General features: G+C 38.7%; 62 protein-coding genes (2 of these 62 only partly in view). 55 read left to right on the plus strand and 7 right to left on the minus strand.

All coding sequences use genetic code 11. The annotated features are described in order from the left end of the window. The 3 genes from AABL52_RS00790 to cls form a co-directional block, all read right to left on the minus strand. Positions 1 to 903: the 5' end (the start) of a DUF4084 domain-containing protein gene (locus tag AABL52_RS00790; protein ID WP_340421440.1), read on the minus strand. Its footprint begins 1,776 nt before the window's first position; 903 of the gene's 2,679 nt are visible here — the first part of the coding sequence; the start codon lies at positions 901 to 903; its stop codon lies beyond the left edge, outside the window. Positions 904 to 1,031: 128 nt separating this feature from the next. Continuing rightward, complete coding sequence (gene uvsE / locus AABL52_RS00795) at positions 1,032 to 1,985, minus strand: UV DNA damage repair endonuclease UvsE (protein WP_000605885.1); 954 nt, start codon at positions 1,983 to 1,985, stop codon at positions 1,032 to 1,034. 33 nt (positions 1,986 to 2,018) lie between these two features. Further along, on the minus strand, positions 2,019 to 3,212 hold the full coding sequence (cls, locus tag AABL52_RS00800) for a cardiolipin synthase (protein ID WP_341518755.1): 1,194 nt from the start codon (positions 3,210 to 3,212) through the stop codon (positions 2,019 to 2,021). Positions 3,213 to 3,511: 299 nt separating this feature from the next. Between cls and AABL52_RS00805 the strand changes: the two genes are divergently transcribed. From AABL52_RS00805 to pyrG, 8 genes are all read left to right on the plus strand, one after another. After that, on the plus strand, positions 3,512 to 5,623 hold the full coding sequence (locus AABL52_RS00805) for a heterodisulfide reductase-related iron-sulfur binding cluster (RefSeq protein WP_073517206.1): 2,112 nt from the start codon (positions 3,512 to 3,514) through the stop codon (positions 5,621 to 5,623). Positions 5,624 to 5,732: 109 nt separating this feature from the next. Further along, positions 5,733 to 6,914, plus strand: a complete 1,182-nt coding sequence (locus AABL52_RS00810) for an acetyl-CoA C-acetyltransferase (protein WP_423250471.1) — start codon at positions 5,733 to 5,735, stop codon at positions 6,912 to 6,914. Positions 6,915 to 6,970: 56 nt separating this feature from the next. Continuing rightward, a complete protein-coding gene (locus AABL52_RS00815; protein WP_000538861.1) occupies positions 6,971 to 7,822 on the plus strand; it encodes a 3-hydroxybutyryl-CoA dehydrogenase in 852 nt (283 codons plus the stop codon). A 72-nt stretch (positions 7,823 to 7,894) separates the two neighbouring features. Then, the gene (locus tag AABL52_RS00820; protein ID WP_001009064.1) at positions 7,895 to 9,025 is read left to right on the plus strand and encodes an acyl-CoA dehydrogenase; all 1,131 of its coding nucleotides are present in this window, start codon (positions 7,895 to 7,897) and stop codon (positions 9,023 to 9,025) included. Between the two features lie 21 nt (positions 9,026 to 9,046). Continuing rightward, complete coding sequence (gene acdA, locus AABL52_RS00825; protein WP_000545531.1) at positions 9,047 to 10,186, plus strand: acyl-CoA dehydrogenase AcdA; 1,140 nt, start codon at positions 9,047 to 9,049, stop codon at positions 10,184 to 10,186. 66 nt (positions 10,187 to 10,252) lie between these two features. After that, positions 10,253 to 10,882, plus strand: coding sequence for a TetR/AcrR family transcriptional regulator (locus AABL52_RS00830; RefSeq protein WP_000238598.1), 630 nt, complete (start codon positions 10,253 to 10,255; stop codon positions 10,880 to 10,882). Between the two features lie 154 nt (positions 10,883 to 11,036). Beyond that, positions 11,037 to 11,564, plus strand: a complete 528-nt coding sequence (gene rpoE / locus AABL52_RS00835) for a DNA-directed RNA polymerase subunit delta (protein ID WP_001009781.1) — start codon at positions 11,037 to 11,039, stop codon at positions 11,562 to 11,564. 257 nt (positions 11,565 to 11,821) lie between these two features. Continuing rightward, entirely contained in the window at positions 11,822 to 13,429 is a 1,608-nt protein-coding gene (gene pyrG, locus AABL52_RS00840; protein ID WP_000170443.1) for a CTP synthase, read from the plus strand. Between the two features lie 31 nt (positions 13,430 to 13,460). Here the strand turns inward: pyrG and AABL52_RS00845 are convergent, their stop codons facing one another. Beyond that, a complete protein-coding gene (locus AABL52_RS00845) occupies positions 13,461 to 13,985 on the minus strand; it encodes a DUF2529 domain-containing protein (RefSeq protein ID WP_341518756.1) in 525 nt (174 codons plus the stop codon). Between the two features lie 201 nt (positions 13,986 to 14,186). Between AABL52_RS00845 and spo0F the strand changes: the two genes are divergently transcribed. The 15 genes from spo0F to AABL52_RS00920 all read left to right on the plus strand — a co-directional run bounded on the left by spo0F (position 14,187) and on the right by AABL52_RS00920 (position 27,630). Further along, the gene (gene spo0F, locus AABL52_RS00850) at positions 14,187 to 14,555 is read left to right on the plus strand and encodes a sporulation initiation phosphotransferase Spo0F (protein WP_000398592.1); all 369 of its coding nucleotides are present in this window, start codon (positions 14,187 to 14,189) and stop codon (positions 14,553 to 14,555) included. A 211-nt stretch (positions 14,556 to 14,766) separates the two neighbouring features. Then, on the plus strand, positions 14,767 to 15,624 hold the full coding sequence (locus AABL52_RS00855; protein WP_001131859.1) for a class II fructose-bisphosphate aldolase: 858 nt from the start codon (positions 14,767 to 14,769) through the stop codon (positions 15,622 to 15,624). A gap of 333 nt (positions 15,625 to 15,957) precedes the next feature. Continuing rightward, positions 15,958 to 17,247, plus strand: coding sequence for a UDP-N-acetylglucosamine 1-carboxyvinyltransferase (gene murA, locus AABL52_RS00860; protein ID WP_097817081.1), 1,290 nt, complete (start codon positions 15,958 to 15,960; stop codon positions 17,245 to 17,247). A gap of 117 nt (positions 17,248 to 17,364) precedes the next feature. After that, positions 17,365 to 18,330, plus strand: coding sequence for a class II fructose-bisphosphatase (glpX, locus tag AABL52_RS00865; protein WP_341518757.1), 966 nt, complete (start codon positions 17,365 to 17,367; stop codon positions 18,328 to 18,330). A gap of 393 nt (positions 18,331 to 18,723) precedes the next feature. Then, complete coding sequence (gene rho / locus AABL52_RS00870) at positions 18,724 to 19,995, plus strand: transcription termination factor Rho (RefSeq protein WP_001053898.1); 1,272 nt, start codon at positions 18,724 to 18,726, stop codon at positions 19,993 to 19,995. Between the two features lie 568 nt (positions 19,996 to 20,563). Then, entirely contained in the window at positions 20,564 to 20,809 is a 246-nt protein-coding gene (locus tag AABL52_RS00875; RefSeq protein WP_000643447.1) for a type B 50S ribosomal protein L31, read from the plus strand. A gap of 110 nt (positions 20,810 to 20,919) precedes the next feature. Then, positions 20,920 to 21,504 carry a thymidine kinase gene (locus tag AABL52_RS00880; RefSeq protein WP_000281087.1) on the plus strand — a complete coding sequence of 195 codons (585 nt, stop codon included), beginning with the start codon at positions 20,920 to 20,922 and terminating at the stop codon, positions 21,502 to 21,504. 437 nt (positions 21,505 to 21,941) lie between these two features. Further along, positions 21,942 to 23,009, plus strand: coding sequence for a peptide chain release factor 1 (gene prfA / locus AABL52_RS00885; protein ID WP_033656424.1), 1,068 nt, complete (start codon positions 21,942 to 21,944; stop codon positions 23,007 to 23,009). After that, entirely contained in the window at positions 23,009 to 23,860 is an 852-nt protein-coding gene (gene prmC, locus AABL52_RS00890) for a peptide chain release factor N(5)-glutamine methyltransferase (protein WP_340421443.1), read from the plus strand. Before prfA ends, prmC begins: the two co-directional genes overlap by 1 nt. Positions 23,861 to 23,972: 112 nt before the next feature. Then, on the plus strand, positions 23,973 to 24,836 hold the full coding sequence (gene spoIIR / locus AABL52_RS00895; protein WP_097844760.1) for a stage II sporulation protein R: 864 nt from the start codon (positions 23,973 to 23,975) through the stop codon (positions 24,834 to 24,836). A gap of 49 nt (positions 24,837 to 24,885) precedes the next feature. After that, complete coding sequence (locus AABL52_RS00900; RefSeq protein ID WP_000758434.1) at positions 24,886 to 25,344, plus strand: hypothetical protein; 459 nt, start codon at positions 24,886 to 24,888, stop codon at positions 25,342 to 25,344. A 108-nt stretch (positions 25,345 to 25,452) separates the two neighbouring features. Next, on the plus strand, positions 25,453 to 26,493 hold the full coding sequence (locus AABL52_RS00905; RefSeq protein WP_000557349.1) for an L-threonylcarbamoyladenylate synthase: 1,041 nt from the start codon (positions 25,453 to 25,455) through the stop codon (positions 26,491 to 26,493). A 77-nt stretch (positions 26,494 to 26,570) separates the two neighbouring features. Then, the gene (locus AABL52_RS00910; protein ID WP_341518758.1) at positions 26,571 to 27,119 is read left to right on the plus strand and encodes a manganese efflux pump MntP family protein; all 549 of its coding nucleotides are present in this window, start codon (positions 26,571 to 26,573) and stop codon (positions 27,117 to 27,119) included. Positions 27,120 to 27,138: 19 nt separating this feature from the next. Then, positions 27,139 to 27,267 carry a hypothetical protein gene (locus tag AABL52_RS00915; RefSeq protein WP_001037630.1) on the plus strand — a complete coding sequence of 43 codons (129 nt, stop codon included), beginning with the start codon at positions 27,139 to 27,141 and terminating at the stop codon, positions 27,265 to 27,267. A gap of 84 nt (positions 27,268 to 27,351) precedes the next feature. Further along, on the plus strand, positions 27,352 to 27,630 hold the full coding sequence (locus AABL52_RS00920; RefSeq protein WP_000197467.1) for a DUF3935 domain-containing protein: 279 nt from the start codon (positions 27,352 to 27,354) through the stop codon (positions 27,628 to 27,630). A gap of 192 nt (positions 27,631 to 27,822) precedes the next feature. On the opposite strand, the gene AABL52_RS00925 is transcribed toward AABL52_RS00920, so the two are convergent. Further along, positions 27,823 to 28,434: a flavin reductase family protein gene (locus AABL52_RS00925; protein ID WP_000949067.1), complete on the minus strand. Its 612-nt coding sequence runs from the start codon at positions 28,432 to 28,434 to the stop codon at positions 27,823 to 27,825. 159 nt (positions 28,435 to 28,593) lie between these two features. Then, entirely contained in the window at positions 28,594 to 28,980 is a 387-nt protein-coding gene (locus AABL52_RS00930) for a DoxX family protein (RefSeq protein WP_061680023.1), read from the minus strand. Between the two features lie 386 nt (positions 28,981 to 29,366). Between AABL52_RS00930 and AABL52_RS00935 the strand changes: the two genes are divergently transcribed. The 19 genes from AABL52_RS00935 (at position 29,367) to AABL52_RS01025 (ending at position 43,870) form a co-directional block, all read left to right on the plus strand. Continuing rightward, on the plus strand, positions 29,367 to 29,864 hold the full coding sequence (locus AABL52_RS00935; protein WP_000473666.1) for a PTS sugar transporter subunit IIA: 498 nt from the start codon (positions 29,367 to 29,369) through the stop codon (positions 29,862 to 29,864). A gap of 246 nt (positions 29,865 to 30,110) precedes the next feature. Further along, on the plus strand, positions 30,111 to 30,551 hold the full coding sequence (locus tag AABL52_RS00940) for a low molecular weight protein arginine phosphatase (protein WP_000832353.1): 441 nt from the start codon (positions 30,111 to 30,113) through the stop codon (positions 30,549 to 30,551). Positions 30,552 to 30,647: 96 nt separating this feature from the next. Beyond that, positions 30,648 to 31,091 (plus strand): ribose 5-phosphate isomerase B, encoded by a 444-nt coding sequence (gene rpiB, locus AABL52_RS00945; RefSeq protein ID WP_000869917.1) that lies wholly within the window; start codon positions 30,648 to 30,650, stop codon positions 31,089 to 31,091. Between the two features lie 21 nt (positions 31,092 to 31,112). After that, positions 31,113 to 31,730 carry a TIGR01440 family protein gene (locus AABL52_RS00950; protein ID WP_341518759.1) on the plus strand — a complete coding sequence of 206 codons (618 nt, stop codon included), beginning with the start codon at positions 31,113 to 31,115 and terminating at the stop codon, positions 31,728 to 31,730. A gap of 253 nt (positions 31,731 to 31,983) precedes the next feature. After that, positions 31,984 to 33,225 carry a serine hydroxymethyltransferase gene (gene glyA, locus AABL52_RS00955; protein ID WP_341518760.1) on the plus strand — a complete coding sequence of 414 codons (1,242 nt, stop codon included), beginning with the start codon at positions 31,984 to 31,986 and terminating at the stop codon, positions 33,223 to 33,225. Between the two features lie 272 nt (positions 33,226 to 33,497). Continuing rightward, a complete protein-coding gene (upp, locus tag AABL52_RS00960) occupies positions 33,498 to 34,127 on the plus strand; it encodes a uracil phosphoribosyltransferase (protein ID WP_000517539.1) in 630 nt (209 codons plus the stop codon). Between the two features lie 370 nt (positions 34,128 to 34,497). After that, positions 34,498 to 34,611 (plus strand): DUF4024 domain-containing protein, encoded by a 114-nt coding sequence (locus tag AABL52_RS00965; RefSeq protein WP_000232961.1) that lies wholly within the window; start codon positions 34,498 to 34,500, stop codon positions 34,609 to 34,611. Positions 34,612 to 34,637: 26 nt separating this feature from the next. Continuing rightward, on the plus strand, positions 34,638 to 34,862 hold the full coding sequence (locus AABL52_RS00970; RefSeq protein ID WP_001171219.1) for an AtpZ/AtpI family protein: 225 nt from the start codon (positions 34,638 to 34,640) through the stop codon (positions 34,860 to 34,862). Beyond that, entirely contained in the window at positions 34,862 to 35,254 is a 393-nt protein-coding gene (locus AABL52_RS00975) for an ATP synthase subunit I (RefSeq protein WP_000567600.1), read from the plus strand. The genes AABL52_RS00970 and AABL52_RS00975 overlap by 1 nt, the downstream gene beginning before the upstream one ends. A 7-nt stretch (positions 35,255 to 35,261) precedes the next feature. Next, a complete protein-coding gene (atpB, locus tag AABL52_RS00980; RefSeq protein ID WP_000399880.1) occupies positions 35,262 to 35,981 on the plus strand; it encodes a F0F1 ATP synthase subunit A in 720 nt (239 codons plus the stop codon). A gap of 56 nt (positions 35,982 to 36,037) precedes the next feature. Further along, entirely contained in the window at positions 36,038 to 36,256 is a 219-nt protein-coding gene (gene atpE / locus AABL52_RS00985; RefSeq protein ID WP_000052064.1) for a F0F1 ATP synthase subunit C, read from the plus strand. A gap of 130 nt (positions 36,257 to 36,386) precedes the next feature. Then, positions 36,387 to 36,893 (plus strand): F0F1 ATP synthase subunit B, encoded by a 507-nt coding sequence (atpF, locus tag AABL52_RS00990; RefSeq protein WP_001142618.1) that lies wholly within the window; start codon positions 36,387 to 36,389, stop codon positions 36,891 to 36,893. Beyond that, entirely contained in the window at positions 36,890 to 37,432 is a 543-nt protein-coding gene (atpH, locus tag AABL52_RS00995; protein ID WP_000064683.1) for a F0F1 ATP synthase subunit delta, read from the plus strand. Before atpF ends, atpH begins: the two co-directional genes overlap by 4 nt. An 11-nt stretch (positions 37,433 to 37,443) precedes the next feature. Then, a complete protein-coding gene (gene atpA, locus AABL52_RS01000; RefSeq protein ID WP_000027514.1) occupies positions 37,444 to 38,952 on the plus strand; it encodes a F0F1 ATP synthase subunit alpha in 1,509 nt (502 codons plus the stop codon). Between the two features lie 247 nt (positions 38,953 to 39,199). After that, complete coding sequence (gene atpG, locus AABL52_RS01005; RefSeq protein WP_000157697.1) at positions 39,200 to 40,060, plus strand: F0F1 ATP synthase subunit gamma; 861 nt, start codon at positions 39,200 to 39,202, stop codon at positions 40,058 to 40,060. A 364-nt stretch (positions 40,061 to 40,424) separates the two neighbouring features. Beyond that, complete coding sequence (gene atpD / locus AABL52_RS01010) at positions 40,425 to 41,834, plus strand: F0F1 ATP synthase subunit beta (protein WP_001032603.1); 1,410 nt, start codon at positions 40,425 to 40,427, stop codon at positions 41,832 to 41,834. A gap of 20 nt (positions 41,835 to 41,854) precedes the next feature. Further along, the gene (atpC, locus tag AABL52_RS01015) at positions 41,855 to 42,256 is read left to right on the plus strand and encodes a F0F1 ATP synthase subunit epsilon (RefSeq protein WP_000847214.1); all 402 of its coding nucleotides are present in this window, start codon (positions 41,855 to 41,857) and stop codon (positions 42,254 to 42,256) included. Positions 42,257 to 42,386: 130 nt separating this feature from the next. Further along, complete coding sequence (locus AABL52_RS01020) at positions 42,387 to 43,169, plus strand: DUF975 family protein (RefSeq protein ID WP_341518761.1); 783 nt, start codon at positions 42,387 to 42,389, stop codon at positions 43,167 to 43,169. Positions 43,170 to 43,216: 47 nt separating this feature from the next. Then, positions 43,217 to 43,870 carry a DUF975 family protein gene (locus tag AABL52_RS01025; protein ID WP_144563827.1) on the plus strand — a complete coding sequence of 218 codons (654 nt, stop codon included), beginning with the start codon at positions 43,217 to 43,219 and terminating at the stop codon, positions 43,868 to 43,870. A gap of 16 nt (positions 43,871 to 43,886) precedes the next feature. Here the strand turns inward: AABL52_RS01025 and AABL52_RS01030 are convergent, their stop codons facing one another. Further along, positions 43,887 to 46,616, minus strand: a complete 2,730-nt coding sequence (locus AABL52_RS01030) for a putative bifunctional diguanylate cyclase/phosphodiesterase (protein ID WP_097844686.1) — start codon at positions 46,614 to 46,616, stop codon at positions 43,887 to 43,889. A 290-nt stretch (positions 46,617 to 46,906) separates the two neighbouring features. Between AABL52_RS01030 and nuoA the strand changes: the two genes are divergently transcribed. The 13 genes from nuoA to AABL52_RS01095 all read left to right on the plus strand — a co-directional run. Continuing rightward, the gene (gene nuoA, locus AABL52_RS01035; RefSeq protein WP_000179273.1) at positions 46,907 to 47,275 is read left to right on the plus strand and encodes an NADH-quinone oxidoreductase subunit NuoA; all 369 of its coding nucleotides are present in this window, start codon (positions 46,907 to 46,909) and stop codon (positions 47,273 to 47,275) included. Further along, entirely contained in the window at positions 47,266 to 47,784 is a 519-nt protein-coding gene (gene nuoB / locus AABL52_RS01040; protein WP_000236331.1) for an NADH-quinone oxidoreductase subunit NuoB, read from the plus strand. The genes nuoA and nuoB overlap by 10 nt, the downstream gene beginning before the upstream one ends. Beyond that, complete coding sequence (locus tag AABL52_RS01045) at positions 47,781 to 48,830, plus strand: NADH-quinone oxidoreductase subunit C (protein ID WP_341518762.1); 1,050 nt, start codon at positions 47,781 to 47,783, stop codon at positions 48,828 to 48,830. The genes nuoB and AABL52_RS01045 overlap by 4 nt, the downstream gene beginning before the upstream one ends. A gap of 3 nt (positions 48,831 to 48,833) precedes the next feature. Then, the gene (gene nuoD, locus AABL52_RS01050; RefSeq protein ID WP_002123807.1) at positions 48,834 to 49,934 is read left to right on the plus strand and encodes an NADH-quinone oxidoreductase subunit NuoD; all 1,101 of its coding nucleotides are present in this window, start codon (positions 48,834 to 48,836) and stop codon (positions 49,932 to 49,934) included. After that, complete coding sequence (gene nuoH / locus AABL52_RS01055) at positions 49,934 to 50,935, plus strand: NADH-quinone oxidoreductase subunit NuoH (RefSeq protein WP_000573437.1); 1,002 nt, start codon at positions 49,934 to 49,936, stop codon at positions 50,933 to 50,935. Before nuoD ends, nuoH begins: the two co-directional genes overlap by 1 nt. A gap of 25 nt (positions 50,936 to 50,960) precedes the next feature. After that, positions 50,961 to 51,380, plus strand: coding sequence for an NADH-quinone oxidoreductase subunit NuoI (gene nuoI, locus AABL52_RS01060; protein ID WP_000677191.1), 420 nt, complete (start codon positions 50,961 to 50,963; stop codon positions 51,378 to 51,380). Beyond that, the gene (locus AABL52_RS01065) at positions 51,377 to 51,901 is read left to right on the plus strand and encodes an NADH-quinone oxidoreductase subunit J (protein ID WP_341518763.1); all 525 of its coding nucleotides are present in this window, start codon (positions 51,377 to 51,379) and stop codon (positions 51,899 to 51,901) included. The genes nuoI and AABL52_RS01065 overlap by 4 nt, the downstream gene beginning before the upstream one ends. After that, positions 51,894 to 52,208 carry an NADH-quinone oxidoreductase subunit NuoK gene (gene nuoK / locus AABL52_RS01070; protein WP_000100078.1) on the plus strand — a complete coding sequence of 105 codons (315 nt, stop codon included), beginning with the start codon at positions 51,894 to 51,896 and terminating at the stop codon, positions 52,206 to 52,208. The genes AABL52_RS01065 and nuoK overlap by 8 nt, the downstream gene beginning before the upstream one ends. 29 nt (positions 52,209 to 52,237) lie before the next feature. Beyond that, positions 52,238 to 54,100: an NADH-quinone oxidoreductase subunit L gene (gene nuoL, locus AABL52_RS01075; RefSeq protein WP_341518764.1), complete on the plus strand. Its 1,863-nt coding sequence runs from the start codon at positions 52,238 to 52,240 to the stop codon at positions 54,098 to 54,100. Further along, positions 54,097 to 55,599: an NADH-quinone oxidoreductase subunit M gene (locus AABL52_RS01080; RefSeq protein WP_341518765.1), complete on the plus strand. Its 1,503-nt coding sequence runs from the start codon at positions 54,097 to 54,099 to the stop codon at positions 55,597 to 55,599. Before nuoL ends, AABL52_RS01080 begins: the two co-directional genes overlap by 4 nt. Before the next feature lie 7 nt (positions 55,600 to 55,606). Continuing rightward, positions 55,607 to 57,121 carry an NADH-quinone oxidoreductase subunit NuoN gene (gene nuoN / locus AABL52_RS01085; protein WP_341519681.1) on the plus strand — a complete coding sequence of 505 codons (1,515 nt, stop codon included), beginning with the start codon at positions 55,607 to 55,609 and terminating at the stop codon, positions 57,119 to 57,121. A gap of 212 nt (positions 57,122 to 57,333) precedes the next feature. Further along, complete coding sequence (locus AABL52_RS01090; RefSeq protein WP_000940742.1) at positions 57,334 to 57,570, plus strand: DUF1146 family protein; 237 nt, start codon at positions 57,334 to 57,336, stop codon at positions 57,568 to 57,570. A gap of 51 nt (positions 57,571 to 57,621) precedes the next feature. After that, a protein-coding gene (locus AABL52_RS01095; protein WP_371399484.1) for a YwmB family TATA-box binding protein crosses the window boundary here: on the plus strand, positions 57,622 to 57,671 show its beginning. Its footprint extends 655 nt past the window's final position; 50 of the gene's 705 nt are visible here — the first part of the coding sequence; it begins with the start codon at positions 57,622 to 57,624; its stop codon lies off the right edge, out of view.

Below are 57,671 nucleotides of genomic sequence, written 5' to 3' on the forward strand. Positions count from 1 at the left end.
GAATAATAAGATGAGTGATAATACTAGACCGATTAGCATAAACTTATCATCCCAAGGTTGAATAAGAATAAAGGAAAAGGTAATGATTATACTAAAATAGGGTAATATAAAGCGCACATAGTCGAATCGATAATACTTCGTTTTCGTTTCATGCTGTATTGGTTTATCTAAAATGTATAGTATGGATGATAAACCGATTAATAAAATCGAAGCAGTATGTACTAAATAAGAGACTTCAGAAGAAGTTTCCATTCCGACATTTAGTTGGAGCAGATGTATATATCCGTACACAAGTATGATAGTAAAGCCGATAATTAATGAAATCCTGCTAGCAGAATATTCTTCTCTTCTATATAGGCTAATAACCGCGTAAATTACTAATGATTGTGCAATAAAATATCCAATTAAAATCCACTTATCTGTTGTTAACATACGAAAGTTTGAAAGGTCTAAAATAAAAGTTAAGGTAAAATAAATATTCATAATAACAATAAAGATGCTATCAAATGAAAATTGAGCAAGGCCTCTAATAGAGTAATGTTTTATGAACTTGATAGCAAAGCCAGAGAAGAGCAAAATATATTGTACGATGAAAAAGGGCAAGGCCTTATATGAGAATATAACTTGGTCATATATAGAAAGTGAATGAAGAAATAAAGTTATCTCCATTGTCAATCCACATAGGCAAGTGCATAGTACTAAAACCCAAAATAGTTTGTCCCCGCGCTTCATTTTCATAATTGCTTTATATAGGCAATAGCAAGAAAAGATTGTGGCAAAACAAAATAAGAAGAGAATTCCAATTTCTTTTATATTCAAGTTCTTAGGAATAAGAAATATCCAAAGAGAAAATATAATTATATACATCATCACAAAGTGTACATATTTTTTTTGATTAATCATAGTATGACTCCGTTTCAATAAAGTTGAATCACAGGTGGAAAATGCCAACTCCAATCATAGCATATAAAATAGGGTGTTTTTTATTAAAAAACTTACTTTTTTTGAAAAAAATAGCGCAATGTTACAATTCACCATTGTAACATTGCGCTTTTTATCCTTTTTATTCCTCTTATAGAGGAAATTTTATCTACTAATTGAAAAAGTGCTAAATCTTTTTGTTTACTTTCAATCATAATATCGAAATTCTGATTGATTTTTTTTGCAATGTGTAAGAAAGGCTTAATAAATTCTAAATCAATATATTCAGCATGGGCCCTAAATTCTTTTTTGGATTTAGGGGAGGAAATATGAACTTTAGGAGGGATATTTGTATGTGACCAAGTTTCAAAAATTGCGGGAAGTAACAATTCTAGCGGTTCCTCGCAAAGGTTTGCTATGTGATGATGATAATCGAATACGAATGGGATTTTTTCTTTTTGGCAAATAGATAAAGTTTCAGCAGTTGTATATGTTTTATCATCGTTTTCAAGCGTCATTTGCTTTTTTATATGTGTAGGAAGTTTTTTTATATTTTCATGGAAACGCTCAACCGCTTTTTCTTTATTTCCATAGGCACCACCTACATGGATATTAATATAGGAAGAATCTGCAACTCCTATCGCATCTAATACTTTATAATGATAGGCCATATCTGTAATAGCGTTAGTTGTAATATGTGGCTTGTCGCTTGTAAATAGCGTAAATTGATTTGGATGAAAACTTACTCGTAAATTGTGTTCTTTAATTAATGCCCCAATTTTACGCCAAAGCGGTATAAATGCCTCGATATAATCAAAATCGACTTCCGGATGTGTTGCAAGTGGGACAATGGAAGAAGATAAGCGATATAACGGAATTTCATGAGCTATATTGTAATGAAGAATACGTATTGTATGCTCAAGATTCTGTCTTGTAACATCGTATAATTTATCTTCACGCTCTTGTTTACTAAGCTTTTGAAAGCTTGTAAATGTCATCGTTTTGGCAGGAGAACAGTCCCACAGTGCCATTGCATGTGATACATATCCGAACCGCATAATCATATGTGATACACCTCTTTTTACTCATTATCTTTCCTATAAGAAGAAGGAAAGTATCGTTCCTATCCATTCTTTCCCTCTATCAATAAGAGAAAGGGTGCTAACATCTTTAAAGGAAAGCAAGGACGCGTTTTCTAAATCTTCATGGAATCTGTTTTTTACTATTTGTATAAAATGTTTATCATATAAAAGGCAGTTGATTTCATGATTAATATATAAACTTCTCATATCAAAGTTTGCAGTTCCGATATCACAAATATAATCGTCCACTATAATAACTTTGGCGTGAAAAAAACCTTGTTGAAATGCGTAAATATTACAACCGGCTTGTATTAACTTTCGGCAATATGGAAATTTTGCTTCTCGGACAAGGGCGTGATCAGCTTTTTCTGGAACGAGAATCGTGACTTTAACCCCACGTTTTCGTGCTTTTAATAATGCGTTCATAATTTTTTTTCCAGGAATGAAATATGGTGTACCGATAAAGAGTTCTTCTTTCGTATTTTCAATTAAGTGTAAAAAAGTATGTTGTAAATAAGCCCCATCGGTCGGAATAAATTGATGTTGGATGGTACCAGGTTGCAGTTTCGGAAAATAAAGAGAAGTATCCAATAAGTTTTGGTTTGTATCATCAAACCAGTCATGTAAAAATTGTTTTTGTAAATCTTGTACTCCTTCGCCTGAAATGCGTAAATGATAGTCTCGCCATAATCCTAAACGTTCATTATGTCCCAAATACTCTTCACCGATATTAAATCCACCGATATAACCAATTTTTCCGTCAATTACTGTAATTTTTCTGTGGTTGCGCTGATTGGCAGAAAAGAAAAGGAACGGAAATTTCACTTTATGACAAAATGAAAAAGAGACGCCGTGTTTTTGTAGGGAATGAATTGCCTCGTTTGATAAATAATGGCTTCCCAATCGATCGAGTAGAAGTCTTACTTCAATTCCTTCTTTTGCCTTATCGATAAGTAACTTTAAAAATTCACGACTGATTTTATCGTTTTTTACAATGAAGAACAAAACGTGTACATGGTGCTTTGCTTGTTGTATATCAGTAAATAAAGCATCATATAAATCCTGTCCGTATGTATAAAGGTGAAAATTACTTTGACGTAAAGGGAAAGCACGAGAGCGCACACGTTTTAAATGAAGAATCCTCCCACATAAAAGGTCAATTGTAATCCAAAGAATAACGCATATTAACAAGAGAGATAAGAAGAACATAAGTGAATTCCCTCCTTTGCATTCTTTTCACCTTCATTTTGCTGGTTGTCCGATAAAGGACGATTGGTGAGTCTAATAATCAGTAGGGAATAAACAACTTTCTACTGATTAAAGTTTCACTTTATAGTTTCACCGAAATAAACAGCTTTATTAAAAAATATGTTGTTGTATAACAAAAAACTGTTGACTGAATGCTCACTCATTATATAATGAAGATAGGGGAAAAAAATCAGAAAATTATATGTTTTTGAAGATTCTAAAAAAGAAAGAGGGCTTACAAAGAGAGGGGTAGCATAAAAATGAATAGCTTACTGATCATGAATTGGCTGGCTGCCATTGCTGTTATTGCTTATGCGGGATATTTGTTTGTATATCTTATACGAACGAGGATGGCCTACATACAGTTAGGAAAAAAGATTGAATTTGACCGTCGTTTTAAAGAGCGTTGGGATCTCCTTAAGGTCAATGTTTTCGGTCAGAAAAAGCTGCTGAAAGATAAGAAGAGCGGCATTATTCACGTTATGTTCTTTTACGGATTTATTCTTGTCCAATTTGGAGCAATTGACTTCGTTTGGAAAGGACTCGCACCAGGATCACATCTTCCACTTGGACCACTATACCCTGCATTTACATTCTTCCAGGAAATTGTCACACTTGTTATTTTAATTGCAGTCTTTTGGGCTTTTCATAGACGTTATGTTGAGAAGCTAGTTCGTTTAAAACGTAATTTCAAATCAGGCCTTGTTCTTATCTTTATTGGTGGCTTAATGATTTCTGTGCTACTCGGTAATGGGATGGGAATTATATGGCACGGCGAGGAGCTTTCATGGAGTGAGCCAATCGCTTCTGCAATCGCTTACGTTTTCTCGGGAATAAATGAAACCGTAGCCATTTCTGTGTTCTATTTCTCTTGGTGGGTGCATCTACTAATTTTGTTAACGTTTTTAGTGTACGTTCCACAATCAAAACACGCGCATTTAATTGCGGGACCAGCTAACGTTTTCTTCGGTCGTCTTTCAAATCCAGGGAAACTTGAAAAGATTGACTTTGAAGATGAAACGCAAGAAACATTTGGTGTTGGTAAAATCGAAGACTTTAGACAAAATCAGCTTATTGATTTATACGCTTGCGTAGAGTGTGGTCGCTGTACAAATATGTGCCCGGCAACAGGAACAGGGAAAATGTTATCGCCGATGGATTTAATTTTAAAACTGCGCGATCATTTAACTGATAAAGGAGCAGCAGTGACATCAAAAGCACCGTGGGTTCCAGTAGTTGCTTTTAATAATACACAAGGAAATCAGTTAGCGATGATGGCGGCTGGGAAAGGGCAACAAGAATCAGCGGCTACAACGCTAGCTTACGATCCGAGTTTAATCGGAGATGTTATTACAGAAGAAGAAATTTGGGCTTGTACAACGTGCCGTAACTGTGAAGACCAGTGTCCAGTTATGAATGAGCATGTTGACAAAATTATTGATTTACGCCGCTATCTTGTTTTAACAGAAGGAAAGATGGACGCGGAAGCGCAGCGTGCGATGACAAACATCGAGCGTCAAGGGAATCCGTGGGGACTGAACCGTAAAGAGCGTGAAACTTGGCGCCAAGGTGATGATGAAGTAACGGTTCCAACTGTAAAAGAAAAATCGAAAGCTGGCGAGGAGTTCGAATATTTATTCTGGGTTGGTTCAATGGGATCATATGATAATCGTAGTCAGAAGATTGCAATATCATTTGCGAAGTTAATGAACGAAGCAGGCATTTCATTCGCGATACTTGGTAATAAAGAAAAGAATTCTGGGGATACACCGCGACGTCTTGGAAATGAATTTGTCTTCCAAGAGATGGCGACAAAGAATATCGAGGAATTTGAAAAAGCAGGAGTGAAGAAAATCGTTACGATTGATCCTCACGCTTATAACACGTTTAAAAATGAGTATCCAGACTTTGGCTTGCAAGCAGAAGTCTATCATCATACAGAATTGTTAGCTCAGTGGGTGAAAGAAGGACGCTTAAAACCTGTTCACGCTATTGAGGAAACAGTTACGTACCATGATTCCTGCTATTTAGGAAGATACAACGAAGTATACGAAGCACCGCGGGACATTTTGAAAGCAATTCCTGGTGTGAATCTCGTAGAAATGGCACGTAACCGTGAAACAGGAATGTGTTGTGGCGCAGGTGGTGGCCTAATGTGGATGGAAGAGACAGCAGGTTCACGTATTAACGTTGCTCGTACAGAACAAGCACTAGCTGTAGAGCCATCTATTATCGGTACAGGTTGTCCATATTGCTTAACGATGATTAGCGATGGGACGAAAGCGAAAGAAGTAGAAGAGAATGTTCAAACTCTTGATGTAACAGAGATTTTAGAACGATCTGTTATCGGACAGAAGAAAGAAGCGATGTAATTTGTAGGAATGAATACAACTTTAGAGAGGTGCAATCATTGCACCTCTTCTCAACGTAAGAACACCGAGCGAGCGCTCGGTGCTAAAAAAAGAGATGGGGGAAATAGATATGAGTAAAACAGTTATTTTAAGTGCTGCAAGAACACCGGTTGGGAAATTTGGAGGATCTTTAAAAGACGTGAAAGCAACAGAACTTGGGGGAATTGCAATTAAAGCAGCGCTTGAAAGAGCAAATGTTTCTGCTAATGATGTTGAAGAAGTTATATTCGGAACAGTTATTCAAGGTGGACAAGGACAAATTCCATCACGCCAAGCTGCGAGGGCTGCTGGAATCCCTTGGGAAGTGCAGACGGAAACAGTAAACAAAGTTTGTGCATCAGGGCTTCGTGCGGTTACGTTAGCGGATCAAATTATTCGTACTGGCGATCAATCACTTATTGTAGCTGGCGGTATGGAGTCGATGAGTAATAGTCCTTACATTTTACGCGGAGCAAGATGGGGATACAGAATGGGAAACAACGAAGTGATTGATTTAAACGTTGCTGACGGTTTAACATGCGCATTTTCAGGTGTACACATGGGTGTTTATGGCGGAGAAGTTGCGAAGGAAGATGGAATCTCTCGTGAAGCGCAAGATGAATGGGCGTACCGTAGCCATCAACGTGCAGTTTCAGCGCATAAAGAAGGACGTTTTGAAGAGGAAATCGTACCAGTAACGATCACGCAAAGAAAAGGCGATCCTATTGTCGTTGCAAAGGATGAGGCGCCGCGTGCGGATACAACGATTGAAAAATTAGCGAAATTAAAACCTGTATTTGATAAGACATCAGCAGTGACAGCGGGTAATGCGCCAGGACTAAATGATGGTGGTGCCGCACTTGTACTAATGAGCGAAGACAGAGCAAAGCAAGAAGGAAGAAAGCCATTAGCGACAATTTTGGCACATACAGCAATTGCAGTGGAGTCTAAAGATTTCCCAAGAACACCAGGTTATGCAATTAACGAATTGTTGAAAAAAACTGGCAAGGCAATTGAAGATATCGATTTATTCGAGATTAATGAAGCATTTGCAGCGGTAGCAATTGCAAGTACAGAGATTGCAGGAATTGACCCAGACAAATTGAATGTAAATGGCGGCGCAGTGGCAATGGGACATCCGATTGGAGCAAGTGGAGCGCGTATTATCGTAACACTTATCCACGCACTGAAGCAGCGCGGCGGCGGAATTGGAATTGCTTCGATTTGTAGTGGTGGCGGTCAAGGTGACGCAATTATGATTGAAGTTCGTTAATTTACGTGTAGGTGATTTTTGATTTATTAACAATTTATATTAAGGGGGAAGAAAGAATGGGTGTACAAAAAATAGTTGTAATTGGTGCGGGACAAATGGGATCGGGAATTGCGCAAGTATGTGCAATGGCAGGATATGATGTGAAGGTACAAGATTTAAAACAAGAGCAATTAGACAGAGGATTGGCTATTATTACGAAAAACTTAGCGCGCCAAGTAGAAAAAGGACGCATGAAGGAAGAAGAGAAGGAAGCAACGTTAAATCGCCTTACAGTAACGCTTGATTTAGATTGTGTGAAGGAAGCGGACCTTATTATTGAAGCAGCTGTTGAGAAAATGGATATTAAAAAGAAAATCTTTGCGAATCTAGATGAAATTGCTCCAGAACACGCAATTTTAGCGACGAATACGTCATCTCTACCAATTACAGAAATTGCAGCGGTAACGAAACGTCCGGAGAAAGTAATCGGTATGCACTTTATGAATCCGGTTCCGGTTATGAAGCTTGTTGAAATTATTCGTGGTTTGGCTACAGATGATGCGGTATATAAAACGATTGAGGATATTACGAAGAAAATTGGGAAAGTACCAGTTGAAGTAAATGATTTCCCAGGGTTTGTATCGAACCGTATTTTATTGCCGATGATTAACGAGGCAATCTATACGTTATATGAAGGTGTAGCGACGAAAGAAGCGATTGATGAAGTAATGAAACTCGGTATGAATCATCCGATGGGGCCTTTAACGCTCGCTGATTTTATCGGTTTAGATACATGTTTATACATTATGGAAGTGTTGCATGAAGGTTTAGGTGATAGTAAATATCGCCCATGTCCATTATTACGCAAGTATGTGAATGCAGGATGGTTAGGACGTAAAACGGGTCGTGGCTTCTACGTTTACGAATAAAATCCTCCCTTTATTAAAATAGTGGTCTTACCAAATTGTTAAAAAGATATATAGCAAACGGAGGCGAAGAACATGAATTTTCATTTTACTGAAGAGCAACAAATGATGAGGAAAATGGTTCGAGATTTTGCGCAGAAGGAAATAGCTCCCTTTGTTCCTAGTATGGAACAAGGGGTGTTCCCGAAAGAGATTTTGCAAAAGATGGGTGAGCTTGGACTAATGGGTATTCCAGCGCCTGCAAAATATGGCGGGGCAGAAATGGATTTTATTTCATATATTTTAGCAATTGAGGAAATTTCAAAGGTAAGTGCAACGGTTGGTGTAATTTTAGCTGTACATACGTCAGTTGGAATGAATCCGATTTTATACTTCGGAACAGAAGAACAGAAGCAGAAATATGTTTCTAAACTTGCGACTGGTGAGTATTTAGGTGCATTTGCTCTAACAGAACCGAATGCAGGATCAGATGCAGGGAGTTTGAAATCAAGAGCTGTAAAGAAAGACGATCACTACATTATTAATGGATCGAAAGTATTTATTACAAATGGCGGTGAAGCAAGTACATACATTGTATTCGCTTCTACAAATCCAGAGGCAGGAAAAAGTGGGATTTCTGCATTTATAGTAGAGAAAGATACACCGGGCTTAATTATTGGAAAAGATGAGCATAAAATGGGACTTCTCGGTTCTCGCACAGTACAACTTACGTTCGAAGATATGAAAGTGCCGGCTGAGAATTTACTTGGTGAAGAAGGACAAGGATTTAAGGTAGCGATGGCAAATTTAGATGTTGGGCGAATTGGAATTGGTGCACAGGCTTTAGGAATTGCGGAAGCAGCGCTTGCATGCGCAATTGATTATGCGAAAGAACGTGAGCAATTCGGAAAGCCAATTGCGGCGCAGCAAGGAATCGGATTCAAACTTGCAGATATGGCAACTAGTGTAGAAGCAGCGCGATTACTTGTATATAGAGCGGCATCGCTAAGAGCACAAGGATTACCATGTGGTAAAGAGGCATCTATTGCGAAATTATTCGCTTCTAAGACGGCTGTTGAAGTTGCGATTGAAGCGGTACAAGTATTTGGTGGTTACGGTTATACGAAAGACTATCCAGTAGAACGATTTTTCCGTGATGCGAAAATCACGCAAATATATGAAGGAACGAGTGAGATACAGAAACTTGTTATTAGTCGAGCTTTATAAAAGGAAAAGGGGGAGACGGGAATGCATTTTAAACTATCAGAAGAACATGAAATGATAAGAAAAATGGTTCGGGATTTTGCTAAGAACGAAGTAGCACCGACGGCCGCTGAGCGTGATGAAGAAGAGAGATTTGATCGTGCACTATTTGATCAAATGGCAGAGCTTGGTTTAACCGGCATTCCGTGGCCTGAAGAATACGGCGGAATTGGAAGCGATTACTTAGCGTATGTAATTGCTATTGAAGAATTATCTCGTGTTTGTGCTTCAACAGGTGTAACGCTGTCTGCACACACTTCACTTGCTGGTTGGCCAATTTTTAAATTTGGAACGGAAGAACAAAAGCAAAAGTTTTTACGACCGATGGCAGAAGGAACGAAAATTGGCGCATACGGTTTAACGGAGCCAAGTTCTGGTTCAGATGCTGGCGGAATGAGGACAACTGCGAAAAGAGATGGAGACCATTACATTTTAAATGGATCGAAAATCTTTATTACAAATGGTGGTATTGCTGATATTTATGTTGTTTTTGCGTTAACTGATCCTGAATCCAAGCAGCGTGGTACGAGCGCGTTTATTGTGGAAAGTGATACACCAGGATTTTCAGTTGGGAAGAAGGAAAGCAAGTTAGGGATTCGTTCTTCACCAACAACTGAAATTATGTTCGAAGATTGCCGTATTCCTGTAGAGAATCTACTAGGGGAAGAGGGCCAAGGATTTAAAGTTGCGATGCAAACATTAGATGGCGGCCGTAATGGTATTGCCGCGCAAGCAGTCGGTATTGCACAAGGGGCTTTAGATGCTTCTGTAGAATATGCAAGAGAGCGTCATCAGTTTGGGAAACCAATTGCGGCGCAGCAAGGAATTGGCTTTAAACTTGCAGATATGGCAACGGATGTGGAGGCGGCGCGTCTTCTAACATACCAAGCGGCTTGGCTTGAATCGGAGGGGCTTCCGTATGGGAAAGAGTCAGCGATGTCAAAAGTATTTGCAGGAGATACAGCGATGAAGGTGACGACTGAAGCGGTACAAGTATTTGGTGGTTACGGTTATACGAAAGATTATCCAGTAGAGCGTTATATGCGCGATGCAAAGATTACACAAATATATGAGGGAACACAAGAGATTCAAAGGCTTGTAATTTCTCGTATGTTAACGAAGTAGGAACGAAAGCGTAGGTATTTTCCTACGCTTTTTCCTTCCAAAAAATAATAGAGAGAGGTGAAGGGGATGGTTAAACATAATGTACATGCGTCCGTGAAAGATGAAAAATTAGTTGCGTTAAGACGTGAACAAATGATTAAAGGTGCGGTGCAATTGTTTAAGCAAAAAGGGTTCCCACGTACAACAACGAGAGAGATTGCGAAGGCGGCTGGGTTTAGTATTGGAACACTTTATGAGTACATTCGTACAAAAGATGATGTTTTATATTTAGTTTGTGATAGTATTTATGAACATGTAAAAGAAAGATTAGAGGAAGTAGTGTGTACAGAAAAAGGGAGTATAGAAAGTTTAAAGATAGCAATAACGAATTACTTTAAAGTGATGGACGAATTGCAGGAAGAAGTATTGATAATGTATCAAGAGGTACGTTTTTTACCGAAAGAATCACTCCCGTACGTATTAGAAAAAGAGTTTCAAATGGTCGGGATGTTTGAGAATATTTTAGAGCAGTGTACAGAAAATGGGACATTTACATTAAATAAAAAAGAGATACAGCTTCTTGCACATAACATTTTCATACAAGGACAAATGTGGGGATTTAGACGTTGGGCCCTGCAAAAACTATATACGCTTGAAGAATATACAGAAATGCAAATTAGGTATGTATTGCAAGGAGCACATATGTTTCCGAAATAAGGAATAGACAAATTATAATTTTATTACCATATTAAAGTTTCCCGTTTTTTTTGTAGCATATTTGTACGACTTTTGTTTATAATGAATAGTATGGATTTTTTTAAGCAGACCGTTATATATAAGGTTATATTTGAAGAAAGGAAGTGCCGCATAAGTGAATTTTAAGCAATATTCACCAGAAGAGCTAAAAGAATGTTCAATGATTGAAGTTGTACATAGCGTTTTAGGGGATAAAAGACAAGCAACGACATTCAACGAGTTGGTTCAAGAAATCGCTCAAGTGCTGGGACTATCTCAAGAGCAAGTTAATGCGAAACTCGCACAATTTTATACAGATTTAAACATCGATGGACGTTTCATTAATTTAGGAGAAAATCGTTGGGGACTACGTAGTTGGTACCCATATGAGCAAATTGATGAAGAAATCTTACCTCAGCCAAAGCCGAAGAAGAAACGTAAAGTTGAAGAAGACGGTTTTGACGACTACATTGAAGAAGATGAAGACTTCGACGATGCAGACGGAAATGAAGAAGAAGAGGTAGAAGATTTGGACAAGGTTCTTGAAGAGGAAGACGGAGATGACGATGATCTTGATGATTTAGATGAAGATGATGACGATGACTTCGCCGAAGAAGAACTTGAGTACGATGAAACTGAAGAAGAAGAAGAGGAAGAACTGTAGTTCTTGACTTTTCATTATCGTCCATGTAGAATCATTTTTGGGCTCTTTAAAAAAGGACGATAATACTTTTAAAGTGTAAATATAAAAGAAAATTGCTCCCTACTTATTACTTTATGTGATGAGGGGAGCAATTTTCTTTTTTGTTTTTTGTTTAGAAAATAAAAAGAGTCTAACAATAAGATGGATACAGTGTTATCTACATACGTTGCGCTTTGCAACGGTGATTATATAACAGCAAAATAGGAGGGAGCTTTTTCATGACTAAGTATATTTTTGTAACAGGCGGTGTAGTATCGTCTTTAGGAAAAGGTATTACAGCAGCATCTCTTGGAAGACTTTTAAAAAATCGTGGTTTAAACGTAACGATTCAAAAGTTTGATCCATACATTAACGTAGACCCAGGGACTATGAGCCCATACCAACACGGTGAGGTATTCGTAACAGATGATGGTGCAGAAACTGACTTAGACCTTGGTCACTATGAGCGTTTCATCGACATCAACTTAAACAAATACAGCAACGTAACAACAGGTAAAATTTACTCTTCAGTTCTTCAAAAAGAGCGTCGTGGTGAATACCTAGGAGGAACAGTTCAAGTTATTCCTCACATTACTAACGAAATTAAAGAGCGTGTATACCGTTCTGGTCGCGAAACAAATGCAGACGTTGTTATTACAGAAATTGGTGGAACTGTTGGTGACATCGAGTCTCTACCATTCTTAGAAGCAATCCGTCAAATTAAGAGCGACATCGGTCGTGACAATGTAATGTACATTCACTGTACGTTAATCCCGTACTTAAAAGCAGCGGGTGAAATGAAAACAAAACCAACGCAACATAGCGTTAAAGAGCTTCGCAGCTTAGGTATTCAACCAAATATTATCGTTGTTCGTACAGAATTGCCTGTTTCTCAAGATATGAAAGACAAGCTTGCATTATTCTGTGACATTGATACAAAAGCAGTTATCGAAGCACGCGATGCAGATACTTTATATGCGGTTCCATTATCTCTTCAAGAGCAAAATATGGACCAAATCGTTTGCGATCACTTAAAATTAGACAATCCAGCTGCAGATATGACAGAGTGGACTGCGCTAGTTGATAAAGTACGTAACCTTTCTAAGAAAACAAAAATTGCTCTTGTAGGTAAATACGTAGAGCTTCAAGATGCATACATTTCTGTTGTAGAAGCACTTCGTCATGCGGGTTATTCATTCGACACAGATGTAGAAGTGAAATGGGTAAATGCTGAACACGTAACACCAGAGAACGTACAAGAATTAGTTGGCGACACAGATGGTATCCTTGTACCTGGTGGATTCGGCGATCGTGGTGTAGAAGGTAAAATCGTTGCAATTCAATATGCTCGTGAAAACAAAGTACCATTCTTAGGAATTTGCTTAGGTATGCAACTTGCATCAATCGAATTTGCACGTAACGTATTAGGATTAGAAGGAGCTAACTCTTCTGAAATTAATCCTGACACACCTTATGCAATCATTGACTTATTACCAGAACAAAAAGATGTAGAAGACTTAGGTGGTACACTTCGTCTTGGCCTATACCCATGTAAGCTTGCTGAAGAAACAAATGCTTACAGTGCTTACAATGAGCCGGTTGTATATGAGCGTCATCGTCATCGTTATGAGTTCAACAATCAATTCCGTCCGGATATGGAAAAAGAAGGATTTGTATTCTCTGGTACAAGCCCAGACGGCCGTCTAGTTGAAATCATCGAATTAAAAGATCACCCTTGGTTCGTGGCAGCACAGTTCCACCCAGAACTAGTTTCTCGTCCAAACCGTCCACAACCATTGTTCCATGACTTCGTAAGAGCTTCTATTACGAATAAAGAGAGCAAGTAATAAAAAAAGCGCCTAAAATAGGGCGCTTTTTTTAATATTCATTTAACATTTCATCGATTGTAAATTTGATCCCATGATATGCAAATAAAGCTATCATTAAACTTGGGAATCCGTAGCGATTGCCTTCATCATCTGGAATAAGACCTTTTAACAGCTTTGTATCAATATGTACATCTGTATATTGTTCTAGTGATTCAGTACCTTCTTGAATAGCAGAGATACCGACAATAGAGTGTCCATCTGCTTGAAGTTTTTTTGCCATTGCTACAACTTCTTCATCTGTTGAAAAACGGCTAATAAGAAGTACACGATCTGCAGAAGTTACTGCTACTTCTTTACCATTTTCAAATAATCGTTTTGCTTGCTTCATTGGTTCAGCACCGGATAATGCTTCAGCAACAACGCCCTCCATTTCATTTGTACCATGTAAATAAATGAAACCATCGCCAACTAATGCTTGGGCAAGTAAGCGGGCGCTATCTTCTATATTCATTTCCTCTTTTTGAGAAACTCTGGAGAAATAACCACTTAATTGAGTTGAAAAAATTTTTAACATAATGTTACTCCCTTCGTACGTGTTTACCGGCTTTCATTATAGTTTATTTTTTTAGAAAGGTGAAATCGAAGGGTGGCATAACAAAATAGGAAACGGTAAAATAAGAAAGAATAGGAAGGAATTTGCCAAAGAATAGCGAAAATTAATCGTTAAGATATAAGAAGCTTTAAATCTTGTACTTACACAGAAAGGTTGGGAGTTATGGAAGGGAAAATTTTAATCGTTGATGATCAATATGGCATTCGTGTGTTATTACATGAAGTGTTCCAAAAAGAAGGTTATCAGACATTCCAAGCAGCAAATGGATTTCAAGCTTTAGATATCGTGAAAAAGGATAATCCAGATTTAGTAGTGTTAGATATGAAAATTCCAGGTATGGATGGTATAGAGATTTTAAAACATGTAAAGGAAATTGATGAGAGTATTAAAGTAATTTTAATGACTGCTTATGGAGAGCTTGATATGATCCAAGAAGCAAAAGATTTAGGAGCTTTAATGCACTTTGCTAAACCGTTTGATATTGATGAGATTCGTCAAGCAGTGAGAGATCAGCTTGCTGTAGAGGCGTAAAAAATGAATTTTTTATAAAAAATATGGAAAAAAGCGTTTACATGGACTATTGAGCAGGTGAATACGGTTGAGTTTTTGAGTACAAGTTGTTATCCTATTGAGTGTAGAAAAAAGTCCGGTATGTAAATATACATATTTTACCTTATTCTGGTCATACTACCAGCGATAAGAACTTATCGGATACAAAAAACGTTTTTTAGGAGGATTCACCATGCCTTTAGTTTCTATGAAAGAAATGCTAAACACAGCACTAGAAGGAAAATACGCAGTTGGTCAATTCAACATGAACAACTTAGAGTGGACTCAAGCTATCTTAGCTGCTGCGGAAGAAGAAAAATCTCCTGTAATCCTAGGTGTATCTGAGGGTGCAGCTCGTCATATGACTGGTTTCAAAACAGTTGTAGCTATGGTTAAAGCTTTAATCGAAGAAATGAACATCACTGTTCCTGTAGCGATTCACCTTGACCATGGTTCAAGCTTCGAAAAATGTAAAGAAGCAATCGATGCAGGTTTCACATCTGTAATGATCGACGCTTCTCACCACCCATTCGAAGAAAACGTTGAAACTACTAAAAAAGTAGTAGAATACGCACACGCTCGTAACGTATCTGTTGAAGCTGAGCTTGGAACAGTTGGCGGACAAGAAGACGACATCATCGCTGAAGGCGTAATTTACGCTGATCCAGCAGAGTGTAAGCACCTTGTTGAAGCAACAGGTATCGATTGCCTAGCTCCAGCTTTAGGTTCTGTACACGGTCCTTACAAAGGTGAGCCTAACTTAGGATTCGCTGAAATGGAACAAGTTCGTGACTTCACTGGTGTACCTTTAGTATTACACGGTGGTACTGGTATCCCAACTGCTGATATCGTAAAAGCTATCTCTTTAGGTACTTCAAAAATTAACGTAAACACTGAGAACCAAATCGAGTTTACAAAAGCTGTTCGTGAAGTATTAAACAAAGACCAAGAAGTTTACGATCCTCGTAAATTTATTGGACCTGGCCGTGACGCTATTAAAGCAACTGTTGCTGGTAAAATGCGTGAATTCGGTTCTAACGGTAAAGCGTAAGAATAAAATTCCGTTTTGGAAACCGTCTAGTCTTTTAGACGGTTTCCTTTCGTTGTATAATGAAAGCGTGAACAAGTCTAAAGATTTTTATCATTTTGTTTTTGAAATAGAAAATAATGTGCATAGTCCTATTAAATAAATGTGATAACGTATCTAAATTGATAAAGTAAATTCGATGAATAGTTAATCTTTATCTAGTCGTACTACAGGAGAAATGAAGATAATGGTTTCCTATTTATTGAGTGTTAGGGTGGAAAGAGTGATTGAGATTCTTAAGGGGAGCTTTCTATAAAGATATAGAAAGTAAATACATTCACAAGAAGGGAGCTCAATATGGAAAAATTGCTAATTGAAGGCGGAAGAGCTTTAAATGGAACAATTCGAGTGAGTGGTGCAAAGAATAGCGCCGTTGCACTAATTCCAGCGACAATTTTAGCTGATACTCCAGTAACTATTGGTGGTGTCCCTAATATTTCGGACGTGAAAATGTTAGGAGACTTGCTAGAGGAAATTGGAGGAAGGGTAACTTATGGACAGGAGGAAGAGATGGTAGTCGATCCTTCTAACATGGTTGCCATGCCTTTACCGAATGGAAAAGTGAAAAAATTGCGTGCTTCTTATTATTTAATGGGTGCGATGCTTGGCCGTTTTAAAAAAGCTGTTATTGGGCTTCCTGGTGGATGTCATTTAGGACCGAGGCCGATTGATCAGCATATTAAAGGGTTTGAAGCGTTAGGTGCACATGTTACGAATGAACAGGGTGCGATTTATTTAAGAGCAGATGAATTGCGCGGGGCACGTATTTATTTAGATGTTGTTAGCGTAGGAGCTACGATTAATATTATGCTGGCAGCTGTGCGAGCGAAGGGTAGAACTGTTATTGAAAACGCAGCGAAAGAACCAGAGATTATTGATGTAGCTACATTGTTAACAAGCATGGGTGCACGTATTAAAGGTGCTGGCACAGATGTAATTCGAATTGATGGTGTGGATTCACTGCACGGTTGTCATCATACGATCATTCCGGATCGTATTGAAGCGGGTACGTATATGATTTTAGGAGCTGCATCAGGAGGAGAAGTAACGGTTGATAATGTTATTCCTCAACATCTAGAGTCAGTTACAGCGAAGTTAAGAGAAGCTGGTGTCCAAGTTGAAACGAACGATGACCAAATTACAGTGAACGGTAATAGAAGGTTAAAAGTAGTTGATATAAAAACGCTTGTATATCCAGGATTCCCAACAGATTTACAACAACCATTTACGACGCTTTTAACAAAGGCGCACGGAACGGGTGTTGTAACGGATACGATTTACGGCGCACGCTTTAAACACATTGATGAGTTACGTCGTATGAATGCACAAATTAAAGTAGAAGGTCGTTCGGCAATTGTAACTGGTCCTATTTTATTGCAAGGTGCAAAAGTGAAAGCGAGTGATTTGCGAGCTGGAGCGGCCCTTGTTATTGCAGGGTTAATGGCGGATGGAATTACAGAAGTAACCGGACTTGAGCATATTGATCGAGGTTATGAAAATATAGTAGACAAGCTTAAAGGCCTTGGCGCAAACATTTGGCGAGAACAAATGACAAGTCAAGAAATTGAAGAGATGAAGAACGCATAAGTGATACTTCCGCAAGGGGGAAGCGAAGCATCACTACTTGCGGAAGTATACTTTATAGAGAAACACAGTTCACAAAATACGGCAGAATATATAAAGACTTAAAGGAGAGGGATTATCGTGGAAAGAAGTTTATCTATGGAGTTAGTACGTGTAACAGAGGCTGCAGCATTATCATCAGCGCGTTGGATGGGACGCGGGAAAAAGGATGAGGCAGACGGTGCAGCAACATCAGCTATGCGTGATGTATTTGATACAATTCCGATGAAAGGTACAGTTGTAATTGGTGAAGGTGAGATGGATGAAGCGCCAATGCTATATATCGGAGAAAAATTAGGTACAGGATATGGTCCACGTGTAGACGTTGCAGTTGATCCTTTAGAAGGGACAAACATCGTGGCAGCTGGTGGATGGAATGCTCTTGCTGTTATTGCAATTGCAGATCATGGTAATTTGTTACATGCTCCTGACATGTACATGGATAAAATCGCGGTTGGCCCAGAAGCGGTTGGGGCGGTCGATATTGATGCGCCTATTATCGATAACTTACGTGCGGTTGCGAAGGCGAAAAATAAAGATATTGAAGATGTTGTAGCGACAGTTTTAAACCGTCCACGTCATCAAGCGATTATCGAAGAAATTCGTAAAGCTGGTGCTCGTATTAAATTGATTAACGATGGAGATGTGGCTGGAGCAATTAACACTGCATTTGATCGTACAGGTGTAGACATTTTATTCGGATCTGGTGGAGCGCCTGAGGGTGTATTAGCAGCAGTTGCATTAAAATGTTTAGGTGGAGAAATCCACGGAAAGCTTCTGCCTCAAAATGAAGCTGAATTAGCTCGTTGTAAAAAAATGGGCATTGAAGATATAAATCGTATCCTTCGCATGGAAGACTTAGTAAAAGGTGACGATGCAATCTTTGCAGCAACAGGCGTAACAGACGGAGAACTATTACGCGGCGTTCAATTTAAAGGTACCGTAGGAACAACACAATCCCTTGTTATGCGTGCAAAATCAGGCACAGTACGCTTCGTAGACGGACGTCATAGCTTGAATAAAAAACCAAACCTGGTTATTAAATAAAAAGTGGAAGCGGCTCGTTCAGAATTGCAGGGCATTGGAACTCTCGATCTTGAAGCGCTTTTTGCTTCGAGTGAGAGAGTGAAATGACCGGAGATTATAGCTGCTGGAACTGGATTGAGTAAAAGCGTAAGCAGCTCGCTCAGAAGGGGAAGGCATTGGAGCTCTCGGCCATTCTAGCTACTGGAACTAGGTTAAATAAAAGCGAAGACAAATTTTCTTGTCTTCGCTTCTTGTATTTGTGTTTCAACGTATTGATTAAAACTAGATAAAAGGGTTACAATAGTGAATATTACCCTACTTGAACTTATTGCCTTTCATTATTAATTATTTGCCTTCCGTATTTTTTCCCTTTACCCATGTGAAAAGAGAATAACGTTAAAGTGTGGTGTCTGAATGAATTTGTCAATTGCAGCATTAGAAAACATGAAATTAAAAGAGTTATACGAGCTTGCGAAAGAATTTAAGATTTCGTATTATAGCAAATTAACGAAAAAAGAGTTAATCTTCGCTATCCTAAAAGCTCGAGCAGAAAAAGAAGGTTTCTTCTTCATGGAAGGCGTATTAGAAATTATTCAATCAGAAGGATTTGGATTCCTACGTCCTATCAACTATTCTCCAAGCTCAGAAGATATTTATATCTCAGCTTCGCAAATTCGTCGTTTCGATTTACGTAATGGAGACAAGGTTTCTGGTAAAGTACGACCTCCGAAAGAAAATGAACGCTATTTTGGATTATTACAAGTTGAAGCTGTAAACGGAGATGATCCAGAGTCAGCAAAAGAGCGTGTGCATTTCCCTGCATTAACACCATTATACCCAGATCGCCAAATGAAATTGGAAACGGAACCGAAAAAGTTACCGACACGCATCATGGATTTAATCGCACCAGTTGGATTTGGACAACGTGGTTTAATTGTCGCGCCTCCAAAGGCTGGTAAAACTAGTCTATTAAAAGAAATCGCACACAGTGTTACAACAAATCATCCGGAAGCTGAATTAATTGTACTTTTAATTGATGAGCGTCCAGAGGAAGTAACAGACATTGAACGTTCTGTTAAAGGTGATGTTGTAAGCTCTACTTTTGATGAAGTACCAGAAAATCATATTAAAGTAGCGGAACTTGTGTTAGAACGTGCAATGCGTCTTGTAGAGCATAAAAAAGATGTTATCATTTTAATGGATAGTATTACCCGTTTAGCGCGAGCTTACAACCTTGTTATTCCGCCAAGTGGTAGAACATTATCGGGTGGTATCGACCCAGCTGCCTTCCATAGACCGAAGCGTTTCTTTGGAGCTGCACGTAATATTGAAGAAGGCGGTAGCTTAACGATTTTAGCAACAGCGCTTGTTGATACAGGATCTCGTATGGACGATGTAATTTACGAAGAATTTAAAGGAACTGGAAATATGGAACTTCACTTAGATCGTTCATTAGCTGAGCGTCGTATCTTCCCAGCAATTGATATTCGCCGTTCTGGTACACGTAAAGAAGATCTATTAATTCCGAAAGAACATTTAGACAAGCTATGGGGTATTCGTAAAACAATGCGTGATACACCAGACTTTGTCGAAGGTTTCTTACGTAAACTTCGTCAAACAAAGACAAATGAAGAATTTTTACAAAACATTGTTGCAGATTCGAAAAGATATGTAACAACTAAGTAAAGGGAAAAGATTGGGACTCGCTTATTTCGTAGTAAGCGAGTTTTTTATGTTTTTTTAAGGGAATATTAGAGAGAGTAATATATGGGAAAAATTTTGTTTTTTGAGATGAAAATCATATTTGGGTCGAGAGCTTGAAGTGTCCTGGATTCTGAACGAGCCGCTTGCGCTTTTATTTAATATCTAGTTCCGGCGGCTAGCTCTTCGTGTCTAAGAACCTCCCGCACGAAAGGTAAAAAGCACCTTTTGTGCGAGAGAACCTTAGCCAGTCAGAGCTGAGCAAGCCGCCTCCACTTTTAATTATATCCAGCTCCAGCGGCTAGAATGGTCGGTGGCTTCGCGTCTTCCTACGAGGCAAAAGGCGCCTCTACGTCAGAAGCTCCATCCCCCTCTCATTCTGAACGAGCCGCTTGCGCTTTTATTTTTTAAAAAGACAAAAACAGGTAGTTGCAAAATAGAGTTAGCCTTGTTATAATTTCATCATATGTGTTTCATCAATATAGTTGTGCAAGCAGCTGAAGATGAAAAACTCTGTTTCGAAAATGATTCAGGGCGGAAGGAGATGAAAAGAATGAAAGCAGGAATCCATCCAAATTACAATAAAGTTGTATTTATGGACACGAACACAGGCTTCAAATTCTTAAGCGGGTCTACTAAAGGCTCTAGCGAAACTGTTGAGTGGGAAGATGGTAACACTTATCCATTACTAAAAATTGAGATCAGTTCTGATTCTCACCCATTCTACACTGGACGTCAGAAGTTTGCTACTGCAGACGGACGTGTTGACCGCTTCAATAAGAAATACGGTATCAAGTAATAAAGAACATAAAACAGGCAAGTGTATGTATTCGCTTGTCTGTTTTTTTTGCAAAAATATTAAACCTTTACCCTACTTTGGATTAGGAAAGTAGATGAAAGGAGAGCTCAATGTACTTAATGAATCAAAATGGTTGGATTGAAGTGATTTGCGGGAGTATGTTTTCTGGAAAATCAGAAGAGCTCATCCGCCGTATACGCCGTACGCAATTTGCGAAACAACATGCGATTGTATTTAAACCATGTATTGATAATCGTTATAGTGAAGAAGATGTTGTATCACATAATGGATTAAAGGTTAAAGCAGTTCCTGTTTCAGCTTCAAAAGATATATTTACCCATGTAACAGAAGAAATGGATGTTATTGCAATCGATGAGGTGCAATTTTTTGATGGGGACATTGTGGAAGTGGTGCAAGTATTGGCAAATCGTGGCTATCGTGTCATTGTAGCTGGATTAGACCAAGATTTCCGTGGTCTACCATTTGGACAAGTTCCTCAGCTGATGGCGATTGCTGAACATGTAACTAAATTGCAGGCAGTTTGTTCTGCATGTGGATCTCCTGCAAGTCGTACGCAACGTTTAATCGATGGAGAACCAGCGGCATTTGATGATCCAATTATTTTAGTTGGGGCTTCAGAATCGTATGAACCACGTTGTCGTCATTGTCATGCAGTACCTACAAAACAAAGATAAATGAAACTCGCTATGTAGAGCGGGTTTTTTTCAAAATAGATGAAGATTGGTGGCCAGCTCTTCGTACAGCTAAGAACGTTAGCCAGTCAGAGCTGAGCGAGCCGCTTGCGTTTTTAAATATTATCTAGCTCCAGCGGCTAGAATGGTCGGTGGTTTCGCGTCTTCCTGCGAGGTAAAGAGCACCTCTCTGTCAGAAGCTCCAACCTCCTCCCATTCTGAGCGAGCCGCTTGCGTTTTTAAATATATCTAGTTCCGGTGGCTAGCTCTTCGTGTCTAAGAACCTCCCGCACGAGAAGACAAAAAGCGTCTTCTGTGCAAGAGAACGTTAGCCAGTCAGAGCTGAGTGAGCCACCTCCACTTTTAAATATAATTTGCGTTTTTTTGATTAAGTACCATATACTATTTGTATTAGATACTAGGATGTAGAGGTGAATGGTGTGTTAGATCGTTTGCAAGCTGTAGAAGATCGTTATGAGAAGTTAAATGAATTGTTAAGTGACCCAGAGGTTATTAGTGATACGAATAAGCTTCGTGAGTATTCAAAGGAACAATCTGATATGCAGGAAACGGTAGAGGTGTACCGTGAGTATAAAGATGTTCGTGAGCAATTAAGAGATGCAAAAGCAATGTTAGAAGATAAGTTAGACGCTGATATGCGTGAAATGGTAAAAGAAGAGGTTTCTGAATTAGAAGGACAAGATAAAGAGTTGTCAGAGCGTCTGAAAATTTTACTTGTTCCAAAAGACCCTAATGATGATAAAAACGTTATCGTTGAGGTTCGTGGTGCTGCTGGTGGTGACGAGGCGGCTTTATTTGCTGGTGATTTATATCGTATGTATAGCCGTTATGCTGAGGTACAAGGTTGGAAAACTGAAATTATCGAAGCGAGCTATACAGAGTTAGGTGGATATAAAGAGATTATCTTTATGATTAACGGTAAAGGTGCTTTCGCGAAGCTGAAATTCGAGAATGGTGCTCACCGTGTACAACGTGTTCCTGAAACGGAATCTGGTGGACGTATTCATACGTCTACAGCAACTGTAGCTGTATTACCAGAGGCAGAAGAAGTAGAAATTAGTATTCATGAAAAAGATGTTCGTGTTGATACGTTTGCTTCTAGTGGTCCTGGTGGACAAAGTGTTAATACAACGATGTCAGCGGTACGTTTAACACATTTACCGACTGGTGTAGTTGTATCGTGTCAGGATGAAAAATCACAAATTAAGAATAAAGAAAAAGCGATGAAAGTATTACGCGCACGTGTTTATGATAAGTTTAGACAAGAAGCGCAAGCTGAGTATGATCAAAACCGTAAACAAGCTGTTGGTACGGGTGATCGTTCAGAGCGTATTCGTACGTATAATTTCCCGCAAAACCGTGTTACAGACCATCGAATCGGTTTAACGATTCAAAAGCTAGATCAAATCTTACAAGGTAAGTTAGATGATTTCATCAATGCCTTAGTGATGGAAGATCAGGCTCAAAAGATGGAGGCAGCTGAGTAATGCGTGTCTATGAAGCCCTGAAATGGGCTTCTTCTTTTTTACAGGAAAATGGACGAGATGAAAATGCGGGAGAAATTGTCCTTTGTCATGTATTAAAGACGAACAGAACCGGAATGCTCATGAATATGCGTGAAGAAATAACTGTGGAACAAGAAACAAGTTTTACGGAGTTTATTCACAAGCATGTAGAAGGTATTCCTATTCAATATATGATTGGTTATGAAATGTTTTATGGACGTTCATTCTTTGTGAATGAAGAAGTATTAATACCAAGACCGGAAACAGAAGAGCTTATAGTGGGAGTGTTAGAAAGAATCGAGCGTCATTTTGGTGATGAGAAACTGCATGTGGCGGATATCGGTACAGGTAGTGGAGCGATATCTATTACGCTTGCTTTAGAAAATAAAAATCTTCATGTGTATACGGTAGATATCGCACAAGAGTCGATTGAAGTTGCAAAAGAAAATGCAAAAACTTTGGGCGCAGAAGTAACGTTCTATCATGGTGATTTATTGTCACCATTTCATAAAACAGGTCGAAAGTTAGATGTTGTTGTTTCAAATCCCCCATATATACCGGAAGAGGATTGGCGTGGCCTTTCTCCTGTGGTGAAAGAGCATGAGCCAAAGAGAGCACTTGTTGGTGGTGAAGACGGATTAGATTTTTATCGCCGTTTTATGGAAGAGTTGCCGAATGTGTTGCAGAAGAAAGCAATTGTAGCATTTGAAATTGGAGTAGGACAAGGTGAGGACGTAAAAGAGCTGTTACAACAAGCTTTTCCTCATGCTCATGTTGAGGTTGTTTTTGATATTAATGGAAAAGACCGCATGGTATTTGCAGAGATGGAGTAAGGTTCATACCTTACTCTATTTTTTTGTGGAAAAATTCATATAGATTTTGAATTTAATAGTTTAGAAAGATGAAAGTCTGTCTACACTGTTTGTAGAAGGGACGGTGGAGGAAATGAAAAAACAAGTTATTGCTTATCTTCTTCTATTATTAATTGGTGCACAGTTACTTGTGCAGTTTGGATATATGAAAGCTGATGCGAAAGGGCCTTCAGTTATTCCGAAAGAGGCCGTTCGATTACGGATTTTAGCAAATAGTGACTCAGATAAAGATCAGACGTTAAAGCGCAAAGTGCGTGATGAAGTAAAAGCACAAATTGATGGATGGGTAGCGGATTTAACTTCATTTGAAGAGGCACGTAAAGTTATTCAAAGCCATATTCCAGAAATCGAAAAAACAGTGGAAAATACGTTGAAACAAGAAGGAAGTAAAGATTCATTTCAAGTGAAATTCAGTAAGAATGTAAAGTTTCCTACAAAGGTATATGGGAATTTTATTTACCCAGCAGGGGAATATGAGGCAGTATTGATTACAATTGGGGAGGGTGAAGGGGCAAACTGGTGGTGTGTATTATTTCCGCCGATGTGTTTCTTAGATTTTTCGAGTGGTACAGCTGTAAGAAAAGAAGAACATGTTGTGAAGGCTGAATCTCCTGAAGAGGGGGAGGTTAAGGAGCAAGATGAGGAAGTAGTGGATGTGCCAGAGAAGAAAGAGGATAAAGTGAAAGAAACGAAAGTTGTAAAGCAGGAAGTCGCAAAAAAAGTAACAACTTCTGAAAAGAAATTAGTAAAAAATGAAACAAAAGTAGAAGAACAACCTGTAAGTAAAGAAGAAACAAAAACTGTGGACAAAGTGGAGAAACCTGTGGAACGAAAGCAAGAAAAACAAAATGAGTATGTAAAAGTAGAGGAGGAAGAAGAAAAACCAGAAGTTAAATTATTTATTGTAGAAGCTTTTACATCTTTATTCTCTAAATAGTACTATTAGTAAGTCCCTTCTCATATATAAAAAAGAGGAGGGATTTACTATGAAGAAGGTATATTTTGCGACGAAAGCAGATGTGGAAAGATTGCATTCTTTTTTCGGACAAGCTAATAAAAAAGATGATAAAATAAATGAGTTGTACGCGCAATTTATGATTTTGGAAGAGGCGGAAGAAATACGAGCTGTCATCGGATATGAACAAAGTGAAGAAAACGCACTTATTCGTTCTTGTTTATTCACACCTAATGTGGATAAACAGACTTTCTTATATTTTTTCGAAATGTTTTTGCAGTATATGAAAGAAAAAAATATTCGACAATTGTACTTATTAACAAATCATCCACAATCTATAACAATCTTTCAATTTTTTGACTTTGTTACTATAGAGAAAGAAAACGTACCAGAGGGAATTCGACAGTTAGAACACTTTTGTAAAAATATAAAAGAGCTAAATGCAATAATACTAAATTGTCAGCTATTCACAAAGTTATCCACGGATTAATTAGGTTTATCCACATTTTGTGGATAAACCTTGTTTGTCTTTTGGATAAATCTCATAGTAAACTAAAAATAGACAAGTATTTCAGGGTAGAAAAGGACGTGGGAAAAAATGCATACAAATATGTGGGTTGTGGATAATGTTGTGGAAAGAAAAAAATATTATCCACAGTTACAAGAAGCAGCAAAATTATTAAGGGAAAATGAGGCGATTGCCTTCCCTACCGAGACGGTATATGGACTAGGCGCAAATGCAATGAATGATGAAGCAATCGCGAAAATTTTTGAAGCGAAAGGAAGACCGAGTGATAATCCACTGATTGTCCACATCGGTACAAAATCACAGTTGGACGTGATTGTGAAAGAAATCCCGCCAGTTGCAGAGAAGTTAATGGAGCATTTTTGGCCAGGCCCGTTAACAATTATTTTACCTAGAAAAGAAGGAATTTCAGAGAAGGTGACGGCAGGACTTAATACGGTTGGAGTAAGAATGCCTGATCATCCAGTAGCGCTTGCGCTTATTGAGGAGGCAAATGTACCTGTTGCAGCACCGAGTGCGAATCGTTCTGGGCGTCCAAGTCCGACACTAGCGTCTCACGTATATGAAGATTTAAATGAGAAAATCGCAGGTATTGTAGATGGTGGTGCAACAGGAGTAGGTGTGGAATCAACTGTAATTGATTGTACGAGCGCTGTTCCAACGATATTACGCCCAGGTGGGATTACGAAAGAACAATTGGAAGCGGTGATTGGCACGGTTTCTTTAGATCCGGCTTTAAAGGATGAGAAGGAAAAACCGAAATCACCTGGAATGAAATATACGCATTATGCACCGAAAGCGCCACTGAGTATTGTTGAAGGTTCACGTGAATTTATTCAGCGCCTTGTGGATGAGAAGAAGGAAGAAGGATTCAAAGTAGGTGTATTAACGACAGAAGAGTATCAGCATGTATATAGTGCGGATGTTGTATTGTCTTGTGGTGTTCGAAGCGATTTAGCTAGCGTTGCAACTAAATTATATGATGTACTGAGAACGTTTGATGCAAGTGAAGTAGATGTTATTTTTAGTGAATCATTCCCGAATGAAGGGATAGGGAATGCCATTATGAATCGCTTAACAAAAGCGGCAGGACATCAGATTATTACTGAATGATAAGGTACGATTAGCAAACAGAATATTTCTCCTCGGATAAGCATATTTTGAAGTAGCACGTCCGAGGAGGGACATGAATGACGTTTGAACAGCTAATACCTTTAACAATTATGGCATTTGCCTTAGGGATGGATGCGTTCTCGGTGAGTCTTGGTATGGGAATGATGACCTTAAAGGGAAGACAAATCCTGTATATCGGTATGACGATAGGGATATTTCATATTATCATGCCATTTATAGGGATGGTATTAGGTCGTTTTTTATCAGAGCAGTATGGAGATATTGCACATTTTGCAGGTGCTATTTTATTAATTGGACTAGGATTCTATATTGTATATTCCTCTATTTTGGAGAATGAAGAGACTAGAACGGCCCCTATTGGAATTAGTTTATTCGTATTTGCATTTGGTGTTAGTATAGATAGTTTTTCAGTAGGCCTTAGTCTTGGTATTTACGGGGCGCAGACACTTATTACGATATTACTTTTTGGGTTTGTTAGTATGTTATTAGCGTGGCTTGGTTTATTAATTGGTAGGCATGCGAAAGATATCCTCGGCACATATGGCGAGATAGTAGGCGGTATCATTTTGGTTGGATTTGGATTATATCTCCTTTTTCCTATATAATTTTAAGGAGGAGGGCGTTATGAACAAGCTATTGGAGTGGTATATTCGATTTGTCACTTTCTTTCCTAGATGGTTGCGACTGCTTGTTATTTGGGGTATTATTTTGCAAATTTCAATTTTAGGTTGGATGAAGTTAATTCGCGAATAGTAAGATAGCTCCTTTCTGTGCATAGTTTTATTTATACTATACTGATTGCGCTAAAAAATTACACATATAGAAAGGGTGAGATGAATGACGAGATTGAAGCAAGTTTTTGGTATTATTATTAGTTTTTTTGTTTTTTGGTTTAGTATGCTCGGTGTACAAATGTTTGCTGAGTTTTTAGATATTGAGTCATTGAAATTTGTTGCGGGAAAAACGGAGGCGGCGCGTGCCTTTTATTCTCCGTATCCGTTTATAATCGTTTTTCTTATTACATTGCTTTCCCTATATTTCTTAGTAATTAAGCTTGGGAAACCAAAAAAAGAAAAAGTACCTACTTTAGAGGAAAAAAAGGAAGAATTACAATGATAAAATCCCCTGCTAAATAGCGGGGGATTTTATGTTTGAGTGATGGAAGGAATCGAGCCGCTTCCGCTTTTAGGTATTATCCAGCTTCAGCGGCTAGAATCTCCGGTCATTTCGCTCTCTCGCATGAAGCAAAAAGCGCTTCAAGGTCGAGAGCTCCAATGCCCTGCGATTCTGTGCGAGCCGCTTCCGCTTTTAAATTGGCCTCACCAATTCAAATTGTTCTCCTAGTTTTGCGTAGTTGTGTCCTGCTAGGCGGCTTACTGGCTTTAGTCCTTCTGCGTGAATGCGACCTTTTTCGTATAGGTGTTCTGCGACGTGGAAACGAACGACGCGTCCGATTAGTAGGTCACAAGCTGGTGAGTCTTCTGTTCCGCCAAGAGGGATTGCGCGTTCTAGTACGCACTCCATTCGAATGTTTGCTTCTTTTACACCTGGAACGGAGATGACATCACTTTCAATTGGTGTTAGTTTTGCTAGTTCAATTTCACTCTCATTTGGCGGGAGGTTAGCTGCTGTTTCGTTAATTGCCTCTACGAAAGATTCATCAGAAATATGTACGACAAACTCACCTTTTTCAATGGCGTTTCGGGAAGTGTCCTTTCTTTCTCCTGCTTTCCGTTGCACAGAAACTGAAATAAGTGGTGGATTAGCAGCGACGATATTGAAATAACTATACGGTGCTCCGTTTAATACGCCGTCTTTTGTTACAGAAGTAACGAATGCGACAGGGCGTGGAATGATACTTCCCGTTAATAATTTGTAATTCTCTTTTTCTGTTTGTTCATTTGGATTAATGGATAACATTTGTAAAATCCCCTTTCTAAATATGACGACTTATTGTTTGTTTACAAGATGTTAGTGGAAAACTCCTGCTGAAAATAATATTTTTATTGCATAAAAAGAACTTACTTCAATTGTAATGAAGTAAGTTCAGTTTGGGTAATCTCAAAATCGAGATAAATATTACAGTAAAACGTATGCGCCAGGTCCGATTAAAGCTACACCGATCGCAACAGCGATTAACATTAAATTGTATTCATATCCGTTTTGTGTCACCCAGTAACCATTTTTTCCGTGAACAGTGAAGATTGCCATTAACATTGTTCCAACGATAAATAATGAACCAACTGCAGTGAAAATGCCTGATGCGAATAAAAACCCACCTAATAATTCAGTTGCGCCAGCCATAAATGCCATGAATACACCAGGGCGTAAACCGATTGATTCCATCCAGCCGCCTGTTCCTTTTAAACCGTAACCGCCGAACCAACCAAATAATTTTTGAGCGCCATGACCCATGAATGTAATACCTATAATAAGACGAATAATAAGAAGACCGAAATCCATCATTTTAAAAACCTCCTAAAAGTTATTAACTTACCTTATGTAAGTAATAATAAAATAGTTACTTACTTTAGTCAAGCGGATTTCGAAAAAAGTTTGAAATTAATTTTACAAATTAGCGACAAAAAACAAAATGTAGTAAAGACCTCTAGACAAGTTGGTTAAAAAAAGAGAAAATATAAGTAGAAGTTAACTTCTTATTGTTATTCAGACAATCAGAATTGACTGGAATTTTGTGAGGCGCTACAATAAGAGTCTAGTAGTAATGACGTAATTTATTTCGAAAGCGTTTTTACAGTATAATATTCGAAGTATGAGGTCTTACGTTTATTTCGATCTTTAATAGAGATTGCCCTATAAACTTTTAGGTAAATTATAAGGAGGACTATCCTATGTTTAAAAAATTATTCGGTCTTGGTTCAAAAACAAATGAAGAAACAATCGTAGCTCCATTAACTGGAGCAGTGAAAAATATTGAAGAAGTACCAGATCCAGTATTCGCTGGTCGTATGATGGGCGACGGTGTTGCAATCGATCCTACTGAAGGTGTAGTTGTATCTCCAGTTGATGGTGAAATCGTACAATTATTCCACACGAAACATGCGATTGGAATTAAAGCGAAAAACGGTACAGAAATTTTAATACACGTTGGATTAGAAACTGTAAAAATGGAAGGCGAAGGTTTCGAAGCTCACGTTTCTGAAGGACAAGCTGTAAAAGCTGGAGATAAATTAATCTCATTCGACCTAGAATTAATCCGTGAAAAAGCGAAAAGCACAATTACTCCAATCGTTATCACAAATACAGATGCAGCTGAGTCTATTAAAACAACTGTAGGTGTAACTGCTACAAAAGGTTCAACAGAAGTAATGAAAGTTACAATGAAATAATTATTGCATGAAAGGAATCCGTTTCGTATGAAATGGATTCCTTATTTTGTTTTGTAGTCTGCTCCTTATGTATGTTAAAATACTTTGGGCACTTGGAAATAGGGTTTCACATATATATGGATAAGGCGCATTTTTCTTAGAAAAAATATAAGAGAAATGCGCCTTTCGTATATTCACATTTCTTTTGTTCTATTCTTATGTACGCTATGATAAAGGAAAGGAAGCAGAGAAAAGGGGTGGGTTTGGATGAAACGAGTATTATTTGTTTGCACTGGAAATACATGCCGTAGCCCGATGGCTGAGGCATTACTTCGTCATCATGGGGAAGGTAAGTTTGAAGTGCAATCTGCTGGTGTTTTCGCCTATCCTGGAAGTGATGCGTCGATTTATGCAAAGGAAGCCTTAGCTGAAAAGGGAATTGCAATCGATCATGCTTCGCAGCAGGTAAACGAAACTTTGATTGATTGGGCAGATATTGTAGTAACAATGACGGAAAACCATAAACAAATTGTCCTTGGACATTATCCGAGTGTTGAAGAGAAAGTAGATACATTATATGGAGTAACTGAGGGGATAAGTAAGGATATTTCAGATCCATTTGGCGGATCACTTTCTATTTATAAAGAAACGTTAGAAGAGATGGAAAAACTTGTACAAACTTTACTGAAAAAACATTCAGAAGGTTGATGTTTCGTGTATAATACGATATTGGAGATCACTTCGTTCCATTACGGTAGCGAGTGAGAGATGAAGATAATTGATTGAAACTTTGGAGGGGTAAAAATGAAAGTAGTAGTAGCATCTGATCACGGCGGTATGAATATCCGTAAAGAACTTGTAAGTTTATTAGAAGAGTTAAATATTGAATATATTGATTTAGGTTGTGAATGTGAAGCTGGTTCTGTTGATTACCCTGATTTTGCGTTTCCAGCAGCGGAAATGGTAGCGAATGGCGAAGTAGATCGTGGTATTTTAGTTTGTGGGACAGGCATTGGTATGTCAATTGCAGCGAACAAAGTAAATGGTATTCGTTGTGCATTAGTTCATGATACTTTCAGTGCGAAAGCAACGAGAGAGCATAATGATACGAACATGCTAGCAATGGGCGAGCGTGTAATTGGTGCAGGTCTAGCGCGTGACATCGCAAAAATTTGGTTAACAACTGACTATGAAGGTGGTCGTCACGAAAACCGCGTAGGAAAAATTAAAACATACGAAACAAAGTAATAGATTCTAACTAGAAGCGGTATGAAATATAATTTGGTGAACCAACCTGTGAAAGGAAGAGGCGTAATGACAGAAATCGTAAAGGTAAGAGAGCAGTTACAAATGTCGCTTTCTGATTTCCAAGAACAAGCTTCATTACAAAGTGGTCAAATTTTTGTAGTGGGGTGTAGCACAAGCGAAGTGCTAGGAGAAAGAATTGGAACATCAGGAACGATGGAAGTAGCAGAGGCGATTTTTTCTGAGTTAAAACAATTTCAAGAACAAACAGGTATTGAGTTGGCGTTTCAATGTTGTGAGCATTTAAACCGTGCTTTAGTAGTTGAGAGAGAGTTGGCGATGAAATATCAATTTGAAATTGTAACAGTTACGCCTGTTAGATCAGCAGGTGGTGCATTAGCAACATATGCGTATCACAATTTCAAAGATCCGGTAGTAATTGAGTTTATTAAAGCTGATGCAGGAATGGATATTGGTGATACATTTATCGGTATGCATTTAAAGCATGTAGCTGTTCCGGTTCGTACAGGTGTGAAGGAAATTGGAAGTGCGCATGTAACGATGGCAACAACACGTGGAAAACTAATTGGTGGAGCACGTGCTGTTTATGCGGCGAAGGAAGAGACTATCACTTGCCGTTAGACATGAAAAATTATAAAGTCGCATAATAGCTTTATATCGAAAGATAAAAGGTATGTAGTCTGACTTTATAATAGAAGAAAGAAAAGACCGATTTTCGGTCTTTTTTTTCTTTTATGATATAGAAAGTCATGTTAGAATGTAGTTGAAAACATGAAGGTTCGAAAGAATTACAACCTGAATTTTCGTTTTTTCTGAATAAATGAGAAAAAACTATTGGGAATCGATGTAATTCGTTCAGAAAAGGGGGATTTTGGTGGATCATTTAAAACGTCAAGATGAAAAGGTATTTGCTGCAATTGAGGCAGAACTAGGAAGACAGCGTTCAAAGATTGAGTTAATTGCTTCGGAAAACTTCGTAAGTGAAGCAGTAATGGAGGCACAAGGTTCTGTTTTAACGAATAAGTATGCTGAGGGATATCCTGGAAAACGTTACTATGGTGGCTGTGAGCACGTAGACGTAGTGGAAGATATCGCACGTGATCGCGCGAAAGAAATTTTTGGCGCAGAGCATGTAAATGTTCAACCGCATTCTGGTGCACAAGCGAACATGGCAGTATACTTCACGATTTTAGAGCAAGGCGATACAGTACTTGGTATGAATTTATCTCATGGTGGTCACTTAACACACGGAAGCCCTGTTAACTTCAGTGGAGTACAATATAATTTCGTAGAATATGGCGTGGATGCTGAATCTCACCGTATTAATTACGATGATGTATTAGCAAAAGCGAAAGAACATAAACCAAAATTAATCGTTGCAGGTGCAAGTGCATATCCGCGTGTTATCGATTTCAAACGATTCCGTGAGATTGCAGATGAAGTGGGTGCATACTTTATGGTTGATATGGCACATATCGCTGGTTTAGTAGCTGCTGGTTTACATCCAAACCCAGTACCACATGCACATTTCGTTACAACGACAACACATAAAACATTACGTGGTCCACGTGGTGGTATGATTTTATGTGAAGAGCAATTTGCAAAACAAATTGATAAATCAATCTTCCCTGGTATTCAAGGTGGTCCACTTATGCACGTAATCGCTGCAAAAGCTGTTGCATTTGGTGAGACACTACAAGATGACTTTAAAACATATGCACAAAATATCATTAATAATGCGAACCGCTTAGCTGAAGGTCTTCAAAAAGAAGGACTTACACTTGTTTCTGGTGGAACAGACAATCATTTAATCTTGATTGATGTTCGTAACTTAGAAATCACAGGTAAAGTAGCAGAGCACGTATTAGATGAAGTTGGTATTACAGTGAACAAAAATACAATTCCATTTGAAACAGCAAGCCCATTTGTAACAAGCGGTGTACGTATCGGTACGGCAGCTGTAACATCACGTGGTTTCGGTTTAGAAGACATGGATGAAATTGCATCACTTATTGCTTACACATTAAAAAATCATGAAAATGAAGCTGCATTAGAAGAAGCACGTAAGCGTGTAGAAGCGTTAACGAGCAAATTCCCAATGTACACAAATCTATAATAGATGAAAGAAGACTGCTGAGACGTAATTGTTTTGGCAGTTTTTTTTTTGGACATATATTGTTCTTTAAGTATGTATACAAATGATGAATAAATTTTGGCGATATAATGAAGGATACAGCTCCCATAATTGGTAAAGATACTAGATAGATTCATCGTAAAATCATGATTTTGCCAAATTTGCCCTTGAATATTAGTAGCGTTTTCTTTACAATCGTAAATAGTGTAAAAAAGCGTGCAAACGCATGAATATCATCTAAAGGAGAGATTCACATGGGAAAACTGTATGTATTTGATCACCCGTTAATTCAACATAAGATTACATATATTCGCGATAAGAATACAGGTACGAAAGATTTTCGTGAATTAGTGGACGAAGTAGCCAGCTTAATGGCTTTTGAAATTACTCGCGATCTTCCACTTAAAGACATTGAAATTGAAACGCCTGTAAGCAAAGCAACAACAAAAGTGATCGCTGGTAAAAAACTTGGTTTAATTCCGATTTTACGTGCAGGTTTAGGAATGGTTGATGGAATTCTGAAATTAATTCCAGCAGCAAAAGTAGGACACGTTGGTTTATACCGCGACCCTAAAACATTGCAACCGGTAGAATACTATGTGAAACTTCCAACGGATGTAGAAGAGCGTGACTTTATCGTACTAGATCCGATGCTAGCAACAGGTGGTTCTGCAGCTGAAGCAATTAACTCTCTGAAAAAGCGCGGTGCAAAGCAAATTAAATTAATGTGTATCGTTGCAGCTCCAGAAGGAGTAAAAGTAGTACAAGAAGAACATCCTGATGTTGATATTTATGTAGCAGCATTAGATGAGAAATTAAATGACCACGGATATGTAGTACCAGGTCTTGGTGATGCTGGTGACCGTTTATTCGGAACGAAGTAAGACAACTGACGAGAGGGGATTCCCTCTCGTTTTTTTGTACCTTGATTAAGTAGGGGCGGGGGATAAATATACATAGTATATACAACATAAGTTGGATGCGCATCACATATAATATAGAAGTCTTACGTCTAAAGAGCACTATATTATGGAAGGAAAGCGTTATATCGTAAAAATATAATAGTGACAAACTTGTGAACATTTCCTTCTATTATAAAGAGAAAACTGTTAGAAATTGCATATCTCTAACCAGTATTTAGAAGGGGAACGTTTTCATTTTTGGGAGGAAATGACTAATACTCAAATTTTTTGATTTTTTACGATTTCTCGTTGACACTGTTAATACCCTATTGTATGCTAACAACGGGGATAGATGGTAGGGCTTTCAGTGACAAAAATACATCTATTCCGTGACGAAAATGTAAACTTTTTATTTTGTATAGGATTTATGCAAAAAAATGAGTTATTATTAACACATCGTGAATGAGGGTTACATATTGGAGGGATGAATCCTTGCAAAAAAACGATCGCAGCCATATAAAAGCTTATGCTTTAATGTCAGGTATTCTTGCTCAGTTAGTCGGTTCTATTCTTATTGGAATCTTTGGTGGGCAGTGGATTGATAATAAGGTTGGAACGTTTCCATTGTTTCTTATTATAGGGTTATTACTCGGATTAGGAACTGGGGTATACGCAATGATTCGACTCATTCGACATTACTATTCGGGAGAGCAATGATGATAGACGTACATGGACTTGTCCAAAGACAAAAGAAATATATGTACTACTTGCTTGCGCTTCTAGTGCTAGGATGGGGATTCACCTCTTACAAGGATGTATTTCTTGGACTGATTATCGGAACGATTTTCAGTTTTCTTAGTTTGCGCATCATTGCACGTAGAACAGACAAGCTGTTGGATCGCGTAACAAATGGAGAAAACGTGAAGTTTAAAGCGACAGCGGTAAGTACATATTCAAGATTCGCCACGATTGGGTTATTAATTTTATTTGCAGCCAAATATCAAGAGTTAATTGCGATGTGGGGCTTAGGTGTGGGATTGCTGACAGGATACCTTGTCATGATCATAGATTTTCTTTATTTAGAGTATAAGAGCAGGGAAGAGAGGTGAATTACTAGTGGAACACGGTAGATTAGTTGAATTTCTAGGTTTAACGTTCGATTTGTCATCAGTTATGATGGTTACTATAGCAGCAGTTATTGTTTTCTTAATCGCTGTTATCGGAACTCGCAGCTTAGCTCTTCGCCCAACAGGAATGCAAAATTTCATGGAATGGGTGTTTGACTTCGTGAAAGGGATTATCAATAGTACGATGGACTGGAAAACAGGTGGACGTTTCTTAACGCTTGGCGTTACGCTTATCATGTTTATCATCGTATCGAACTTTCTTGGTTTACCATTCATGTATTCAACAGTTGAGGCTGGCGAACATATTGCATGGTGGAGATCACCAACGTCTGATCCAGCAGTTACATTAACATTAGCCGTGATGGTAGTTACCCTCACCCATTATTATGGAATTAAGATGAAGGGTACAAAAGAATACGTTAAAGGTTATTTCCAACCGATGAAATTCTTATTCCCATTAAAGGTTATTGAGGAGTTTGCTAACACATTAACGTTAGGTCTTCGTTTATTCGGTAACATTTATGCAGGTGAGATCTTATTAGGATTACTTGCTAAGTTAGGCGGGGCATCATTCCTTGGAGCATTAGGTGCGCTTGTACCAATGTTAGCATGGATGGGATTCAGCGTATTCGTTGGATCAATCCAGTCATTTATTTTCGTTATGTTAACGATGGTTTATATGGCTCATAAAGTAAGCCATGACCATTAATATAATTTAAGTAAGAAAAAATTTATTTTTTTATAATACAAAGGAGGACAAATTAAATGAGTTTAGGTGTAATCGCAGCTGCAATTGCAATTGGTTTATCAGCATTAGGTGCAGGTATTGGTAACGGTCTTATCGTATCACGTACAATCGAAGGTGTTGCTCGTCAACCAGAATTAAAAGGCGCACTTCAAACAATTATGTTCATCGGGGTTGCTTTAGTTGAGGCACTTCCAATCATCGGTGTAGTTATTGCATTCATCGTAATGAACAAATAAGGGAGACTCCCCTTACATAGATGGCGAAGAGTGTTTTTTCCGAACTTTCTTCGCCATTGCTTTATGGATGAAACGTATGTCTTTTTTTTTCATATGATCAATTTAGATATTTTGAAGGGAGTGAATCCTTGTGCCAACTTTATTATTAGGGGCTGCCATTCCATTTGGAACGATTGCTTATACATTGTTCATTTTCTTACTTCTATTAGTAATGCTACGCAAATTCGCGTGGGGTCCTTTAATGGGAATTATGAAAGAACGTGAAGAGCATGTTACTAATGAAATCGACGCTGCAGAAAGAAGTAACGCTGAAGCGAAGAAATTAGTAGAAGAACAACGTGAAATGTTAAAACAATCGCGTGTTGAAGCACAAGAGTTAATCGAAAGAGCGAAAAAACAAGCTGTAGATCAAAAAGATGTTATTGTTGCTGCTGCGAAAGAAGAAGCAGAATCAATTAAAGCATCTGCTGTACAAGAAATTCAACGCGAAAAAGAGCAAGCAATTGCTGCTTTACAAGAACAAGTCGCTTCTTTATCTGTTCAAATTGCTTCTAAAGTAATTGAAAAAGAGTTAAAAGAAGAAGATCAAGTTAAGTTAATTCGCGATTATATTAAAGAAGTAGGAGAAGCGCGATGAGCAATGGGATTGTAGCAAAACGTTATGCTGTCGCTCTTTTTAAAATTGCTAAAGAAAAACACGTATTAGAAATGTTTGAAGAGGAATTACGCCTTGTACAAAACGTTTATGTAAAGAACGGAGAACTACATAGCTTTTTAACGCAACCAAACATTTCAAAGGAACAAAAGAAAACGTTTCTTGCAAACGTATTCGGGTCTGTTTCTGAATCTATTTTAAATACGTTATATATTTTAATTGATAACAAACGCATTGATATCTTACCTGAAATTGCAGATGAATACGTTGTTCTTGCTAATGAAGAACGTAACGTAGCGGATGCAACTGTATATTCTACTCGTCTTCTATCAGAAGAAGAGAAGCTTAACATTGCAGAAGCATTTGCAAAGAGAACAGGAAAAGATGCAATTCGCGTAAAAAATGTTGTAGATGAAGATTTACTAGGCGGCATTAAAGTACGTATTGGAAATCGCATTTATGATGGAAGTTTACAAGGAAAATTAGCACGTATTCAGCGTGAATTAATGAAGAATAGATAGGGGTGAAGCACATGAGCATCAGAGCTGAAGAAATTAGCGCACTGATAAAGCAACAAATCGAGAACTATCAGTCTGAAATCGAAGTTAGTGATGTTGGTACGGTTATCCAAGTTGGTGACGGTATTGCGCGTGCTCATGGTCTTGATAACGTTATGGCTGGTGAACTTGTAGAGTTCTCTAACGGCGTTATGGGACTAGCACAAAACTTAGAGGAAAACAACGTAGGTATCATTATTTTAGGACCTTACACAGAAATCCGTGAAGGTGACGAAGTTCGTCGTACTGGTCGCATCATGCAAGTACCAGTAGGAAAAGAACTAATCGGTCGTGTTGTAAACCCATTAGGTCAACCAGTTGATGGTTTAGGCCCAATCAATACAACAAACACTCGTCCAATCGAAAGTCCAGCACCAGGTGTAATGGATCGTAAATCTGTTCATGAGCCACTTCAAACAGGTATTAAAGCGATCGATGCTCTTGTACCAATTGGCCGTGGTCAACGTGAGTTAATCATCGGTGACCGTCAAACAGGTAAAACAGCAGTTGCACTTGATACAATCATTAACCAAAAAGATGAAGATATGATTTGTATCTATGTAGCTATCGGACAAAAAGAATCAACTGTACGTAACGTAGTAGAAACACTACGTAAGCACGGTGCATTAGATTACACAATCGTTGTAACTGCATCTGCATCTCAACCAGCTCCATTATTATACTTAGCTCCTTACGCTGGTGTAACAATGGGTGAAGAGTTCATGTACAATGGTAAACACGTATTAGTAGTATATGATGACTTATCAAAACAAGCAGCGGCTTACCGTGAGCTGTCATTACTATTACGTCGTCCTCCAGGTCGTGAAGCATATCCAGGGGATGTATTCTACTTACATTCTCGCTTATTAGAGCGTGCAGCAAAATTAAGTGATGCAAGAGGCGGCGGTTCTTTAACTGCACTACCTTTCATCGAAACACAAGCAGGGGACGTATCAGCATACATCCCAACAAACGTAATTTCTATTACGGATGGACAAATCTTCTTACAATCTGACCTATTCTTCTCTGGCGTACGTCCAGCAATCGATGCGGGTACTTCTGTATCTCGTGTAGGTGGATCTGCTCAGATTAAAGCAATGAGTAAAGTATCAGGTACACTTCGTCTTGACCTTGCATCTTACCGTGAGTTAGAAGCGTTCGCTCAGTTCGGTTCTGACCTTGATAAAGCAACTCAAGCGAAACTAAACCGTGGTGCTCGTACTGTTGAGGTATTAAAACAAGGATTACACAAACCGTTACGTGTAGAGAAACAAGTTATCATTCTTTACGCTTTAACACGTGGATTCCTAGATGATATCCCAGTAGCAGATATCACTCGTTTCGAAGAAGAATTACATGCTTGGTTAGATTCTAATGCGACTGACTTATTAGAAGAAATCCGTACAACTAAGAAACTTGCGGATGACGACAAATTTGCAGCAGCTATTAATGGATTTAAAAAAGTATTCGTAGCTTCTGAATAATAAAAGCGGAAGCGGCTCGTCCTGAATGTGAGGGGGAAGAAGTGAAGCCACCGAACATTCAAGCCGCTGGAGCTAGATAATATATAAAGCATCTCAGGCTTTGAGATTGCTGACGGTTATGTAAAGGAAAAGAGTAGGTGCACCTATTCTTTTCCTTCAATCATGAGCAAGAATATCTTGCAACGTAGATTAGGAAGAGAATTCTTACTAATCGTGCCAACTTCCGGAAAAAAGGTGGTGAAAACCTGTGGCATCTTTACGCGATATAAAAGCGAAGATTAACTCGACAAAGAAAACGAGTCAAATTACGAAAGCGATGGAGATGGTATCTGCATCTAAGTTAAACCGTGCAGAGCAAAATGCTAAATCTTTCGTTCCGTATATGGAAAAGATTCAAGAAGTAGTAGCGAGCATTGCGCAAGGAAGTAAAGGAATTAATCATCCGATGCTAAATGCGCGTCCTGTAAAGCGTACGGGATACATCGTTATTACATCTGATCGCGGACTAGCAGGTGGTTATAACAGTAACGTATTACGTACAGTGAGTAACGTAATTCGTGAACGTCATAATATGGACTCAAACCAATATTCAATTATTGTGCTTGGCCGACTAGGACGTGATTATTTAAAACGTCGCGGCTTTAACATCATTGATGAAGTAGTTGGATTATCTGACCACCCATCATTTACTGATATTAAAGACCTTGCTTCTCGAGCAATTGCGATGTTTGCAGATGGTGCTTATGATGAGCTGTATATTTACTACAACCATTACGTAAGTAAAATTTCACAAGAAGTAACGGAAAATAAAATTTTACCGCTTACTGATGTGGCGTCTAATAAACCGACGACAGCTTATGAATTCGAACCTTCTGAAGAAGAAATTTTAAAAGTACTATTGCCACAATACGCAGAAAGCTTAGTGTACGGTGCATTACTAGACGGTAAAGCAAGTGAACACGCAGCGCGTATGACAGCAATGAAGAGTGCTACAGACAACGCAATGGAAGTTATCGATTCACTTACACTTTCATTCAACCGTGCGCGTCAGGCAGCGATTACGCAAGAAATTACGGAAATCGTTGGTGGAGCAGCAGCGTTAGAGTAGTATTAAAAAGTGTAGGCGGTTCATTCAGAATGAGAGGGGGGGTGGAGCTTTTGACGTAGAGGCGATTTGTGCCTCGCAGGAAAAAGCGAAGCCACCGAACATTCTAACCGCCGGAACTAGATTCAGTAAAAAGTGGAAGCGGCTCGTCCAGAATAGGAGGGCATTGGAGCCCCTGACAAAGAGGCGATTTGTGCCTCGTAGGAAGGCGCGAAATGACCGACTGTTCTAGCCGCTGGAACTAGATTCAATAAAAAGTGGAAGCGGCTCTTTTCAAAGAGTCGCGTAAGCTATAAACCAATAAAAAATGAAAAGCTAACTGCTCGTAGTAAGTTGGCTAATTAAAAGAAAGCTAGGAGGGAACCCGATGAATAAAGGGCGCGTTACGCAAATCATGGGTCCGGTTGTAGACGTTAAGTTTGATGGCGGAAAGCTACCAGAAATCTACAACGCCCTTACGGTAAAACAAAGCAACGAAAACGGAACAAGCATTAACTTAACATTTGAAGTTGCACTTCATTTAGGTGATGATACAGTTCGTACAGTTGCAATGTCTTCCACAGACGGACTTGTTCGTGGTACAGAAGTAGAAGATACTGGTAAAGCAATCTCTGTACCAGTTGGTGATGCAACACTTGGTCGCGTATTTAACGTATTAGGTGATGCAATTGATTTAGATGGTGAGGTTCCTGCCGATGTACGTCGTGATCCAATTCACCGTCAAGCACCTGCATTCGAAGAATTATCTACTAAAGTAGAAATTCTTGAAACTGGTATTAAAGTAGTAGACTTACTTGCTCCTTACATTAAGGGTGGTAAAATCGGTCTATTCGGTGGTGCCGGTGTAGGTAAAACGGTATTAATTCAGGAATTAATTAACAACATCGCACAAGAACACGGTGGTATCTCTGTATTCGCTGGTGTAGGTGAGCGTACTCGTGAGGGTAACGATTTATACCACGAAATGAGCGATTCTGGCGTAATTAAGAAAACTGCGATGGTATTCGGACAAATGAACGAGCCACCTGGAGCACGTCAACGTGTTGCATTAACAGGTTTAACAATGGCTGAACATTTCCGTGATGAGCAAGGACAAGACGTACTTCTGTTCATCGATAACATCTTCCGTTTCACGCAAGCAGGTTCTGAAGTATCTGCCCTTCTTGGTCGTATGCCATCTGCGGTAGGTTACCAACCGACACTTGCAACAGAAATGGGTCAATTACAAGAGCGTATTACATCTACAAATAAAGGATCTATCACGTCTATCCAAGCGGTATATGTACCAGCCGATGACTATACGGATCCAGCACCAGCTACAACGTTCGCTCACTTAGATGCAACAACAAACTTAGAGCGTCGTTTAACACAAATGGGTATTTACCCAGCCGTAGATCCATTAGCATCTACATCTCGTGCACTTTCTCCAGAAATCGTAGGAGAAGAGCATTATGAAGTAGCTCGTCAAGTACAGCAAACTTTACAGCGTTATAAAGAGCTTCAAGATATCATCGCTATCTTAGGTATGGATGAGTTATCTGAAGAAGATAAGTTAGTTGTACATCGTGCTCGTCGTATTCAATTCTTCTTATCTCAAAACTTCCACGTAGCTGAGCAGTTTACAGGTCAAAAAGGTTCTTACGTACCTGTAAAAAATACAGTTAGCGGATTTAAAGAAATTCTAGAAGGAAAATATGATGACCTTCCAGAAGATGCGTTCCGTTTAGTTGGTGGCATTGAAGAAGTTATTGAAAACGCGAAGAAAATGATGGCGTAAGGCCTTAGGAGGGACGAAGTATGAAGACATTTCCAGTCAGTATTGTAACTCCTGATGGACCGGTTTACGAAAAAGAAGTAGAAATGGTAAGCGTAAAAGCAGAGAGTGGGGAAATGGGGATCTTACCGGGTCACATTCCAACTGTTGCACCATTAAAAATTAGTGCAGTTCGTCTGAAAAATGGTGGACACACTGATTATGTAGCGGTAAGCGGTGGCTTTATCGAAGTTCGTCCAGATAAAGTAACTGTATTATCATCATCTGCTGAAGAAGCAAACCATATCGATATCCATCGTGCAAATGAAGCAAAGCGTCGCGCTGAGCAACGTATGCAAGATAAACAAGCACATGTTGACTTTAAACGTGCAGAAATGGCATTACAACGTGCCGTGAACCGTTTAAACGTTTCCGATATGAAGTAAAAAATCCGTAAAGGCTTTGCCTTTACGGATTTTTTTGTGTAGTTTATGGATAATTTTACAAAAATGGTATAATTATATTGATGCTTGTATAAGTAGAGAATGTACAACAATTTATAAAGGAGATGAATAAATGATTGGTGAAATGAAACGAGAAGCGTTGCACTCTTTAAAGGGAAATTGGGGACTAGGTGTTGGATCAACAATTTTATATTTTATTTTAAGTTACGTTGTTTCGATGGCTGCAATGCTTATACTTTTAATTCCAGGAGTTATTATATTTTTACTATTTGCTGGTTTCACAGGTTCACTTGAAGAGGACACAATATCAATTGGAGCAGGTATTACATTTGGAATTTTTTATTGCATTATGATAATTTTAAGTAACGCATCGTATGGAATTACATCATACGGTTATACAAATGTATTTTTACAGATTAGTAAACGAGAAGGTGCTAAAGTAGATCACTTATTCGAAGGATTTCGTGGTTTTAAAAGAATGATGAAAACGATGTGGGCAATGCTTGCGATTTTGTTATATACAGGTACATGGATTCCGATGTTGCTGGTAGCCTTATTTGTATTTTTGGGTGAAGAAGGAAATACGTCGTTTGCTATTGCTTTCTTTGTACTATTAGCTATTTCAATCATTGGTATGATTGTGATGTACTTTTCTTATGCGCTGACGTACTATGTAATGGTTGAAAATCCAGAGTATAGTGTGTCACAGGCAATGAAAGAAAGTAAGCATCTTATGAAGGGGCACAAATTGGATTTGTTTCTGTTGTGGCTGAGTTTTATAGGTTGGGCAATTTTAGCAATTCTTACACTTGGAATAGGTTTTCTTTGGCTTAGCCCGTATATGAGTACAACGACAGCGCATTTTTATCGCTATCTTGCAAAAGATGAATTGTAGTAGGAACATGCTATACTAATAGAGTTATTACGTATAGGAGGACGATTATGATTAGTGATTTAAAAGGAGAAGCGCTAGATTCATTAGAAGGGAAATGGGGATTAGCTGTCGGTGCAACATTACTGATTTCGATTCTTATTTCAGCTTTTAGTTTTAGTATTAATTTTATTTTCTCTCAGGTTTGGGATTGGAAAGAAGTAAATAGCTCATTTTCAGTAGACGTTATTTCAATATTGATGGTAGGTCCATTAACGTTAGGTGGTTATTATTTAGCACTACATATCATTCGTGAAAAAGAGGCACGTATTGGACATATATTTAGATGGTTTACAGAAGGAAGTAAGTTTATAAAGTCATTTTTATTATATATAGTAGTGAACATTTATATTTTCTTATGGTTTTTACTATTTATTATTCCAGGCATTATTAAATCATTTTCTTATGCGATGACGTACTTTATAATAAATGATCATCCTGAGTATTCCATAAATCAAGCTATTACAGAAAGCCGTCGTATGATGGATGGACATAAGATGGAGTATTTCATTTTATGTTTAAGTTTTATTGGTTGGTTTATATTAAGTTGTATTACGTTAGGGATTGGATTCCTATGGTTAATTCCATATTTTTATACGACGTCAGCAGCTTTTTATGAAGAAATTGCAGAGGAATATTACGAGAAAAAAATTCCGACACTATAAAAACACCCAGTATGAGTTATTGGTTCATACTGGGTGTTTTTTGTAGAAATTTTATAAATTGATGACTCGTAAGTGGTTTACTGAAATAGTAACCTTGCATATATTTACAGTTGTTCTTTTGTAGAAACTTAAGTTGTTTTTCTGTTTCAATTCCTTCAGCAACGACAGAAAGGTTTAAAGTATTTGCAAGGGAAAGGATAGTAGAAACGATGGCTCTTTCCTCAGGCCGATGATCGGCAAGTTGTGTAAATTCTCTCGGTACTTTTAATGTATCGATAGGGAAAATTGATAAATAAGCGAGAGAAGAATAGCCGGTACCGAAGTCATCAATGGACGTTTGAATCCCATATTCCTTTAATTGTTTTAGTCTTGATAATGTTTCTTTTTCATCAATCATTGCAATTCGTTCTGTTAACTCAAGTGTTACATATTTTGGATCGACGTTAACGTCTGTTAGTATTTGTGAAATGTCCGCGATTAAATCATTTTGTTGGAATTCTTTTGCTGATAAGTTAACACTTATTTTTAAATCTTGGTAGCCGAAAGTATGCCATATTTTTAGCTGACGACAAGATTCTTTTAATACCCAATGACCGAGTGGCACGACTTGTGGCGTCTCTTCTACAATTGGAATGAACTCACATGGCGGAATATCACCTAGGAGTGGGTGTTTCCAGCGTATTAATGCTTCAGCACCAATAATTTTTTTCGTCGTAATATCAATTTGTGGTTGATAGACGAGATAAAATTCTTCGTTTACTAAAGCGAGTGGTAAATCTTTTTCAATTCGAGCTTTTCGTTCCATCTTTTTATACAATTCTTTCGTGTACAGAGAGCTACCGTTTTTTCCTTTATTTTTTGCTTCGTACATGGCCATATCAGCATGTTGTAAAATGGACAATGGATCTTCACCTGCTTCAGGATATATTGCAATCCCGATGCTCGGTGAGATGTGTAAATGTTGATTTTCGATTTCGAATGGCTCGTTCATGGCTACTACAATCGTATCGGCTATTTTTTTTACATCTGGTCTTTTTTTATAGTTTTCGATAAGGATTGTGAACTCATCCCCAGCTAGCCGGGCGAGCTTCATATTTGGTGTCGATAGTCTTTCGAGCCTTTTTGCTACTGCAATTAATAGAAGGTCTCCTACCCTATGACCGAGGGTATCGTTAATAACCTTAAAGCGGTCTAGGTCGAGAAACATAACAGCAAAAGGCCTTTTTGATACTTCGGATCGAGCAATTGCTTGTTCTACATATTGATGAAATGCACGGCGATTTGCAAGCTCTGTTAACGTATCATGATATGCTAGAAAATTAATTTGTTCTTGTTGTTGTTTGCTTTCCGTAATATCTTTAATCATTAAATAAACCCCAGAAATATGATTCTTTAAAAAGATGGGAACAGCTGTAACATGCAAGTAGTAAATATCTCTATTTTTATGATATGCCCGTATCTCTAAAGAAATAGATTTCCCCTTTTTTACGCGATGAAAGGCACTAATGATTTCTTCCAAATCTTCTTCATACATAAGGGAATAGTAAGGCTGATTTAATAATTCATTCGTTTGATAACCGAGTAAAGTAGTACCAGCGTTATTCACTTTAAGAAAGTTACCGTATAAATCTAATGTGAAGATTGGATCTGGATGATGTTCATATAAAGATTTAAACATTTGTTGGTTATGATATAGTTCATTTTTTTGTTCTACTAAATCTTCTGTACGTAGTTCAATCTGTTTTTCGAGTTCTGAGTTGAATTGCATTTGGGCTAGTAATAATATTTTATTTTGTCTTCGGACTAAACTGTGGCGTATGAGAACGAAGGAGAAAGTTATCATAAGTCCGATTACTACAATAGGTGCAAAAACGTATTCAACTAATATAAAAACAATAAGCATGACTACAGAAATATAAGGTAATGATAATCTGATCGATTCCCCAAGCTTAGGGGTTAATAGTACTTGCTCTTGTCTTTCGGGTTCTTTTGTATGCAGAATACAGGCGATTGCTACTAATACTAAAGTTACTTGATAGAGAGGAGTAACTGTAAACATAGAATACTCGGGTGTGAAGTATTTGATATAAGCATAAATCGCATCTGTAGTAGCATATAAAATTAAAGCACTGCCAAGAAGTGCACCCACTTTTTTGGATAATAAGGATAATGGCTTGAATAACAGATTGATTCCTATGAGAAAAAAGAGTAAATCGGCCATTGGATAGGTAAGTTGAACGAATATGTCGATATAGGATGTTGAAGAAACGTGAATGGTGCGTTCAATAAGTAAGTAGTAACTTAAAGTGAATTGTGCTGTAACAATAATACAAATATCACATATCATAAAAAGCTTTTCTAATAAATCGCGGTTATAGATGATTTCATATAGAAAGGCAAATGCAAAGCTAATTAAAAAAAGTAGATAAAAAAAATCGGACGCATCAACAAATGTATAGTAGTCCTTTAATATTAAACGTTGATAGGCAACGACGATATCACCAATGAAATAAGAGAGAGTTCCAACAGATAAAATGGTCCAAAATAAACGAGGTAATCCTTCTTTCCTATTTGAAAAATAAAGTATATAACTACAAGCGATAATATCAATGAATAAGGTACTCATTCCAATTAAAATTTGAAAAGGAAATGAGTATTCATATAGAAATGGCATTGCTACGTAATGAATCGCTACAGACAACAATATACTGCTTATAAGAATACTTACATGTGTTTGTTTCTTCATTTATCTCACCCACGGTATATACATATAAATTCCTCTTTTATTTTTTATAGTTTCTTGAAAAACATATATAATTTTTATATTTATTTTGCACAGGTATGGCGCGAGTTATAAAAACAGATTTCAATAATTCTCGTTTCTGTCCCCAATATATCGACATAGGAATTTGAAGTTTGCTATAATGATTAAAATAGTTGCATTATTTAGAAAAATTTAAAAATAATAATTACTGCAACTAGGACATAATGTTTACTAAGTGAACTTGTTCTTAATTCAGGGGGGAGGGTTTCACAATGGCAAGTGTATATGAAAATAGTTATATGATCGTTTTGATTTTCTTGCTATTAGGCATATTGCTGCCGGTAGTGGCTCTTACATTAGGAAGGATGCTGCGTCCAAACAAACCAAGTGCAGCGAAAGCGACGACGTATGAGAGTGGGATTGAGCCTTTTCATGATGCGAATATTCGGTTTCATGCTCGTTATTATATTTTTGCTTTATTGTTTGTCATCTTTGATGTAGAAACTTTATTTTTATATCCATGGGCTGTCGCATATGACAAGCTCGGTTTATTTGCACTGATTGAAATGCTCATCTTTGTTGTAATGTTGCTAGTTGGATTAGCGTATGCTTGGAAAAAGAAGGTGTTACAATGGTTATAAATTTTGAGGAATTACATCCAAATGAGCGAGCGGAATTAGAACGAAATATCTTTTTTTCTACATTGGAACAGTTGAAAGGATGGGCACGTAGCAACTCTTTATGGCCGATGACATTCGGACTAGCATGCTGTGCAATTGAAATGATGGGAGTAGGTTCATCACATTATGATTTAGATCGATTTGGGTCATTTTTTCGGACTTCACCAAGGCAATCGGACGTTATGATTGTGTCGGGAACGGTAACGAAGAAGATGGCTCCTATTGTTCGGCGTTTATACGATCAAATGCCTGAACCAAAATGGGTTATTGCAATGGGATCCTGTGCGACAGCAGGAGGTCCATATGTAAATTCATACGCTGTTGTGAAAGGTGTAGATCAAATTGTACCAGTTGACGTGTATATTCCTGGCTGCCCACCAAATCCTGCTGCCTTAATTTATGGAATTAATAAATTGAAAGAAAAAATTCGTTACGAGGCAAAGACGGGAAAGCAGGTGACGAATAAATGAGTGATCCAAACAAAGACTTAGAGGATTTGAAAAGAGAAGCGGCTAGGCGTGCGAAAGAAGAGGCAAGAAAGCGTCTCGTTGCGAAACATGATGCGGAAATAAGTAAACTTGAGGAAGAAAATCGAGAAAAAGAGAAAGCGCTATCAAAAGGTAGTGAAATGACTTTGGAAGACGCAAAACGCCGCGCAGCGGCGGCCGCAAAAGCAAAAGCAGCGGCATTAGCGAAGCAAAAGAGAGAAGGAAGCGAAGAAATACCGGAAGAAGAAAAGGCAAAGGCAGCGGCGGCCGCAAAAGTAAAAATAGCGGCATTAGCGAAGCAAAAAAGAGAAGGAACCGAAGAAATACCAGAAGAAGAAAAGGCAAAGGCGAAGGCAAAGGCCGTGGCGGCAGCAAAGGCAAAAGCAGCGGCTCTAGCGAAGCAGAAGGCCTTGCAAGGTGATGGGGATTCGGGAGATGAAAAGGCGAAGGCAATTGCAGCAGCAAAGGCAAAAGCGGCTGCGGCTGCAAGGGCGAAGACAAAGGGCACTGAAGGTAAGAAGGAAGAGGAACTGAAGCCGGAAGAGCCATCTCTGAATCAACCGTATTTAAATCAGTATGTTGAAGTTATTAAGGGGGGAGTAGGAGAGGATACATTAGTAGATTCCTACATTAATAAACTTTCAAAAGATGTACCAACTCTTGTGGTGGAGCCTTCAAAATATTATGAAGTGATGGAATTATTGCGGTTCCACGAGGGACTTGCATTTGATTATATGTCAGAGCTACATGCGACAGATTTTGTGACGCATATGGAAGTATATGTTCACTTATTTTCATATGGAAAGAAACAGTCAGTAGCGGTGAAGGTGAAGCTGGATAGGGAAGAGCCGCAAGTAGAATCGGTGACAGCGTTTTGGAAAGGCGCGGACTGGCCAGAGCGAGAAGCGTATGATTTGCTCGGCATTGTATTTAAGGGACATCCAAATTTATCACGTATTTTAATGCCAGATGATTGGATAGGGCATCCGCTTAGGAAAGATTATGAACCGTATGATGTGGAGGTGTAGCTTATGATCCGTACGGAAGAAATGCTTTTGAATGTAGGGCCTCAGCATCCGAGTACGCACGGTGTGTTCAGGCTTGTTATTAAGATTGATGGGGAAATTATTAAAGAAGCTACACCGGTTATTGGATATTTGCACCGCGGGACCGAGAAGATTGCTGAGAGCTTACAGTATACGCAAATTATCCCTTATACAGATCGAATGGACTATTTATCGGCCATGACGAATAATTACGTCATTTGCCATGCTGTAGAGACGATGATGGGGCTTGAAATCCCGGAGCGGGCCGAATACTTGCGAGTACTTGCAATGGAGCTTGGAAGGATTGCGAGCCACCTCGTTTGGTGGGGGACGAATCTTCTTGATATAGGAGCGGTCAGCCCATTTTTGTACGCGTTTCGTGAACGAGAGATGATTATAAATTTATTAAATGAATTATGCGGTGCCCGGCTTACTTTTAACTATATGAGAGTCGGGGGTGTAAAATGGGATGCGCCGGACGGTTGGATTGAAAAAGTGGAAGAGTTCGTTCCGTATATGAGAGAGCAATTAGCAGGTTATCATGATCTCGTTAGCGGTAATGAGATTTTCTTAAATCGTGTAAAAGGCGTTGGTATATATAGCGCGGAAGAAGCGATTTCGTATTCTTTGAGCGGAGCGAATCTGCGGTGCACGGGAGTAAACTGGGATCTTCGCAAGGATGAACCGTACTCCATTTATGATCGTTTTGATTTCGATATTCCTGTTGGGAGCGTGGGGGATGCTTGGGATCGTTACGTTTGTCGCATGGAGGAAATTGAGGAGTCATTAAAAATTGTTGAGCAAGCTGTCCAGCAGTTCCCGAAAGACGGAGCTGTGCTGGCGAAAGTGCCGAAAATCATTAAGGCGCCTAAAGGGGAAGCGTTTGTCCGTATAGAATCACCGCGAGGAGAGATTGGTTGCTATATTGCTAGTGATGGAAAGAAAGAGCCGTACCGCTTGAAGTTTCGCAGGCCGTCTTTTTACAATTTGCAAATTTTACCGAAGTTATTGAAAGGTGAAAACATCGCCAATTTAATTACGATTTTAGGTGGAGTTGATATTGTACTTGGGGAGGTTGATGGCTAATGATTGAAACGCTCTTACAATCACCTTCAAGCTGGACGAATTTCTTCATTTTTTTCGGATTAGCGGTGCTTCTATTATTTGCAGTCCTTGGCTTCGTTACATATGGTATTTTGGCAGAACGGAAAGTGATGGGATTTATGCAAGGGCGGATTGGACCAAACCAAGTTGGGGGCCGATTCGGTTTACTGCAAACGGTAGCCGATGTTTTAAAATTATTACTGAAAGAAGATAGTATTCCGAAAGCGGCAGATAAACCGTTGTTTATATTAGCACCTGTTATTGCATTCGCACCGGCATTTATGGTGCTTGCAGTCATCCCGTTTACTGATAAATTTCAGTTCGCGGATATTGGTGTAGGCTTACTGTATTACATTGCAGTTTCGGGTATTACGACGATTGGTGTCGTAACCGGAGGATGGGCATCAAATAATAAATATTCCCTTTTAGGAGGGATGCGTGCGGCGGCGCAAATGATTTCTTATGAAATTCCGCTCGTAATGAGTGTAATTGGCGTCGTTTTGTTAGCTGGTAGCCTGAATTTAAATGAAATTGTAGCAGCGCAGGAGAATGTTTGGTACATTTTCGTGCAGCCAATCGGTTTCGTCGTCTTCTTAATCGCAGCGGTAGCCGAGTTAAATAGGACACCGTTTGATTTACCAGAAGCCGAGTCGGAACTTGTTTCTGGATATCATACGGAATACTCAGGATTTCGCTGGGCGTTTTTCATGCTTTCAGAGTACGTATATTTCTTCGGAATGGCATCTTTAATTACAGTGCTCTTTTTAGGTGGGTGGAATCCAGTTATGTTCCTTGGATTTATTCCAGGAGCTGTATGGTTTGCTTTGAAATTTAGCAGTGTAGTCTTTCTATTAATTTGGTTCCGCGTTACGTTCCCGCGTATAAGAGGTGACCAGTTAATGGAGTTTGGCTGGAAAGTATTATTGCCAATTGCACTTGCGAATATTTTCTTAACGGCATTGATTAAGGAGTTATTCTTCTAATCTATGAGGGGGGTGCCAGTAAGAGATGAAAGGACTATTTAAAGGATTAAAATATACATTAAGCAATTTGAGTAAGAAGAAGGTGACTTACGATTATCCGAATCAACCGTTGCCGTTGCCAGACCGCTTTCGAGGTATTCAAAAGTTTTATCCGGAAAAGTGCATTGTTTGTAACCAGTGCTCTAACATTTGTCCGACAGACTGTATTCAGTTAACAGGGAAAAAACATCCGGATCCTACGAAAAAAGGAAAAATTATCGACACGTACGATATTAATTTTGAAATTTGTATTCTTTGTGATTTATGTACAGAAGTTTGTCCGACAGAGGCGATTGTTATGACAAATAACTTTGAACTCGCGGAGTATTCACGTGATGATTTATTTAAAAATTTGCAGTGGCTTGATGAAAACGACGAAAACGTCAGGAAGGAGAATAAAGCATGAATGGCGAGTTTGTAGCATTCTTCATACTATCCTTGTCTGCAATTATCGGCGGCGTTCTTATGCTGAATTTAACGAAAGTCATGCATATGATGCTAGCTCTCGTTCTGACATTTCTTAGTATCGCAGGCTTGTACTTTCTTTTATCGGCCGAATTTATCGGAGTTGCACAAATTTTACTTTACTCGGGTGCGATCACAATTATTATGATCTTTGGCATTATGTTAACGCAACATAACGCAGAAAACGAATCGCGTCTTACTCTTCGAAAATGGATTATCTTCTTTGCGGTTGTAGCATTTGGGGCAGTTATGTATTTCACTGTTAACAATATTGATTTTGCAAATGAAAGCACACAAGGAAGTTTACTTCTCCATGAAAAAAACACACTTCAAATCGGTACACTTCTCTATTCGAAATATATTATTCCATTTGAGTTAACCTCAGTTATTTTACTTGTAGCACTTGTTGGCGCAATTATTCTTGCGAAGAAGGATGAGAAAGAGGAGGATTCCAATGAGTAGTGTTCCGGCTTCTGCATATTTAACGCTTGCGATTATTTTGTTTTGCATCGGTTTGTTTGGAGCTTTAACGAAGCGAAATACTGTGATTGTATTAGTTTGTATTGAATTAATGCTTAACGCAGCCAATTTAAATTTAGTAGCGTTTAGTAAATTAGGTTTGTTCCCAAATTTAACAGGGCAAATTTTCTCTCTGTTTACGATGGCTGTAGCGGCTGCGGAGGCGGCGGTAGGACTCGCCATTTTAATTGCTTTGTATCGTAATCGTACGACGGTTCATGTAGATGAAATGGATACGCTCAAAGGATAACATTGTGACCGAAAAGGGGGAAGGAAACAATGATCGATTATGCATGGCTCATACCGCTTTTCCCGCTTGTTTCGTTTTTTTTATTACTTATATTCGGGAAGAAAATTAGAGAAGGAAGCAGTGTACTTAGTATTTTCCTCGTCTTTCTCTCCTTTATATTTGCGGTACTTGTATTAATAGAACGGTTTTCGAAAGTAGGATTAAAGCATACGTGGGTATGGCTTAGAACGGGAGATATTGATATATCATTTGGCTTTGAAGTGACTGCATTAGGGGCTTTAATGCTGTTTATCGTTACACTTGTGAGTTTACTTGTACATGTGTATTCGAAAGGTTATATGAAAGGTGACGAAAGATTACCAACCTTTTATGCCTATTTAGGACTCTTTACATTTGCGATGCTCGGGCTCGTTATATCACCGAATTTATTACAGCTTTATATATTTTGGGAGTTAGTAGGCCTCGGTTCATTTTTACTCATCGGTTTTTATTTCTTTAAAGAAGAAGCGAAGGCTGCTGCGAAAAAGGCTTTTATTATGACTCGCATTGGAGATGTCGGTTTATTTATAGGGATGATCTTACTTTTTTGGCACGTGGGTAGTTTTGAATATGAAGCAATATTTAGGGCGATTCATACGGGTGATCTTACCCCTACGATGATTACAATAACGGCGATCTTAATTTTTATCGGGGCGATGGGGAAGTCAGGTCAGTTCCCGCTTCACACGTGGTTACCAGATGCAATGGAAGGGCCGACGCCTGTTTCGGCACTTATTCATGCGGCGACAATGGTCGCAGCTGGCGTATATTTAGTGGCGACGATGTTCCCGCTATTTTCAGCAAGTGCGGTGGCGATGCAGACGGTGGCAATTGTTGGAGCCTTCACTGCAATCTTTGCGGCTTCTATCGGTCTTGTGCAAACGGATATAAAGAGAGTGCTTGCTTATTCTACAGTTAGCCAGCTCGGGTATATGATGCTTGCGTTAGGATCTGCTGGTTATGTAGCTGGTGTTTTCCATTTAACGACACACGCCTTTTTTAAAGCGCTACTATTTTTGGCTGCAGGAAGTGTTATTCATGCAGTGCATACGCAAAACATTAATAAAATGGGCGGTTTACAGAAGAAGATGAAAGTAACGGGTGCACTATTTTTAATCGGTACGCTTGCAATTAGTGGTGTGCCACTCCTTTCCGGTTTCTTTAGTAAAGATGAAATTTTAGCGGCGGCTTGGATGAACGGCAATTACGTTTTATTCATATTAGCAGTAATTGCAGCATTCTTAACAGCATTCTACATGTTCCGGCTATACTTCCTTGTCTTTACTGGGGAAGCGAAGACGAAGGAAGACGTGCAGGAATCTCCCCGCATTATGACGTATCCGATGATCGTCCTCGGCGTCCTCGCGGTAGTGGCGGGTTATATGAATACACCATGGTTTGGGACGTTTCTCGGGGATTGGCTTACGAAAGATGTAGCATTTAAAGCGCGAGAGGTACACGGGCCAGTTTGGATTATGATTGTAGCGACGCTCGTTTCATTTGCAGGGATTGCTCTGGCATATTTCATATATGGTAAGAAATCTATTTCTAGAGATTGGGCTGGTGGCGAGGGAACACCTCTTTATAACCTTTTGAAAGAAAAATATTATGTGGATGAACTATACAATATGACAGTGCTCCCTATTACGAAGGGAATCGCTCATGTGCTTCGCTTATTTGAGGTGTATGTAGTCGAAGGAATTGCTGTTTTAATAGGGAGTCTAGTTAAAGGGATAAGCGGACTCGGTTCTAGACTCCAAAACGGAAATGTACAAGTGTACGGTACTGTAACAGCTGTTTCGCTTGCAGTACTCGTCATTATTTTGCTCTATACGGGAGGGGATTTACGATGAATGATTTGTTATTAACGTTCTTCATTTTTTCCCCGCTTTTAGGAATTCTCTTACTTGTATTAACACCGAAAAAAGAATCGCGTACAGTGCGAGCGCTCGGTTTGTTTGGGACGGCGCTTCCATTTGGAATCGCTATCGTCCTCGCTTGTACATATGCTTCTGGAAAGAGTTTGTCGCTATTCGATGAAAAAGTGAAATGGATTAAATTTGGGGATTTTGCAGCGGTGGATAAAAGATGGTTTTCCATTTATTACGAGCTTGGTATTGATGGTTTATCGCTCGTTATGATGGTGCTGACGGCCCTTCTAGCGATACTTGCAGCAATTGCGGCATTTACTATTAAAAGGAACTTAAAAGCCTTTTATATGCTGCTACTCATGCTAGAAATAGGGATGCTCGGCGTATTCGCTGCTCAAAATTTAATGTTGTTCTTTATCTTCTTTGAAATTACATTGCCGCCAATGTTTTTATTAATTGGGAAGTGGGGGAAATTGTCGAGTGAAAAGGCTGCTTATAGTTATTTAATATATAACGGTATCGGCTCCGCTATTTTACTCATCGTTTTCTCGGTTTTATTTGCAAAAACAGGTACAACAAATATTACAGAGCTTAAAGAAATATTAACGAGTGTAGGTGCTGGGGGAGGAATCGCCGTCTCAAGTAGCTTACAGTTCGGTTTATTTCTTGCCATAATGATCGCTTTTGCGATTAAACTACCCGTTTTCCCGTTACATCGCTGGATGGTTAATGTGCATATTGAAGCGCATCCAGCTGTAGTTATGCTTCATGCGGGCGTTTTACTGAAGATTGGAGCATACGGTATGATTCGTTTCGGAAAAGGGCTATTCCCGGAATACTTTCGCGAGTTTGCAACGCTCATTGCGATTTTAGGAGTTATTAATTTATTGTACGGAGCCTTCTTAGCGCTCATCCAAACGGACTTTCGGAAGGTGCTTGCTTACTCTAGTATCTCGCATATGGGCATTGTATTAATGGGCCTTGCGGCGTTAAATGCACCAGGTACACAAGGGGCGCTATTCCAAGTTGTCTCGCACGGTTTAATTGCGGCCTTACTCTTCTTCTTACTTGGCGTTATAGAACAACGTTTTGGAACGTCGGATATTACAGCGCTTGGCGGACTCGCAAAAAGTGTCCCGGTACTTAGCGGATTCTTCTTAGCAGGAGGAATGGCATCGCTTGGATTACCAGGAATGTCTGGATTTGTTAGCGAGTTTCTTGCCTTTCTCGGTTTATTCCAAGGGGAGCCAGTCATTGCGGCAGTCGGCGTACTCGGCATCATTTTAACCGCTGTATACGTATTGAGAGCGACACTTCAAGTAACATTTGGTAAGAAAGAGTGGGGAGTGAAAGCTGATATACACGGATGGGAGTATGTCCCTATATTGCTACTGATCTTCTGCATTATTGCAATTGGAGTAATGCCAGAAATACTAGGGGATCCGCTTCAAAATACATTGAAAACATTGGGGGTGAAGTAGGATGGATATGAATACGTTACTTAGCTTATCATGGCATCTCATGGTGCCAGAATTCATTATTCTCGGAGCTGCCATCCTTCTTTCCATATGTGACTTGTTTTTTAAGTTGAACCATAGATATGTAGCGCTTAGTGCAATCGCAGCCGTCATATTAGCAATCGTGTCGTTAGTTACGCTATACGGCGAACCAACAGGAGATATTTTAAACGGATCGTTTGTGTTAGATGGGTTTTCAAAAGGGTTCAAAACGTTGTTATTAGGCGGAGCAGCCCTTATCTTATGCACCGCAATGAGCGATGATAAGAAGAATCCAATTGAAGATAAGGGAGAATATTATTACTTATTTTTAATGGCCCTCCTTGGGGCTATGTTTATGGCTTCTAGCGTCGACTTCATTACACTTTTCGTCGGTTTAGAATTGCTTTCACTTTCTTCATATATTTTAGTAGGAATACGAAAAAAGAACCGTACATCAAATGAGGCGGCCATGAAATATGTCATTAATGGAGGAATTGGAACTGCAATTACGCTCTTTGGAATGAGTTATTTGTACGGTATTACAGGATCGACTAATATCGTGGATATGCAAAAAGTATTCGCAGGGGAGCTTGCTGGTGGTATTCAGTTATTGTTAGCTCTCGCATTTCTACTATTACTCGTTGGACTCTCGTTTAAAATTGCGACGGTGCCGTTTCATATGTGGGCACCAGATGTGTATGAGGGAGCGGCTACGCCTGTTACTGCTTTTCTTGGAACGATTTCTAAAATTGCTGGGTTCTTACTCATTATTCGTCTGTTTCTCATGGTTTTTGCAAGTGTCTCGGTGCAAGGAGACATGCAATCCTTATACGGACGTATGAGCATATACATTGCCGTGCTAGCGAGTATTACGATGATTATTGGGAATGTAGTAGCGTTAAAGCAATATAACGTAAAACGCCTATTTGCCTATTCGGGAATCGCACATGCGGGGTATTTACTCGTTCCGCTTGTAGCATTATCACCATTTACGATGGATAGCATGTGGTTTTACATGCTTGCGTATATGCTTATGAATATAGGCGCGTTTGCAATTATCCACGGCTTAATCTTACAAAGCGACAAAGAAAACATTACCATTTTCACCGGATTATATAGAAGGTCGCCATTTACAGCGATAGTGATGACGATTTTTATTTTATCGTTGGCCGGAATACCAGGAACAGCTGGTTTCATCGGGAAAATTAACATCTTTTTAGGTGCACTGCATGTAGAGCCAGCTCATTACGTACTAGCTTCTATTATGATGGGGACGACAGTCATTTCATTCGTATATTATTTCCGTATTCTACAGCAAATGTTTTTCCGGACGGGAGAAGTGGAAGAGAAAATTCATTTGCCATTCAATATAAAGGTTGTTATGAGCCTTTGTGCAATTTCAATTGTAATACTAGGGATTATGCCGATGATCGGATACAATTTCTTTTATGAATATTTTCCATTAATGAAGGATTTCTTCTTCCTAGGGAACGTGGTACAATAGTGAAAATAAAAGGTGTGGAGTTGTTACTCTGCGCTTTTTATTTTGTGTGAACTACAATTGAAAATGCATGTAGGTATACGTTTTTTGAGGACAAATTACGATGTGAAATGTAAGATACTTATTTGTATTTGAAAAAGTGTGGCTTCTACTTATTATGGTATCGTTTTTAGAGTATTTTGTAAGTAGTAGCTGGGTAAAAAGGGGTCGATTTTTTGGCACATCTTTTAGGGCAACAAGCACTGATTGCCATCGTTTCGCATTTATTGTTTATTACCATTACGTGGTGGGCCTTACAAGGGATTCACATTGAGCGTTTAATGAAGCCTGGAAAGGTGATGCAGACGCGAGTATTACTCATCCTAATTACAATTGCAATTGGGACATCTGTAAGTAACTTTTTCCTTGATTATTTAGGCTATTCAAAGAGTTTAACGTATTTAGTAAAGTAAGTGTATAGAACCTCATATCTCCGTTAACAATGGGGATAGGAGGGGATGAAATTGAAGCTTAAAGCCATTCTTATTGTTGTGATAAGTGTTGTTTTATTTTT

This window comes from Bacillus paramobilis, from assembly GCF_038096195.1.
GTDB lineage: Bacteria > Bacillota > Bacilli > Bacillales > Bacillaceae_G > Bacillus_A > Bacillus_A mobilis.

Excerpts from the sequence above, each read along its gene's own strand:
- uvsE (WP_000605885.1), bottom strand. The coding sequence starts at position 1,985 with ATGATTATGCGGTTCGGATATGTATCACATGCAATGGCACTGTGGGAC.
- cls (WP_341518755.1), bottom strand. The coding sequence starts at position 3,212 with ATGTTCTTCTTATCTCTCTTGTTAATATGCGTTATTCTTTGGATTACA.
- AABL52_RS00805 (WP_073517206.1), top strand. The coding sequence starts at position 3,512 with ATGAATAGCTTACTGATCATGAATTGGCTGGCTGCCATTGCTGTTATT.
- AABL52_RS00810 (WP_423250471.1), top strand. The coding sequence starts at position 5,733 with ATGAGTAAAACAGTTATTTTAAGTGCTGCAAGAACACCGGTTGGGAAA.
- AABL52_RS00815 (WP_000538861.1), top strand. The coding sequence starts at position 6,971 with ATGGGTGTACAAAAAATAGTTGTAATTGGTGCGGGACAAATGGGATCG.
- AABL52_RS00820 (WP_001009064.1), top strand. The coding sequence starts at position 7,895 with ATGAATTTTCATTTTACTGAAGAGCAACAAATGATGAGGAAAATGGTT.
- acdA (WP_000545531.1), top strand. The coding sequence starts at position 9,047 with ATGCATTTTAAACTATCAGAAGAACATGAAATGATAAGAAAAATGGTT.
- AABL52_RS00830 (WP_000238598.1), top strand. The coding sequence starts at position 10,253 with ATGGTTAAACATAATGTACATGCGTCCGTGAAAGATGAAAAATTAGTT.
- pyrG (WP_000170443.1), top strand. The coding sequence starts at position 11,822 with ATGACTAAGTATATTTTTGTAACAGGCGGTGTAGTATCGTCTTTAGGA.
- AABL52_RS00845 (WP_341518756.1), bottom strand. The coding sequence starts at position 13,985 with ATGTTAAAAATTTTTTCAACTCAATTAAGTGGTTATTTCTCCAGAGTT.
- spo0F (WP_000398592.1), top strand. The coding sequence starts at position 14,187 with ATGGAAGGGAAAATTTTAATCGTTGATGATCAATATGGCATTCGTGTG.
- AABL52_RS00855 (WP_001131859.1), top strand. The coding sequence starts at position 14,767 with ATGCCTTTAGTTTCTATGAAAGAAATGCTAAACACAGCACTAGAAGGA.
- murA (WP_097817081.1), top strand. The coding sequence starts at position 15,958 with ATGGAAAAATTGCTAATTGAAGGCGGAAGAGCTTTAAATGGAACAATT.
- rho (WP_001053898.1), top strand. The coding sequence starts at position 18,724 with ATGAATTTGTCAATTGCAGCATTAGAAAACATGAAATTAAAAGAGTTA.
- AABL52_RS00875 (WP_000643447.1), top strand. The coding sequence starts at position 20,564 with ATGAAAGCAGGAATCCATCCAAATTACAATAAAGTTGTATTTATGGAC.
- AABL52_RS00880 (WP_000281087.1), top strand. The coding sequence starts at position 20,920 with ATGTACTTAATGAATCAAAATGGTTGGATTGAAGTGATTTGCGGGAGT.
- prmC (WP_340421443.1), top strand. The coding sequence starts at position 23,009 with ATGCGTGTCTATGAAGCCCTGAAATGGGCTTCTTCTTTTTTACAGGAA.
- spoIIR (WP_097844760.1), top strand. The coding sequence starts at position 23,973 with ATGAAAAAACAAGTTATTGCTTATCTTCTTCTATTATTAATTGGTGCA.
- AABL52_RS00900 (WP_000758434.1), top strand. The coding sequence starts at position 24,886 with ATGAAGAAGGTATATTTTGCGACGAAAGCAGATGTGGAAAGATTGCAT.
- AABL52_RS00905 (WP_000557349.1), top strand. The coding sequence starts at position 25,453 with ATGCATACAAATATGTGGGTTGTGGATAATGTTGTGGAAAGAAAAAAA.
- AABL52_RS00910 (WP_341518758.1), top strand. The coding sequence starts at position 26,571 with ATGACGTTTGAACAGCTAATACCTTTAACAATTATGGCATTTGCCTTA.
- AABL52_RS00915 (WP_001037630.1), top strand. The coding sequence starts at position 27,139 with ATGAACAAGCTATTGGAGTGGTATATTCGATTTGTCACTTTCTTTCCT.
- AABL52_RS00920 (WP_000197467.1), top strand. The coding sequence starts at position 27,352 with ATGACGAGATTGAAGCAAGTTTTTGGTATTATTATTAGTTTTTTTGTT.
- AABL52_RS00925 (WP_000949067.1), bottom strand. The coding sequence starts at position 28,434 with ATGTTATCCATTAATCCAAATGAACAAACAGAAAAAGAGAATTACAAA.
- AABL52_RS00930 (WP_061680023.1), bottom strand. The coding sequence starts at position 28,980 with ATGATGGATTTCGGTCTTCTTATTATTCGTCTTATTATAGGTATTACA.
- AABL52_RS00935 (WP_000473666.1), top strand. The coding sequence starts at position 29,367 with ATGTTTAAAAAATTATTCGGTCTTGGTTCAAAAACAAATGAAGAAACA.
- AABL52_RS00940 (WP_000832353.1), top strand. The coding sequence starts at position 30,111 with ATGAAACGAGTATTATTTGTTTGCACTGGAAATACATGCCGTAGCCCG.
- rpiB (WP_000869917.1), top strand. The coding sequence starts at position 30,648 with ATGAAAGTAGTAGTAGCATCTGATCACGGCGGTATGAATATCCGTAAA.
- AABL52_RS00950 (WP_341518759.1), top strand. The coding sequence starts at position 31,113 with ATGAAATATAATTTGGTGAACCAACCTGTGAAAGGAAGAGGCGTAATG.
- upp (WP_000517539.1), top strand. The coding sequence starts at position 33,498 with ATGGGAAAACTGTATGTATTTGATCACCCGTTAATTCAACATAAGATT.
- AABL52_RS00965 (WP_000232961.1), top strand. The coding sequence starts at position 34,498 with ATGGTAGGGCTTTCAGTGACAAAAATACATCTATTCCGTGACGAAAAT.
- AABL52_RS00975 (WP_000567600.1), top strand. The coding sequence starts at position 34,862 with ATGATAGACGTACATGGACTTGTCCAAAGACAAAAGAAATATATGTAC.
- atpE (WP_000052064.1), top strand. The coding sequence starts at position 36,038 with ATGAGTTTAGGTGTAATCGCAGCTGCAATTGCAATTGGTTTATCAGCA.
- atpH (WP_000064683.1), top strand. The coding sequence starts at position 36,890 with ATGAGCAATGGGATTGTAGCAAAACGTTATGCTGTCGCTCTTTTTAAA.
- atpA (WP_000027514.1), top strand. The coding sequence starts at position 37,444 with ATGAGCATCAGAGCTGAAGAAATTAGCGCACTGATAAAGCAACAAATC.
- atpD (WP_001032603.1), top strand. The coding sequence starts at position 40,425 with ATGAATAAAGGGCGCGTTACGCAAATCATGGGTCCGGTTGTAGACGTT.
- atpC (WP_000847214.1), top strand. The coding sequence starts at position 41,855 with ATGAAGACATTTCCAGTCAGTATTGTAACTCCTGATGGACCGGTTTAC.
- AABL52_RS01020 (WP_341518761.1), top strand. The coding sequence starts at position 42,387 with ATGATTGGTGAAATGAAACGAGAAGCGTTGCACTCTTTAAAGGGAAAT.
- AABL52_RS01025 (WP_144563827.1), top strand. The coding sequence starts at position 43,217 with ATGATTAGTGATTTAAAAGGAGAAGCGCTAGATTCATTAGAAGGGAAA.
- AABL52_RS01030 (WP_097844686.1), bottom strand. The coding sequence starts at position 46,616 with ATGAAGAAACAAACACATGTAAGTATTCTTATAAGCAGTATATTGTTG.
- nuoA (WP_000179273.1), top strand. The coding sequence starts at position 46,907 with ATGGCAAGTGTATATGAAAATAGTTATATGATCGTTTTGATTTTCTTG.
- nuoB (WP_000236331.1), top strand. The coding sequence starts at position 47,266 with ATGGTTATAAATTTTGAGGAATTACATCCAAATGAGCGAGCGGAATTA.
- AABL52_RS01045 (WP_341518762.1), top strand. The coding sequence starts at position 47,781 with ATGAGTGATCCAAACAAAGACTTAGAGGATTTGAAAAGAGAAGCGGCT.
- nuoD (WP_002123807.1), top strand. The coding sequence starts at position 48,834 with ATGATCCGTACGGAAGAAATGCTTTTGAATGTAGGGCCTCAGCATCCG.
- nuoH (WP_000573437.1), top strand. The coding sequence starts at position 49,934 with ATGATTGAAACGCTCTTACAATCACCTTCAAGCTGGACGAATTTCTTC.
- nuoI (WP_000677191.1), top strand. The coding sequence starts at position 50,961 with ATGAAAGGACTATTTAAAGGATTAAAATATACATTAAGCAATTTGAGT.
- AABL52_RS01065 (WP_341518763.1), top strand. The coding sequence starts at position 51,377 with ATGAATGGCGAGTTTGTAGCATTCTTCATACTATCCTTGTCTGCAATT.
- nuoK (WP_000100078.1), top strand. The coding sequence starts at position 51,894 with ATGAGTAGTGTTCCGGCTTCTGCATATTTAACGCTTGCGATTATTTTG.
- nuoL (WP_341518764.1), top strand. The coding sequence starts at position 52,238 with ATGATCGATTATGCATGGCTCATACCGCTTTTCCCGCTTGTTTCGTTT.
- AABL52_RS01080 (WP_341518765.1), top strand. The coding sequence starts at position 54,097 with ATGAATGATTTGTTATTAACGTTCTTCATTTTTTCCCCGCTTTTAGGA.
- nuoN (WP_341519681.1), top strand. The coding sequence starts at position 55,607 with ATGAATACGTTACTTAGCTTATCATGGCATCTCATGGTGCCAGAATTC.